Source organism: Kitasatospora sp. NPDC089913 (assembly GCF_044748625.1).
Taxonomy (GTDB): domain Bacteria; phylum Actinomycetota; class Actinomycetes; order Streptomycetales; family Streptomycetaceae; genus Kitasatospora.
Map to the genome: position 1 here is coordinate 1,420 of NZ_JBIVGI010000025.1, position 57,671 is coordinate 59,090.

Below are 57,671 nucleotides of genomic sequence, written 5' to 3' on the forward strand. Positions count from 1 at the left end.
CGCACCCGCGAACGTCCACACACCGTTCTGACCCGGCACCGTCGTCGTCAACGTCGACGGCGCATCACCCGGCGCGACAGCCACCGAAAGATCCGCGGGCACCGCCCACGCCTTCGCGGTGAGCGAGCCCGCGACAGCACCGAAGGTCCGCACGGCAACGGCGTAGGTACCGTCCACCGGAAGCACCGTGGTGTCGAACCCGCAGGACGTACCGCAGTACCGCCAGTCCGACAGCACCGAACCGTCCGGCTTCAGCACCGACACCTGCGCCTTGAGCAGATCGAAGGTACCCCCGGACAGATCCACGTAGACCCGCTGCCCGGCCGTACCGGCGAAGGTCCACGCCCCGTTCTGCCCCGGCACGGTCGTCGTCAGCATCGACCCCGAACCGTCCAGCGCGAGCTGCCTGGTGATCTCGGCCGACACACTGGCCGTCATCGACCCCGTCGACGCACCCAGCGGATCGAACAGAACCCGGTAGACACCGTCCACCGGCAGCGAGGTCGTCGGGAACGTACACGTCGGACCGCAGTACTGCGACGAACGCAGCACCGAACCGTCCGGCTTCAGCACCGACACCTGCACCTTCAACGAATCCAGCGTCCCACCACTGAAACCGAACGCCACCCGCTGCCCCGCCGCACCCGCGAACGTCCACACACCGTTCTGACCCGGCACCGTCGTCGTCAACGTCGACGGCGCATCACCCGGCGCGACAGCCACCGAAAGATCCGCAGGCACCGCCCACGCCTTCGCGGTGAGCGAACCGGCAACACCACCGGAGGACCGCAGGGCAACGGTGTAGGAACCGTCCACCGGAAGCACCATGGTGTCGAACCCGCAGGACGTACCGCAGTACTGCGAGGAGAGGAACGCCGAGCCATCCGGCTTCAGCACCGACACCTCGGCCTTCAGCGAGGTGAAAGTGCCCCCGGACAGATCCAGGTAGACCCGCTGCCCCGCCGTACCCGCGAAGGTCCACGCCCCGTTCTGCCCCGGCACGGTCGTCGTCAGCATCGACGCCGTACCGTCCAGCGGCACCGTACGCACTACGTCCATGGACACACTGGCCGTCATCGACCCCGCCGACGAGCCGAGCGGATCGAACATCACCCGGTAGGTACCGTCCACCGGGAGCGCGGTGGTCCCGAAGGTACAGGTCGGACCGCAGTACTGCGGGGCCAACAGCACCGAACCGTCCGGCTTCAGCACCGACACCTGCACCTTCAACGAATCCAGCGTGCCTCCGCTGAACCCGAACGACACCCGCTGCCCTGCCGTCCCCGTGAAGGTCCATGCCCCGTTCTGACCGGGCACCGTCGTCGTCAGCGTCGACGGCGTACCGTCGGTCGTGACCGCAGCGGAGAGGTCGGCGGGAACACTCCACAGTCGCGCCGTCAGCGAGCCGACCCGGTTACCCTCCGGATCGAACACCAGCCGGTAGGTACCGGTCGCCGGAAGCACGGTCGTGTCGAACACGCACGCGGGGGCACAGTACGAGCTGAGGAGTGTGCCGCCGTCGGGCTTCAGCAGCACGGCGCGGGCACTGGTGCCGCCGATCGTCCCGTCCGAGAAGGCGGCGGAGATCCGTTGCCCGGTCGTCCCGTTGAACGTCCAGACGGCCCTCTGCCCGGGCAGGGTAGTGCTCTGCCGGGACTGCGTACCGTCCGCGGGGATCGCCACGGAGGTGTCGGTGACCGTGAAGATCCGCGCCGTCAGGGGCCCGGTGGCGGCGGCGCGCGGGTCGTACCGGAGCGCGTAGGTGCCGTCCACCGGCAGGGTCACCGGGTCGAACCCGCAGGCGGCGCCGCAGTACTGCGCGTCGAGCAGCACCGAACCGTCCGGCTTGCGCAACGAGACCTGGGCGTCGTAGTCGCCCAGCTTGCTGCCGGAGACGTCGGTGTAGATCCGCTGGCCCGCCGTACCGTGGAAGCTCCAGATGCCGTTCTGGCCTGGGGCGTTCACCGTCACGGTCGACGCCGTGCCGTCGGTGGCGACGGTCGCGACGGCGTCAGCCGGGATGGCCGTCACCTGCAGCGCGTACGGGCCGGCGGCGCCGTTCTGCGTGGTGATAGAGAGCCGGTGGGTCCCGGCCGTCGGGCTGCGCACTTCACCGCCTTGGCAGCCGTACCCGGAGCCGGCGGTGGCGCCGGCGGGCGTCAGTAGGCTCCAGCGCAGACTGGCGTTCCCGCCCGGGCAGACGGTCGGGCGGACGTAGACCGCCGAGCCGGCCGGGAGGTCGAACAGGTACTCGTCCTGGGCGGCGGCATTCTCCAGGTTCCCGGCTCCGGGGCCGGGAACCCCGTCCGAGACGGTGAGCGGGAGCGTCGCCGTGAAGGACTGCGGCGGTACGACGCCGATGTGCAGCGCCAGGTTGTCGATGCCGAACGCCTGTCCGCCGATTCCGCTGACGCCGGTCGCGGCGATCGCGAACTCGGCCTGGCTGCCGCCGTGGGTGAACGGCACGGTGACCCGGTACCTGGTGTACGGCACATTGCCGGACAGCGTGCCGGTGGCCACCGGGGTAAGACTGCTGGGCGTGATCACCACCGGGGTGCCGCGGTCCGTGCGGACAGTGACCGTCTTGGCCTCACTGCCCGCGGTCCAGTCGCCGATCGCCAGCAGGTCGAACGCCAGCGTTCCGCCGAGGTGCGGTGGCAGGCCCTGGACGTAGGAGCGGTAGGACTCCGTGCTGGTGAAAGGACCCGCGAAGGAGGTCGTACCGGGGTCGGTCGCCAACCTCGACGGCACCAGGTTGGGCGGCAGGGAACCGCCCTCGAAATCGGTGGCCAGGTCGCCCTCCGGACTCACACCCCGGGCCTGCGGATCGGTACCGACGATCCTGCGCTGGGCTGCCGCGGTCGCGAACCGGGCGTCGGCGGTCAGCGCGAGGTCGAGGATGCATCCGTTGAAGGCCGGGCCGGGCGGCACGCCCGCGGCCTCGCACTGCGTGGAGGCCAACGCGACCTGGTCGGGCGCCAGGTCGTGCCAGGTGACGATCGAGCGGGGGAAGGTGAGGTCGGTGAAGGTCCCCGTGCTCTGGCCGGCACCGTAGGTGAACAGCGACGACTCCGCGGTGACCCGCCAGGAGTCCGCGTAGTCGCCGTGGAGCAGGGTGGCCGGGGCCTTGGCCGGCAGCGGGCTGCCGTTCGCGTACCGCAGGTCGTTCGCGGGATCGCCGTCGGCGTTGCCGAAGAGCCCGACCAGGTCGCTGTCCGCCGACGGCGGCACCCACAGACTGGCCTTGCCGTACGACCACGTGAAGACCGGACCTCCGACCCCCTGCCAGGTCACCAGGTAGCGGTTGGCGGAGTCGCGGGTGACGAACGTGCCTTCACCGAGCGACAGCAGCTTGCCGGCCCGCAGCGGGTAGGGACTGCCGTCGAGGACGAAGCCGTTGTTGTCGAACTCGACCCGGTGGTCGTTGACGTCCATCGCGACCCGGCCGACCGTGGAGACATCGCTGCCGCCCCACAGGGGGGTGAACCGGCCCTCGATGGTGAAGTTGTAGCGTTCGGACTCCGCGAGCACGAACTCTCCGACCGACTGGAGGTCGTAGCTCAGCCCGTCGACGGTCGTGATGTGCGGATCACCATTGGCATTCGCGCCGTAGTGGTCGACCAAGTACCAGAGGATGAGAGTCGCGAGCACAACTCCACCCAGCGCGAGCGCGGCCGGCGCGGTCAGCCCCACCTCCACCAGGAAGGCCACGCCTGCGGCCGTGCCGAGCCAGCCCTCGAGTTCGGCGACCAGCGCGGCCGCGACGACCGTCGCGGCCCCGGCCGCGAGAACGCTCTGGGGGACGCCGTCCCGGGCCAGGACCTCGATCTTCTCCAGCAGTTCCGCAGGTACCGGCACCGGCACGGGCGGCACCGGAGGTGTGGTCGGCTCCGCGGTCGGCGAACTCGTCGGCGAGGCCGTCGGCTGGCTCGACGGCTGGCTGATCGGCGGCGAGGGCGGCTGGACCCGGTCCTTGTCGCAGACCTCCTTGCTCTCATCCTCCTCGACGTGCAGCAGCCCGGCCTGCGGTGAGGTCGCCACGTAGGTCCGCCGGGTGAACCCCTTCTCGCCGCTGGGGAGTTTGCACGACTCCTTGGAGTCCCAGACCTGGAACTCGTCCCGGTACGGCCCCCACCGGTTGAGCACGGTGCCGCGGCGGACACCCGCCATGCCCTGGTTCCGGAAGTGCTGGATGTACCCGTCGACCTGGGTGCCCCAGTCCGCGTAGTCCTTGTTCTCCGTGGTCTTGGCCTCGTAGACGTCGACTCCGGCCGCGGCGTTGGCACGGTCGTACACCACGATGTCCGGGCGCTTGCTGTCCGGCAGCTGCATCTCCCACTGGACGTTCGGGCTGATCAGCCCCTGACTCGGTGTCTCCAGCCGGTCGCTCAGGAACTTGACGGCGCGGGCCTGCCCGATCGCCTCGACCCCCTGGCCGCAGGACGACCTCCGCAGCACCAGCCCGGGCGGGCCCGCCTGCAGACAGCCGGGCGCCTCCTTCAGCCGGCGCCGGGTCGTGTATTCGTACCCGTTGACGCAGCGCTTCGCCTCGCCGCTCTGTCCGTTCTTCCAGTTGGTGTCATTCACACAGGTGGCAGCGGCCGCGCTTCCACGCCCCCAGTACTGCTCAATGGGAACAATGAGCCCGGCTATCAGTACTGCGGTCAGAAAGAGACATAAACGACGCACTTCTGCTCCGAAGAGTGGTGGGTGGTCATGGCGGCGCCGATCGTAGCCAGCCGAGATCACTCCGGACCAGAGCGCAGACGAAACATTTCGCGTAACTCTCCGGATGTATCCGGTACGCGCGTCATCGGGCCCGAACCGGGAATTCACCCATCGGCACCGTTCGCCCCGATACGGGTGGATCAATCCTCACCACCGAAATGCCCCGGAAGAATTCGGAGCTGTTCGGGACGGAACGGATCGACGAGAACGTGAAATCGGGCACGGACGAAACCGTCCGTGCCCGATCCCGGTTCGGCCGGAGCTAGAACGCCTCGCTCACATCGAAGAATCCGACCTCGAACGTCGGGGGGAGTCCGAGCACGGAGCGGGGGTCGGTACCGTCGAGCGCGCCGACGAACAGGCCGCCGGGCAGCCGTTGGACCAGCCGTCCGGCTGCCACCGCGGACACCCCGCCCACCTGGCCGGGCACCCGGTCGAAGCGCCGGACCCCTCCGGTGGCCACATCGTGGAGGAACAGCGGCGGAACGCTCTCGTCGGAGAACTCCTCGACCAGCAGGAGTTCCCGCTCACCGGCCCACGCTCCGTTGGGGCTGCCCATGGCCGCCAGCCCCTCGTACCGGGCCAGGACCGAACCGTCCGTCAGGGACAGCACCACCGTGTCGGTGCGGTCCTCCTCCTCGTCGACGAGGCCCACCGCCAGCAGTGTGCCGTCGGGCGACCACGCCACCCCGCTGTCCGACCGCCAGCCGTCGGCCGACCACAGCGGCTTCCGCGCACCCGTCTCCAGGTCGGTGACATCCACCCGCACGCCGTCCTCGTCGACCAGGGTGGCCATCGAACGACCGTCGGGAGAGAGTGCCGCCTGCTCGACGAGGCCGTCCGTGTCCGCGTCGAACACCCGCCGCTCGCCCGTCGCGAGGCGGAGCAGCACCAGGTCCCGGTCCGGCCGGTCCTCCGGTCCGGTGCGGAACAGCAGGTGGGCGCCGTCCCAGGACAGCGCCAACGGCACCGCTTCCGGACGGCCCGGCAGACCTGCCACCCCGACCAGCTCACCCGTGTCCGCGTCCGACACCAGCAGGGTCGAGGCCCCTTCCGGCGGTCGTACGAGCGCCGCGAACGCGGCCCGCCGCACCGGCCTCGGGCCGATCGTCCCGGGCCTGAACTCCGCTGACCTGTCCGCCATCACGGCACCTCCACGGCTCTCCGCCGGGCCCTCCCCGGCCGCGCCGGAGCATAGCAACCGGGGGTGTCCGGCCAGGGCTGGAGCGGCCCGCCTGCGGGTGTCCGATCCTCTGCCGCCGGCGTCAGCCGGTCGGGGCGAGGGGAGCGGTGGCCGGAGCGGGCGTCAGCCAGGGGCGGTCGCGTTCGGCGTGGCGGACGGCGGGGGCCATGGCGCAGCCGGCGGCGAGGAAGAGGACGCCGAGGACCAGCCAGCCCGGGCCGCCCCCGTCGAGCAGGAGCGCCGTCAGCAGCAGCGGTCCGGCGGTGCGGGCCACCGCCACGCCGGTGCCGAAGAAGCCCTGGTACTGGCCGAGCCGGTCCGCCGGGGCGAGGTCGAAGGCGATCTGCCAGGATCCGGCGGACTGCTTCATCTCGCCGAGCACCTGGAGCACCGCGCCGCCGACCAGCAGGGCCGCCACCGCCCAGACCGGAACGGGCGCGGCCGAGAGCGCGAAGACCGCGCAGGAGGCGAGCAGGACGGCTCCCGCCTGGCGGACCGCCCGGGCCGCCGAGGGCAGGCCGGTGACGGCGCGGGCGGTGCGCACCTGGAACAGGGTCACGCCGACGGTGTTGAGGACGAAGAGCGCCGAACCGAGCCAGCCGAGCTGCGGGGCGCGGTCGGCGATCCAGAGCGGGATCACCAGGCTGAGCAGGGGCATCCGCAGCAGCAGTACCGTGTTGACCAACGTCACGACCGCGTAGCGGCGGTCCGCCAGCACCGCGAAGGCGCCGTCGCGACGACTCGGGACCGCGGTGGTGAAGGCCGCGCCGTCCACCGGTGCGGCCTTCGCCACCGGGCGCACCGGCGGCAGCCGCAGCAGGATCAGCCCCGTGGCCAGGAAGCCCAGCGCCGTCAGCGTGAACGCGGCGAGGAAGGCCGCCCTGGTCCCGACCGTGAGCGCGACGCCGCCGAGCGCGGCGCCCACCGCGAGCCCGGCGTTGAGGGTGGCCTGCAGCCGGGCGAGTGCCGCCGTCCGCTCGCCCTCCGGGACGAGGCCGCCGACCAGGGCCTGCCGGGCCGCGCCCAGTCCGGACTGGGCGGTGGCGTAGAGGCAGGCGGCGACCAGGAACGGAAGGAAGTCGTCGACGACGAGGAACGAGGCGACCACCGCGGCGGTGGCGAGGGCGAGCACCGCCGCCGTGCCCCGGGGGCCGCGCCGGTCGGCGAGGTGACCGAGCGGCACTCCGGCGACCGACCCGATCGCCCAGGCCACCGCCAGACCGAGGCCGAGCCGGGTGGGCGAGAGGCCGACGATCCGGGTGAAGTACAGCGCGGAGCTGGTGTAGTAGGCGCCGTCTCCGATCGCGCTCACCAACTGGGCTGTCGCAAGGGTTCGTTGGGATCCGGACAGCGGGGTGCGGCGGGACGGCACGATGCTCCTGGGGTGGTGGGCCATCAGTGGTTCTTCGGCGTGGAGACCAGTCTGCGCCGATGGCGGACCACGCGGAAGGTCCAGTGGATCATCATGATCCTGGGCCACTTCCGCAAACCGTTTTGCGGACGCCCGCGCTCCGGGGCCGTCCCCTTTCCGGCGCCGAACCCGCCCTGCCCGCCCCCGGGAATCGGCTCGCGCCCCCTCCGCGCGCATCACTCGGACGGCGGTACCGCGCGCCCCGCCCGGCGTGTCGGGCGCCCTCCGTATCCGCCCCGTCCGACATCCGCACGGTTGTCCGATCATGCCCCAAGTGCCCGTGTTGACCGACCATTAGGCCCCTCCTATGCTCAGCCGCGTTCTCGTTCACGAACGTGGACACGACCAAACGTGCCCGCCCTCGCGAGCACCGTCCGGCATCCGCCCGGCACCGGGACGGGGACCCTCACGGCCCGCCCGTCCGGAGCCGTCACCCGGCGAGAGGGGCTCCTCCCATCAGCATCTCCATCGTGCCCCCGGCCGCCACGGGCGCCGCCGCCGAGCAGTCGTCCGCCCCCGAGCCGGGATCCGCCGACACCGGTACCGATACCGTCACCGCCGCCGATACCGGCACCGCCGCCGGCACTGACCGCCGACGCTTCCTCACCTACCTGCTCGCCGCGCCGACCCTGACCGTCGCCGCCCGGGCCGGACTCGACGCCGTCGCACCCGCCACCGCACGGGCCGCCGAAGCCGCGACCGCCACCGCGGCCCCCGCCCCGGCCGCCCCGGCCGCCGCGCCCTCCCAGTTGCTCGGCCTGCCCGGCATCCCGGACATCGTCGACCTCGGCGAGGCCCTCCAGATCGCCGGCCTGCCCACCGCGCACCTGCTCGTCCTGGAGATCACCACCGCCGGCCGCGCCGTCCTCCACCTGCCCCGCCTGGAGGTCGGCCAGGGCCTCACCACCACGGTCGCCATGATGGTCGCCGAGGAACTCGACGCCCGGCTGACCGATGTCGATGTCCCGCTCTCCGACAGCCGCCCCGACCTGCTGTTCAACCAGCTCACCGGGGCCTCCAACTCGGTCCGCACGCTCTACGACCCGGTGCGCGGCGCGGCCGCCGCCGCCCGGGCCCGGCTGGTCACCGCCGCCGCGCGCCGCTGGTCGCTGCCCGCCGACACCCTGCGCACCGCCGACTCCGCCGTGACCGCCCCCGACGGCCGCCGGGCCGGCTACGGCGAACTCGCCGCCGAGGCCGCCGCCGTCGTGGTGCCCGCCGTCCCCGCCACCCCCAAGCCGCCCGGGCAACGCCGGGTGATCGGCCGCCCGACCGGCCGCATCGACGCCCGCGACATCGTCACCGGCCGCGCCAAGTACGCCGGCGACCTCGCCGTGCCCGGCGCGGTGCCGACCGTCGTCGCCCGGCCCACCACCATCAACGGCACCCTGGCCTCGCTCGACGCCTCCGCCGCCCGCGCCATGCCGGGCGTGCTCGCGGTGGTCACCGTGCCCACCGGGGTCGCCGTCCTCGCCGAGACCTTCGACCAGGCCCTCAAGGCCCGCGACGCGCTGCGCACCACCTGGAACCCGGGCCCGGTCGCCGCGCTCTCCGACGCCGACATCCGGGGCAAGCTGCGCGCCGCCCACGCGCCGTTCCTGATCCCGCCGCTGCTCACCCAGTACGTGGACGGCGAGTTCGACTTCGCCTTCGTCAACCACGCGCCGATGGAGGTGCTGACGGCGATCGCCGACGTCCGCCCGAACCGCGCCGAGATCTGGTTCGCCGCGCAGACCCCGATCGTCGCGCAGCAGACCCTCGCCGCCGAACTCGGCCTGCCGCAGGACGCGGTGACGGTGCACGTGGTGCGCGGAGGCGGCTCCTTCGGCCGCCGGCTGTTCTACGACGCCGCCGTGGAGGCCGCGCGGATCTCCCGCGCCGCAGGCCGCCCGGTGAAGCTGATGTGGACCCGCAACGACGACATGCGGCACGGCCGGATGCGCCCCGCCAGCCACCACCGGGTCCGCGCCACCTACGGGCTCGGCCAGGTGCTCAGCTACGAGCACCGCGCCGCCACCGTGACGACCGACTTCGGCCACGGACTCGGCGAGGCGCTCACCGCCGCCGGCTTCCAGCTCTCGGTGGCCGGGCTCTCGCTCGCCCAGGCCTTCTTCCTGCTCAGCCAGAGCAACCCGTACAACGTGGGCGTCCCGACCCAGTTGCTGGCCGAGGTGCCGCTGAAGATCCCGACCGGCAGCTGGCGCTCGGTCTACTCGGGCACCGTCCGGGTCGCCGACGAGATCATGACGGACGAGCTGGCCCGTCGTCTCGGCCAGGACCCTGTGGCCTTCCGCCGCGCCCGGCTGCGGGAGCCGGCCGGCCGGGCCGTGCTCGACACGGTCGCCCGGGCGGGCGGCTGGGGGCGCACCATGCCGGCCGGACAGGCGCAGGGCATCGGCTACCACGCCGAGAACGGCGGCCGCGCGGCCTACCTGGTCGAGATCGACGCGACCGACCCGAAGCAGCCCCGGGTGACCAAGGCCGTGATCGCCGCCGACGTCGGCACCGTGATCAACCCCACCGGCCTGGAGGCCCAGCTGACCGGCGCGCTGATCGACGGGATCTCGGTGGTCCTCCAGGCCGGCAACCACATCGACCGCGGCGCCGTCCGCGAGGGCAGCTTCGGCGACTTCCACTACGCACGGCAGCGGCACACCCCGCCGGTGGTCGAGATCCACCTGCTGCCGACGGGCGGACCGCCCGGCGGCGCGGGCGAACTGGGCGTCCCGGCAGCCTCCGCCGCCGTCGCCAACGCCTACGCCCGGGCCACCGGAACCAGCCCGCGTTCCTTCCCGATCAACTTCTGACCGACCCGGTCACCTCCCACCCGCTCCCCCGACCCCGAGGAACGCGCCTGCGATGCCCAGCCACACCTTCGTCCTCAACGGCCGCCCGGTCACCGTCGAGGCACCGGACGACATGCCGCTGCTCTGGGTCCTGCGCGACAAGCTCGGCGTCACCGGCCCCAAGTACGGCTGCGGCGTGGGCGTCTGCCGCGCCTGCACCAGCCACCTCGACGGCGAGGAGATCCAGCCCTGCACCGTGGCGGTCAAGGACTGCGCCGACCGCCGGGTCACCACCATCGAGGGCCTCGCCGACGGCGACACCCTGCACCCCGTCCAGGAGGCCTGGCTGGACTGCGACGTCGCCCAGTGCGGGTTCTGCCAGCCCGGCCAGATCATGACGGCGGTCGCACTGCTTCGCCGCAACCCCGCACCCACGGACGCCGACATCGACCAGATCCAGAACATCTGCCGCTGCGGCAGCTACCCCCGGATCCGCGAGGCCGTCAAACGCGCCGCCGCCCGGGCCGCCGCCGGCGGCTGAATCAGGACTGGTCCCAGACGTCGACGGTCAGCAGCGCGTCCGCCGGGCAGGCGGCGATCAGCTCCGGGTGCAGCTCCTGCGGCCGGAACTCCGCTCCGGGCCCGGCGTCGGACACCGAACCGTCGGCGAGCAGCGGCAGCACATCGCCCGCCCGGGCGGTGAACCGGTGCGGGTAGCCGTCGAACCGCGACTGCTCCGCCCGACCGGCCGCGGCCAGCCCGGTGATCCAGTCCAGCCCGCCGAGCCCGGTCTCCCACTTGGCCAGCACGGCGTCCTCGCCGTCCCCCTCCGTCGGCACCGTCACCACGAACCACCAGCCGAGCATCCGACCCCCCTCCCCACCGGTCCCGTGCGGACCGTCACGAGCGTACGCGCCGCCGGGGACTTCCGGTGTGCGTTGGCCGTGTCCGCCCCGGCCATGATCGAATCATCCGTCGGGACCGGTCGCCGAGCGGGGGAGACGGACATGGTGACCAGCCGCGGGCGGGTGGCCGTACTGGGCGGTGGAGTGGCCGGGCTCACGGCGGCGACCGAACTCGCCGAGCGCGGCTACCGGGTGACGGTGGTGGAGCCGACCGGCTGGGGCGGCAAGGCCCGCAGCTCCGCCGTCCCCGGCACCGGGACCGGCGGACGCCTCGACCTGCCGAGCGAGCACGGCTTCCGCTTCTTCCCCGGCTTCTACCGCAGCCTGCCGGACACCCTCCGCCGGATACCGTTCGCCGACCGGCCGGACGGCGTCGCCGGCAACCTCCGCGAGGCCACCCACATGCTGACGGCCCGCTCCGGCCGGGTCGGCGAAGTCCTCACGGACGTCTCGCTCGCGGCCGGGGCGCGCAGCCCGCTGGAGTTCCTGCGTGCCACCGGCCTGCGCCCCGGCAACGGAACCGCCCTCGGCCCGGGGCTGACCGACGAGGAACTGCTCTACTACGCGAACCGCCTGCTGGTCTACATGACCAGCAGCGACGAACGGCGGCTCGGGCAGTGGGAGTCCACCTCCTGGTGGGACTTCACCCGCGCCGACGGCGCCTCGGAGGAGTACCGCCGGACGTGCGTGGTCGGAAACACCCGAACGGTGGTGGCCGCCCGGGCCGAGGTCTGCAGCACCCACACCGTCGGCGGTTTCCTCGAGGCGTTCGGCTACGGCTTCCTCGGTCTGGGCGAGGTACAGGCCGCCGACCGGGTGCTGAACGCCCCGACCAGCACCGCCTGGATCGACCCGTGGGTCGCGCACCTCGACACCCTCGGCGTCCGGACCGAACTCGGGTGGGCGGTGGAGCGGCTGACGGTGGCCGGGGGCGCCGTCACCGGCGCGGTGCTCCGCGGTCCGCGCGGGCGGCGCGAGGAACTGACGGCCGACCACTACGTCTGCGCACTGCCGGTCGACCGGATCGGTGCCCTGCTGGAACGCGGACTGGCGGCCGCCGCCCCGGAGCTCAAGAGCGTCACGGAGCTGCGGACCGACTGGATGGTGGGCATCCAGTTCTACCTGACCGAACCGGTGCCGGTGGTCCGCGGCCATGTGCAGTACCTCGATTCGCCCTGGGCGCTGACCTCGATCAGCCAGGCCCAGTTCTGGGACTGCGACTTCCGTGCCACCTACGGCGACGGCACGGTCGCCGACTGCCTGTCGGTCGACATCTCGGACTGGGACACCCCGGGCATCCGCTACGGCAGGCCGGCCCGCGACTGCACCCCGGCCGAGGTCGCCGCCGAGGTCTGGGCCCAGCTCTGCGACGGGCTCAACGGCCCCGGCCGGCCGACCCTGCACCGGGGCCTGCTGCACTCCTGGCACCTGGACCCGGCGGTGCGCGGCCTGGGCGGACCGGGCCCGGCCGTCAACGACGAGCCCCTGCTGATCAACACCACCGGGTCCTGGGCGGCCCGCCCGGCCGCCGCGACGGCCGCGGTCAACCTCTTCATGGCCGGCGACCACGCCCGGTGCCCGGTCAACCTGGCCACCATGGAGGGCGCCAACCAGTCGGCGCGGCTGGCGGTCAACGCCCTGCTCGCGGCAGCCGGGGACGCCGCCGCCCCGGCCGAGGTGCACGAGCTCCACCGGCCCGCCGAGCTGCGCCGGCTGAAGGAGGTGGACGCCGAGCTGTACCGGCAGGGCCGCGCCCACCTCCTGGACGGCCCGGCGCCCTGGGAGGAGACCGGACGGGGCGTGCGACCGGGTGGCGGTGAGTGAGTACGCGCGACCGGGTGTCCGGCGTCAGCGCTCCCGGTCGGTGATCAGTCCGGCCAGCGCCGCCAGCTCGGCCGTGGCGACCGGGTCCCGGGTGAGCGCGCCCAGACGACCGCGGGCCGCGGCCGCGTGCCCGGCGGCCCGCTCCTCGGTCCAGCGGCGCCCGCCGGCCCGCTCCACCAGCAGCGCCAGTCCGGCCGGATCCACCACCGCACCGGCCGCGGCCCGCCGGTAGTTGGCGGCCAGTCGCTCGCCGTCCGCCGTACCGGAGTCGAGCGCCGCCACCACCGGGACCGAGAGCTTGCGCCGCCGCAGGTCGTTGAAGACCGGCTTGCCGGTCACGGCCGGGTCGCCCCAGATCCCCAGCAGGTCGTCCACCAGCTGGAACGCCATCCCGAGGTCATGGCCGAACGCCGCCCACCCGGCCACCGCCTCCGGCCCGGCCCCGCCGTACAGGGCGCCCAGGCGGCAGGCGCAGGAGAACAGCGAGGCGGTCTTGGCCGCCACCATCTCCAGGCACTCGTCCGGGCCCACCCGTTCCCTCCCCTCGAAGACGAGGTCGAGGCTCTCCCCCACGGCCAGGTCGACCAGCGTCGTCAGCAGCGCGGCCGAGGCTTCCCGGCCCACGCCGCCGCCTCCGTCCCGACCCCGATCGCCGTCCTCGTCGCCGTCCACCAGCACGTCGAGGACGGTGAGCAGCAGCCCGTCCGCCGAACGCGCGGCCGCCGAGGGCCCGAACACCCGCCAGGCGGCCTCCCGGTGCCGCCGCACGGTGTCACCGTCCAGCACGTCATCGTACAGCAGCGAGAGGTTGTGCACCACCTCCACCGCGGCGGCGGCCGGTACCGCCCGCCGGCGGTCCCCGCCGGCCGCCCCGGCGCAGGCCAGTGTCAGCGCCGCGCGGACGAACTTCCCGCCCTGTCCGGGGCCTTCCCCGGACCAGCCGAACTGGTAGGCCGCCACCCGCCCCGCGCTCCCGCCCAAACGGTCGACCCACGAACGCAGTTGACCGTCGCAGGCCTCCCCGGCCGCCCGCAGCAGCCGCTCCGCCGACACCTCTCCCGCCACGCCCCGCCCCTTCGTCCGTTCCCCGCACCTTCACCGGCGTGCTGCGACGATCCTCCCCCGCCCCCGCGCTCCCCCGAGCACCGAGGCCACCGCCGGGGGCCGGCCGTGCTCGATCTGGTGGCGGCGGGGCGATCCGCCTAGGGTGAGCCGGCGTCCAAGTCGCTTACTCGAAGGGTGGTCGAGGATGATCCGGCGCCGAACGCTGCTGACCTTCGCGGGTGCGGGAGGTGCGGCGCTGACAGTGCCGGGTGCCGCCGCCGCGCATGCCGCCCCCGCTCCCGCCGCCGCCGGCGGCGCGGGACCCGGTCCGGTCGACCTGCCGGGGCCGACCGTGCGACGGCCGGTCGGCACGCTGTCGCTGCGGCTGGTCGACCAGCACCGGCGGGACCCGTTCGCCCCGGTGCCGGGACCGCGCGAGCTGATGGTGCAGCTCTGGTACCCCGCGACCGGGACCGCCGGGCGGGCACGCGCGGCGTACACCACGGCGCGGGTCGCGGCCGTGCTGGATCGGAGCGCCTTCCTCGACCCGGGCACGCTCGGCCGGTTGCGCCCGACCGCGCGGGTGGCCGCGCCGCCCGTCCCGGGGGCGCTCCCGCTGCTGCTGCTCGGGCACGGCCGCAAGGGCGGTCGCAGCAACTGCACCGCGCTGGCCGAGGAGTTGGCCGCGCACGGCTACCTGGTCGCGGCGCTCGACCACACCTATGACGCGGCGGCCGTGGAGTTCCCGGACGGCCGGGTGGTGCTGAGCGCGCTGGAGGACGAGCCCGCCGACTGGGACGCCGCCGAGCGCAGGGAGATCGCCGTCCGGACGGCCGATCTGCGTTTCGTGGCGACGGAGTTGACCACCGGCCGGACGGTCCGGCGGCAGGCCGGACTGCCGTGCGCCGACCCGGCGCGGATCGGGGTGCTCGGCCACTCGATGGGCGGCGCGGCGGCCGCCGAGGCGGTCCGGCAGGACCGGCGGTTCGCGGCCGGACTGGACCTGGACGGCGGGCTCTTCGGCTCGCCGGTGCCGGACGAGGGTCTGGACCGGCCGTTCCTGCTGCTCACCGCGCTGGACGACCACGACACCTGGCGGCGCTGGCGCGAGCACCAGCGCGGTTGGGGACGACACCTGCGACAGGGCGGCTCCGGTCATCTGAGCTTCACGGACCTGCCGCACGCAGCCGGCCCGGGGCGCGTGGCCGAGCACCTGCCGCCGGAGGTCTGCGCCCGATTGTTCGGCGCCATCGCGCCGGAGCGCGCGACCGAGCTGGCGCGGACGTACGTGCGGGCGTACTTCGACCGCTTCCTGCGCGGGAGCCCCACGCCGCTGCTGAACGCTCCCTCGCCGCGCCACCCGGAGATCTCGTTCGTCTGGAGCCGCGGCTGAGGAGAGGTCGTCCCGGCCGCCCGGGGCGCGCTCCGGCCCGCCACCCGACGGCCTCGGGCCCGCTACCCGGCGGCCTCGGGCTCGCGGCCGAAGAACGCGGCGAGCCGGTCGTACACCGGCGCGTCCTCGGCGACCGGGACCTCCGGGCCGAAGGCGTGCTGCTCCTCCTCGCTCCCCCGGTACTCGGGCCGCAGCGCGCCGCGCCCCCAGTCCAGCGCCGCCTGCCCGACCTCGTGGTCCAGCCCGGCGGTGGACTGGCCGGTGGCCCGGGCGAGGTCCCAGCCGTGCACGGCGAACTCGGCGATCTGCTGGTCCACCGGGAAGCGGGCCGGCAGTTCCCCGGCGCCGGGGATCTCGATGACGCCGCCGAGGTCGCCGGCCTCCCGCCAGGCGGCCACCAGACGCTCCGCGCCGGCCTCGAAGCGGTGCAGCCAGTCCTCCTCGACCCGCTCGAAGGGCTCCGACCAGTCGGGCGTGCCGCCCTCCGCCCGGACGGTGAACTGCCGCAGGTCGTGCAGCAGGTGACTGATCAGCTGTCCGACGTCCCAGGAGCGGCAGGGGGTCGGGTGGCCGGCGAGTTCGGTGCCGACGCCGTCGATCAGCCCGGCGGTCTGCGCGAGCGCGCGGGCGAGCAGCTCGATCGGGTCTTCAGCTCCGGTCATGACGCACCTCTCCGTCGGCGGGGCCGTGCCAGCCCCTCGCGCGGGACCCGTGCTCGGGCGCGCGGCCGGTCGGACGCGCGCCCGAGCACGTGGTCGGACGGGCCGATCGTAAACGCGGGCACCGACAACCGGCCCGGAGCCGCCCCCCGGGCCGCTCGTCGGCGTGTCCGGCCGGTCCGGCCGGGCGACGGACCGGCAGGACGACGGACCGCCCGGGCGGCGGACCGACCGGGCGGCGGACCGACCGCCGGTCAGCCCGCGAAGCCGCCGTCCACGGCGATCTCGGCGCCGGTGATGTACCGGCCCTCCGCACCGGCCAGGTGCGCGACCGTGGCGGCGACGTCGGAGGCCCGCCCGAAGCCGCCGACCGCGGTGAAGCCGGACTGGAAGTCGGCCCCGGGACCGTCCGCCGGGTTCATGTCGGTGTCGATCGGGCCGGGGTGGATCACATTGACGGTGATCCCGCGCGGGCCCAGCTCTCGGGCCAGCGTCTTGGTGAGCCCGATCATCGCGGCCTTGCTGGTGGCGTAGAGGCTGCCGCCCGCGAAGGCGGCCCGCTTGGCCATGCAGCTGCCGATGGTGACGATCCGCCCGCCCTCGCCCAGGTGGGCCGCGGCCGCCTGGGCGAACAGGTACGGCGCGCGGACGTTGACCTCCAGCACCCGGTCGACGTCGGCGAGGGCGGTCTCCTCGATCGGGCCGACGTGGCCCACCCCGGCGTTGTTGACCAGGATGTCGAGGCGGCCGAAGCGCTCGGCCACCGCCTCGACCACGGCGCGGACCTCCTCCGGGTCGGCGCTGTCGGCGCGGACCGCCCAGCCGCGCCGGCCCATCGCGGTGATCTTGGCAGCGACGGCCTCGGCCCGCTCGGCGCTGCCCAGGTAGGTCACCACCACGTCGGCGCCGTCCTCGGCGAGCCGCAGGGCCACCGCCTCCCCGATCCCCCGGCTGCCGCCGGTCACCAGAGCCACCTTGCCGTCGAGCGCCGCGATACCGGTCGTGATCGTCATCTCGTCAGAACTCCTCGTGTCGTTCGTGGACATGACTCGATCCTCGGCCGTGGCGCCCCGGGAGTCCGGCGGTATTCGGACGTCGCGTTCAACGTTCAACTACCATCGGCGCGCCCCGACCGCGCGCCTCCGCACACGCCGCGCGCGGGACGCGCCCCGCGCGCCCCACCACTGCCCCCGACACGCCGAACGGCCGCCCCGGGGGCAGGGCGGCCGTTCGGTCCACCGGGGTGCGGGACCCGATGGGGCGGGGTCAGAAGGACAGGGTCTGACCCGGGAAGATGAGGTTCGGGTTGGCACCGATCGCCTTGACGTTCCGGGCGTGCAGGCCGGCCGTGTCGAGGCCGAACTTGGCGGCGATGCCGCTCAGCGTGTCGCCGCTCTTGACGACGTAGCCGCCGGCGGCGAAGCCCTTCTCGGGCGCGGCGGACCCGGCGGGCGCGGCGGGCTTCGCGGCGCCCTGCGGCGGGGTCTGCGCCGGGGCCTTGCGGGCGGGCGACTTCTGGCTCTGCGCGGGGGCCTGGTCGGCCTTGGCCGGCTGCTGCTTGACCGGCTGCTGCTTGACCGGCTGCGGGGCCTTGGGCTCCGGGTCGGGCGTGTCGGCGACGACGGCGGGCGCGCCGCCGCGGCTCAGGCCCGCCTTGGCCGAGCAGACCGGCCAGGCGCCGGGGCCCTGCGAGGCGAGGACCTTCTCGGCGACGGCGATCTGCTGCGCCCGGCTCGCCTGGTGGGCCTGCGGGGCGTAGGCGGCGCCGCCGTACGCCCGCCAGGTCGAGGGGGTGAACTGCAGTCCGCCGGAGAAGCCGTTGCCGGTGCTGATGCTCCAGTTGCCGCCGCTCTCGCACTGGGCGACGGCGTCCCAGGCGGAGGCGGGGGCGGCAGCGGCCGAGGTGGCCGTGACGAGGCCGGCCACCGGCAGGGCCGCGACAGCGGCTCCCGCCACCACGGCCATCCGAACGCGGTTGCGCTTGGTGGCGGCGGTGGTGGTGGCAGCGGCGGTCTCGTGACGGGGGTTCATGGAAGTCCTTTCGGCAGACCCCGGGCAGGCATGCGGAACCAGGCCCCTGCCGGGGCCGGTTGTCGCTCCCTCACTCGTTGGGCGGCCTCGCACGTGTCCGACGTGCCCTGCCGCCCCGGCCACCCTCCGCTCGCCGACTGCCCGTTGGGGCCGGTCGCGTCGACGGCCACCGCCCTGGTGCCGATGGTCGGTCGGCGGGCCGTGGGTCGGGGGTGAACCCGGGTGGTGCTCGTTGCACCGCCAAAGAAGCTACGGCCGCTACCGGGCCGCATCAAGCAATTCTTGGTCGTCCCAGGTCAGTCGACTGTTACCGGCGGTATCGATCATGAAACCGACCCGGAAACGACCGGCTTTGACCGGATTCCCCGGCCCAAACGGTCGATTTCCGTGCGCTCGCTCACATCGGGTCGGCCGAAAGTCCGGGCGCTTTGTCGACTTACCGTCACCGATGACTGACGCACCGTCATGTCGGGGACCGGAGTTCCCGGTTCCACGGCCCGTCGAGGTGGCGTTCGCCACTACGACTACCGAGCGTGAGCAAATGGTTGCCCAACGCATGGCACACCATCCGTCCTTGCACGCACCGAACGGGCGGCCTGCCACCGCCCGGACGGACCGTCAACCGCCGACCGGACGGCCCGTCGGCGGTGCCCGAACGGGCCGTCAGCACGGCTCAGCCGATGCCGCCCAACCCCGCGTCCCGGGCCAGCAGCGCCGCCTGCACCCGGTTCTCGCACCCCAGCTTGGCCAGGATCCGGCTGACGTACGTCTTCACCGTCGCCTCGCTCATGTGGATCCGGGCCCCGGCGTCCGCGTTGGACAGTCCCTCGCCCAGCAGCGCCAGCACCTCCAGCTCGCGCTCGGTCAGCACCTCCAGCCGCCGCCGGGCCCGGGCTCCGCGCGCCGCCGCCGGCCCCGCCCCACCGTCGGCCAGCGAGTCGACGATGTGCCGGGTCGCGGCGGGCGACAGGAAGGCGTGCCCCGTGGCGGCCGCCCGGACGGCCTGGATCAGCTCGGCCGGCGCGGTGTCCTTCAGGAGGAAGCCGGCGCCACCGTCGCTCACGGCGCGCAGCACGTTGTCGCGCTCCCCGAAGGTGGTGAGGATCAGCGCCCGCGCGCCGGGCGCGACCCTCGGCAGCTCGGCGAGCGCCGACAGGCCGTCCAGCACCGGCATCTGGATGTCCAGCAGGACGACGTCCACCCGGTGCGCGCGGGCGAGGTCCAGCGCCTGCCGGCCGTCGGCGGCCTCGGCCACCACGTCGATGTCCTCGGCGGAGGACAGGATCATCCTGATCCCGGCCCGGATGAGCGGCTCGTCATCGGCGACGAGGACTCGGATCACTGCTGGTCATCCCCTTGGTACTGGTCCTGGCGGACGGCTCCCGACGGTGCGGCGGCGGACCGGCCGGTGCCCCGCGGACCATCCTGGCATCCCCGTCGCTCACTGCTTCACCCGGTAGTGCTGCTTCTCGACCAGCACCCCGTCCTTGAAGCAGAACCGGACGACGGCGTCCTCGCCGAAGGCCGTCCCCCCGTTGTCGTCGAAGAGGTAGCGGACGCAGACCGACCCCTCCGGCGGGGTGGGGCCGGTGCCCTCCAGGTTCCGCAGGAAGAAGTCACTGCCCCGCGGCAGCTGCTCGCGCACCTCCGCCTCCGGCATGCCGAGCTCCGCGCTGTCGTAGACCGACCGCCTCACCGTGGAATCCTCCGCGCCCCGGACGAAGCCGACCACGCCCCAGATCAGCAGTCCGAGCACGGCCGCCAGCACCGTCACCCCGCCGACCGCGCAGCCGATCGCCGGGCTGCGCCGCTTCGGCGGCCCGGCCGCCGCCCCGGGCAGCCCGCCCGGCCAGGCATCCGCCTCCGGGTACGCGGCCGCGATCTCCGGACCGGCCGCCGACCCGGTGTCGACGCCCTGGGCGCCGGCGCCGTCCGCCCCCCGGTAGGGCAGCACGGCGGCCAGCCGGAACCCGGCCCCCGGGGTCGGACCGGCGTGCACCATCCCGCCGACCAGCCGCGCCCGCTCGCGCAACCCGGTCAGCCCCTGGCCCCCGCTCACCACCGCCGGGGCGGCGCCACCGGCGCGCACCCCCACCGGTTCGGGCGCCGCCGGATTCACCACCTCCACCACCAGCGCGTCCGGCTCGTAGCGCAGCGCCACCGTGATCGGCGCCCCGGGAGCGTGCTTGTGCGCGTTGGTCAGCGCCTCCTGCACCACCCGGTACGCCGCGTGCCCGGCGGACGCGGCCAGCGGACGGCGCTCGCCGTCCCGGACCAGCGAGACCGGCGTGCCGGCCGCGCGGGAGGAGGCGACCAGCCCCTCGATCCCGTCCACTCCCCCGCCGCCGCCCCCGGGCCCGGGCCCGGCCACCGGTGCCGCCCCCGGCCCCTGACCCGGCGGGAGCGCCGTCGACTCGTCGTGCAGCACGCCGACCACCTCGCGCAGCTCCCGCATCGCCGCGACCGCGGCCAGCCGCAGCACCCCGACCGCCTCGCGCTGCCGGTCGGTGAGCGTCCGGTCGACCTCCAGCGCCCCCGTGTGCACCGAGATCAGGGCCAGCTGGTGGCCCAGGCTGTCGTGCATGTCCTGGGCGATCCGGTGCCGCTCACGCAGCCGCGCCTGGTGCGCGATCATCGCGTGCTCGCGCACCAGCTGCTCGTTGCGCTCGCGCAGCGCGTCGGTCAGCGCCCGGCGCTGCGCCCGGTACCGGCCCCAGAGCGCGGGCAGCACCGCGAGCAGCAGATAGCCGCCCAAGGAGAATCCGACGATGAGCTTGGCGGGGATCTGCCCGGCGTCCTTCACCAGCCCGAACAGGGTCATCAGCACCCAGCCCGCGGCGAACGAGCCGGCCAGCACCCCGACCCTGCGGATCCGGGCGCCGGCCGACCAGCCGACGCAGACCAGCAGCGGCAGCGTGCCGCCACCGAAGCCGCTGGCCACGGCGGTGAGCACCAGGGCGGTCGCGGGCAGGCCCCGGCGCAGCAGGAACAGGGCCGCGGAGACCAGCGCCGTCGGCACCGCCAGCCCGGTGCGGCTGAGCACCTCGATCGGCGCGGCGAGCCCGGCGATCAGCAGCGCGCCCACCAGCTCGCGCATCACCAGCCGGAACCGCCAGGGCCCGGGAAGTGCCGTTCGAACCGCCTTCGACCAGGCCCTCGTCATGACGTCCACCCGTCGAGGCTAACGAATCGCTCCTGGTCACCGCCGTCACCGTTCGTCGCGGCCGGCACCGACGAAAGTCGCTCCCGCCACCGGAACGGTCCGCCCCGGCCCCGCACACCCCTGCCTGGACGGTGCCCACCCCGCCCCGCCCCGACCCGCACCGGAACGGCCCGGCCCGGCCCCGCACACCGACGCACCCGCGCACCCGCGCCGGGAGTCAGCGGTACCCGGTGAGCATCAGCGCCACGTCGTCGACCCGGTGCGTGGAGCCGACCTCCCGCAGCACCCGGTCGGCCAGGCCGTCCAACCCGGCGGTCGCGATCAGCCGGCCGACCTCCGGGCCCGCCAGCGCCGCCCGCAGCCGGTCCACCCCCGCGTCGATCTCCACCGCCGGGTCCTCGACCAGGCCGTCGGTGTACAGGGCGAGCACCGAGCCCGGCTCCAGCCGCAGGTCGCTGACCGGGTACACGGCGTGCTGGTCGACACCGAGCAGCGGCCCGCCGGGCACCTCCAGCGCCTCGGCCCGCCCGTCCGGGTGGCGCAGCACCGGCGGCAGGTGGCCGGCCCGGGCGAGCAGGGCGGTGCCCTCTCCCGGGGTGAGGCGGACCAGGCAGCAGCTGGCGAGCAGTCCGGGATCGAGGTCGAGCAGCAGCTGATTGGTCCGGGCGAGCACCTCGTCCGGCGGAATGCCGCCGGTGGCGAAGGCCCGCACGGCGCTGCGCAGCTGGCCCATGGTGGCGGCGGCACCGACGCTGTGGCCCTCGACGTCGCCGATGACCAGGCAGAGGTCCCGCCCGGTGACGATGGCGTCGTACCAGTCGCCGCCGATCTCCATGCCCTGGGTGCCGGGCAGGTAGCGGGCCGCGATCCGGATCCCGTCCAGGCGCGGCAGCCGGTGCGGGAGCAGCGCCTGCTGGAGGCCCCGGGCGAGGGTGAACTCGGCGTCGTACAGCCGGGCGCGCTCCAGGGCCTGGGCGATGAAGCCGGCCAGCGCGGTGAGCAGGCCGCGCTCCTCCAGGGTGAAGGGACGGGGCCGGTCGAAGCCGAGGATGCAGCTGCCGACCGGGTGTCCGGAGGCGATCAGCGGCAGGAACGCCCAGGCGCCCATGTCGTCCAGCGCCAGTCCGGGGTAGGCGGCGGCGAGCTGCCCGACGTTCTCGAAGAAGATCGGGGTGCCGGTGCTGAGCGTTTCGGCCCCGGGCACCCGGGCGCCGACCGGGGTGCCCTCGAAGCGGTCGAGGAAGCCGTCGGGGTAGCCGCTCTGCGAGACCAGGTGCAGGTGCTTCTCGCGGATCGTGTAGATGGCGAGCTCCTGTCCGCCGAGGGCGGGGAGGATCTCGTCGGCCACCGCCCGGCAGACCTCGCGGACGGTGACCGCCTCGCTCAGCGCGCTGGCCAGCTGGAGCAGGTGGTACATGACGCCGAGGCCGGTCCAGGTGCCGGGCGCGGCGGGTTCGGCGGCCGGGGCGGCGGCGTCGGGCGGCGGGTCGGCGGCGACCACCCGGCCGGTGACGCCGTGCGCGTCGGGATACAGCGAGAAGGCCAGCCAGTGGTCCGGCGGCCGGCGGGCGAGGAAGGCGGTGGGCTGCTGGGAGAGCAGGGCGGCCCGGTAGCGGTTCTCGTACACCGGGTCGGACAGCCAGGACAGCACCTGCCACGGGTGGTGTCCGACCAGGTCCTCGCGCCGGGCCTGGAGCAGCAGCTCGACGCTGTGGTTGGCGTAGGTGATCCGGCCGTCCGGGTCGAGCGAGAAGACGCCCTCGCGCAGCCGCTCCACGGCGGCGGCCGCGGCGGTGCCGGTGCGGGTGTCGAGCACGGCGCCGACCAGGCGCCCGCGCGGCCCGGGACCGTCGCGGGGCACCCGGGCCCAGAGTTCGACGGGATAGGGGTGGCCGTCCCGGTCCAGCACCCGCAGCCGCGCGGCGAGCACCCGCCCCCGGTCGAGGGCTCCGCGCACCGCGGCCCGGAATTCCGGCAGGTCGCCGGGGGCGATCCGGGCGGCCAGGCTCTCGGCGCGGCCGTCGAAGTCGCCCGGGGCGAGCCCGAAGATCTCGCAGAACTGGTCGTCGGCGGCGACCTCGCCGAGCACCACGTCCCAGTCGAAGAGGCCGACCCGGGTGGTCGGCGCGGAGGGCGGGGTGAGTTCGACGACCGTGGTCTCGCCGTTCGGCTCGACCGGGTGGCCGGCCTCCTCCAGCCCGGCCAGTCCCGCGGCCAGCCGGGCGGCGACCGCGCGCACGTGCCGGCGCGCGCCCTCGGGCACGCCGTCGTCCGAGGCGGCCCAGAGCACGCCGAGCACCCCGAAGACCTCCTCGCCCGCCCGGACCGGGACGCTGGCGGAGGCGAAGTCGTAGGGCAGGCCGACGGCGAGCTGCGGGAAGCGCCGCATGGTGTCCTCGGTGTCGGCGAGCAGGACCGTGCGGCCGGTGCGGTAGCTGACCGCGGTCGGCAGCGGGCCGGCGGCGGCGATCCGCCGGAACGGGCCGAGCACGGACAGCGGCACGCCCGCGACCGCGCACAGCACCAGCGAGCGGCGGTCGCGGGACCGCAGGTAGACGGTCGCGCCGTGCGCGTCGGTACCGCCGAGCACCGTCCGGACGGCGGCGGTCAGCAGGGCCTCCCGCTCCCGCGCGGGGTCCCGGCGCTCCGGGCCCAGCGGGTCCTGGGCAGCGCCGACCACTGGACGGTGCGGGTCGGGGCGCACCGCCCGGGCATCCCCGTCGCGAGGAGGCGGACCGGGCGGGTCCGCCGGAACACCCTGGCGCATCCTCTCTTGCTACGCCGGGCCCCAGGGGCTGTCAAGACGAACCCCACCGGCCCCGGCGCACGCACCGGCCCCGGGGTTCCCGTCGGCATCGGCGTGCCGACCGGCCCCGGGGTGCCCGTCGGCCCCGATGGCACCACCATCGTGCCCATGGCACCCCGTACCCCGGACCCCGGCCCGACCACCGTGGTCAATCTGAAGGGCCACCTTGACGACCCGGACTTCGCCGACGTGCGCTACGTCGGCCGGGCGATGCACCGCGGCGGCTGGCACCTCGCCGAATCCCCGCTGCACTGCCCGTTCCGCCCGGGCCCCGGGCTGACCCGCGAGGAGATGCTGCGGAAGTACCGGGCGTACCTGCTGTCGCGCCCCGACCTGCTCGCCCTCGTCCCCGAGCTGCGCGGGCACCGCCTCGCCTGCTGGTGCGCCCCGCTGCCCTGCCACGCGGACGTCCTGGCCGACTTCGCCGACCACGGCCTCCCCGGCCGGGCCGGGGCCGCCCGCGGGGACGGCCCGGGCCCGTGACTTGGGTATTCTCCGTGGACAGTGCAGCGCGACGGCTGCCCCGGGGGAAGACGAGTGGCGACGTATGGGGAGCACACCGGCCGACCGATCGGCGGGCGAGGCGTCCTGGCGGTGGGACGGCGAGGACGAGGGCGGGACGACCGCGCCGGCCGACGTGGTGAGCGGCGGTGACGACGGCGGCGGGCCCCGGCCGAGCCGGCGGCGGCTGCTGATCGGCGCCGGGGTGCTGGCGGCGGGCGCCGCCGTCTGGGGGGTGTCCCGGCGGGCGGGCGGTTCCGCGACCGAGACACCGAAGCCGCAGCCGCTGCCCAGCAAGCTGGTCGGTTCCGAACCGCTCTGGGTGTACCGGGGGTCCGAGCCGATGACCCCGGCGCGCCTGCGCGGCCGGCTGTTCACCCCCGCGTACGTCAGCCGGACCGGCCTGCGCCTGCTCGACCCGGCGACCGGCGCCGTGACCGGGACGGTGGAGGCGCCGGCCCCCCAGGGACAGCCCGACGACGCGCCGCTGGTCGTCGGCGGCGGCCGGCTGTTCACCACCTCGCCCGGCCATGTGGACGCCCGCGCGCTGACCGGCCCGGCGGCCGGCTGGAGCCAGCCGCTGCCGCCCGAGCTGGGCGAGCGGATCGACCTCTACGGCTGCGACGGGGAGCTGGTGTACGGCAGGGTCGGCTCCCGGACCGACCTCCGCGGTTCCCTGTTCGGCCTGGACGCCACGGGTCGCGGCCTGCGCTGGTCCCGCCCGGCCGCCGAGCGCGGCGAGAGCGCTCTCGCCGTGCTGGACACCGGCGCCGGTCGGCTCCTCACCTGGGACGCCGACCCGGCCGCCGGGATCTCGCTGCTGGACGGCACCACCGGGCAGCGGATCTGGTCCGCGGCCGGGTCCGGTCCCTCCTGGACCGCTCTGGACCAGCGGCACCTCTTCCTCCCGGGCTCCGACGGCGGGGTGCGGGCCCTGCACCTGGCGGACGGCAGCCGGAGCTGGTCGGTGAGCCCGGCCCCGGGCGAGCAGTGGCGCGCGCTGCCGCCGCTCAGCGACGACTACCGGGTGTACGTGCCGCGCGACAACGGGCTGATCACCGCGCACGAGGCGGGGAGCGGCGAGCAGGCCTGGCAGTGCCAGCTGCCGTTCCGGCTGGACCGCCGCTGCCGGCCGCTGCTGCTCAGCTCCGGTCTGCTCGTACCGGGCCCGGCCGCCTCCGGCGTCCTCGTCGTCGAGGCCGAGAACGGCCGGCAGTCCACGATCTTCGCCGACACCGGTCCGGGCGTCGACGTCTGGTCGGTCGCCAGCGACGGCACCCGGCTCTACGCGGGCCACGACACCACCCTGTACTGCCTGGGCGAGCTGCCCGTCCCCTGAACGACCGTGCCCTTCGACGACGAACGCCGACCCCGCGGGCCCTCCGGCTCCCCGACCGCAGGATGACGCCGTGCCGATTCGACCGATCTCGCCCGACCGCCTCGTCGAACTGCTCGCCGACCGGATCGCCGCCCTGCCGGGGGCCGGCGACCGCCGCCTCCGGGTGGCCGTGGACGGCGCCCCGGCCGCCCGGCCCGGGGAACTCGCGGACGCGCTGGTCGAACCGCTGCGGCTGCGCGGCCTGCCGACGCTGCGGGTGCCGGCGGCCGGCTTCCTCCGCCCGGCCTCGGTCCGGCTGGAGTACGGCAAGCAGGACGCGGACGCCTACCACGACCTGTGGCTCGACGACGGGGCACTGCTGCGCGAGGTCCTGGACCCGCTGGAGCCGGGCGGCAGCGGCCGGGTGCTCCCGTCGCTGCGGGACCCGGTGACCGACCGCGCCACCCGCGCCCCCTACACCGAGCTGCCGCCCGGCGGCGTCCTGCTGCTGGACGGCGCGCTGCTGCTCGGCCGCTGGCTCCCGCTGGAGCTGACGGTGCACCTGGCCCTCTCCCCCGCCGCCCTGGAACGCCGGACCGCGCCGGAGGAACGCTGGACCCTGCCCGCCTTCGCGCGCTACGCGACGGAGACGGTCCCGACCGAGGCCGCCGACCTGACCGTCCGCGTCGACGACCCCCGCCACCCCGCCCTGGTCGAGCTGCCCTGAGGCCGGTCCCCTGTCCGCTGCCCCTCGTCCCCCGACTCCCGTCCCCCGCCTCCTGTCCCCGGGTCGCCGGTGGCCGGGTCGCCGGTGGCCGGGGCCTCAGCGGCGGATGCCCCGACCGCGCGGGGCCGGGCCCCGGCCCGGCGGGGCAGGGCCGCGCTGGCAGTACGGGCACCAGTACGCCGGGCGGTCCTGCGGCGGGGCGCCGTGCTGGGCCGTCAGGACCTGAGTACCGCAGCGGGCACAGGGGCGGCCCGCCCGGCCGTAGACCCAGTGCCCCCGGCCGTGCCGGGTGTCCCCCGTGGTGATGTGGCCCGGGCGCAGCCGGTTGGCGTCCAGCAGCAGGTGGGCGCGGGCCGCCAGCCGGTCGAGGTCCGGGAGCTCGCCGACCGGTGTCCACGGGGTGACCCCGGCCAGGTAGCAGAGCTCGTTGGCGTACACATTGCCGATACCGGCGAGGTTCCGTTGGTCGAGCAGGGCCTCGCCGAGCGGCCGGCCGGGATCCGCGCCGAGTCGGCGGACCGCCTCGGCCCGGTCCCAGTCCGGCCCGAGCAGGTCGGGTCCGAGGTGGCCGACCACCCGCTGTTCGTCGGCGGTGCGCAGCAGTTCGACGACGGGCAGCCGGTAGCCGACGGCAGTGCCGAGGGCGGTGCCGAGGACGACGCGGATCTGGGCGGCCGGACCGCCGGTCCAGCGCTCGCCGGGCGCGAACACCGTCCAGCGGCCGTCCATCCGCAGGTGGGTGTGGAGGGTGAGGCCGCTTCCGGGGCGGGTGACGCCGTCGGGAACCGCGACGTCCGCCGTGCGGATGAGCAGGTGCTTGCCGCGGGGGACGACCTCCAGCACCCGGCGCCCGACGAGCACCGCGGTGGCGTGGGCGGGCACCCGCAGTTCGGCGGCGGTCAGCACCTGGCCGGCGAGGACGGCGCGCAGCCGGGCCGCCACGCGGAAGACGGAGTCACCTTCGGGCACGGGTCCATCCTCCCCGGTGGGACGGCCGGGCGCGCCACCGCCCTCCGGTCACCCGGCGTCGCCGCCCGTGCCGCCGGCCACGCCGTGACGGACCACGACCACCGGGCAGGTGGCGTGCTCGGTGACGTGCCGGCTGACCGAGCCGAGCAGGGCACCGGCGAATCCGCCCCGGCCGCGGCTGCCGACCACCAGCAGCGCGGCGGCGCCGGAGGCCTCCAGCAGGGCCTGGGCGGCGTTGCCCGGCAGGACCGATTCGACGACGGGCACCTCGGGCCGCGCTCCGGCGATCCCGGTCACGGTCTCGGAGAGGATCCGGCCGGCGAGTTCCTCGGGGTTGAACTCGGGCGAGGGCACGCTCGCCCCGCCGAAGCCGTAGAACGCCGGGTACTCCCAGGCGGCCACGGCGTGGACGGTGCCGCCGGCCATCCGGGCGTAGTCGACCGCCCAGCGCAGGGCCTGCTCCGAGGCGGGCGAACCGTCCACGCCGACGACGATCCTGGGGTTGGCGCTGTTGGCCATGCCGCTGCTCCTTGCTCGACGGATTCGACCTGCTGATATGCCGTCAAACTTAGATCAACCGGAACATTCGGCCGCTCATGGCCGCGCCGGGGCCCGCGAGACCCGTGTCGTGCCCCCGAACTGGTACTGGCGGGTGCGCGGCGTCGTCGCCACGCACCCGCCAGCGTCTCGGGTACGGCCCGCACATACGGACCGATGGGCCATCAGGCCCGGTATGCAGCCCAGGAGTTGGCCATCCGGGCAACCTGTCCCGGAGTGAACTGGGTCATGCAGGAGTCGTAGGTGTAGTCCATGAAGTTGTGGATCGGGTCGACACCGGTCGCCGTGCAGGTGTCCCGGCCGGCCGGGCACTGGTAGGCCGCGCTCTGCTCGGCCGGGGTGTCGGCCACGTAGTCGCCCTGGCCGGAGCAGCCGCCCTGGAAGGTGTGGTAGAGCCCGAGCCAGTGGCCGACCTCGTGGGTGGCGGTGTCGCCCTCGTTGTAGTTGGTGGCGGAGCCGCCGGGGAACGAGGAGTCGAGGATGACCACACCGTCGTCGGTCGGGTTGGAGCGGTAGGAGCTGGGGAACGTCGCCCAGCCGAGCAGCGACTGGCCGAGCTTGGCGGTGTAGAGGTTGAGGGCGTTGGCCGCGCCCTTGCGCAGCTTGGTCTTCATCGCCTTCTCGGCGCTGGAGCCCGGGCTGACGCCGTTGTACCAGCTGGAGTTGTCGGTGTAGTCGGTGGCCACCAGCTGGAACCGGAACTGGCTCGCGGTGTTGCCCGTGCCCTGACCGCTGTAGGCGGCGTTGAGGACGTCGATCTGCTTGGTGACGGTGGCCGCCGACAGCTTGCCGGTGGTGCCCGAGTGGACGACGTGCACGTACACCGGAATGGTCGTGGTGGCGGCCAGTTCGCCGGGCGCGAGCAGGGTGTTGCCCTGCGCGGAGTGCGCGAGCTGGGCCAGCCGGCCCTGGAGGTCGCTGTCCATCGCCTTGGCCTGGGCCTCGGTGACGGCGTTGGGCTCCTGGCCGGCGGGGTGTCCGGCGGGCTTGCGGGCCGCGGCGTCCTGGGCCGCTTCGCCGGTGCTGCACTCGGTGGAGGTCGGGGCCTTGGCGGCCGCGCTGGCGGTGCTGAACGCGGCGGGGGCCGCGAACTGGGTGAGCCCGAGGGCGGCGGCGACGGCGGCCGCGCCGAGGAATCTGCCGGTGGCACGCGAGGGAACACGGGCGGAACGACGCATCTGCGCTCCTGAGGGGGGTGGTGGGGGACGGCGGTTGAGGGGGGCCGCCGAGCCACAGGCTACGCAGAGCCGCGTGTACGCGTCAGACATGTTCCGGCCTGGAACTTCTGACGGCAAATCGGACATAAACCGGAAGTTTGAGCGGTCGAACGGCACCGCACATGGAGCATTTCCCGTCGCGCGCATGCGCACAGTACCGGCCCCGGTCTGTCCGAAACGTGACACCCCGTCTGCCCCGCGGCGCGGCGCGCCACCGGCGGAACGGGACGAACGGGATGAACCGGGCGCCCCTGACCGCCTCCGGCGAGACTACGACGCCGCGAAGACGATCTCCCGCAGGGCACGCGCACCGGCCCGGTCGAGTACCACGGCCGACGCACAGCCGGCCGGCGGCCGGCCCGTCCCGGCGAGGCGCCGGCGCAGCCGGTGCGCGGCGTCCCGGTGCCGGGCGAACGCGTACGCGGAGACGGCCTGGCCCCGCGCGCGCTGACCGTCGCGGGCCTCCTCGGCACTGGCGTCCAGCAGGACCAGGTGCACCCGGCGCCCCTGCCGCTCGGCGGTCCGCGCCAGCCACTGCCGCACGTACGGCACCGCCCCGCAGTCGTGCACGGTGAGCGGCCCGCCGGCCAGCACCGCGCGCCGCAGCCGCCGGTAGTGCGCCAGACGGACCAGCGGGCGGTACAGGGCGTACGGCAGCCAGGACGGCAGCCGGGACGCGTACTCCTCGCGGACCAACTGCGAGTCCACGATCGGCGTGCGCACGCAGCGGCGCATGAGCGTGCTCTTGCCGCTGCCCGGCAGTCCGGAGACCACCAGCAGGTCGCCCGCCGGATAGTGCAGGGCGCTCGGCGCGGCCCCCGGCCGCCGACCGGACCGCAGGTCCTGGAGGCCGCGCGGGCGCAGCACACCGGCCGACGGCTCCGCCGCGAGCTCCCGGCAGCCCGGGCGCGGCACCGTGCGGGCCGCCCGGTCGCGGGCCGGCAGGTCACGCGTCGCCCGGTCGCGCGTCGCCGCCCGGTCACGGGCCGCGGCCCGGTCGCGAGCCGCCGCCCGGTCACGGGCCGCCCCGAAGACCTGTACGTCCGACATCGGCACTCCCCCTGCTTCCCCACCGGTCCGGGTGGTCCCGGCCCCTCCTCCCGAGGAGTTTTCCCCCTTCAAGAGAGAGTAAAGACTAATGGTCAGACCGGGTCCGGGCCGAGCCCTTATCGCTCCAGGATCGTCACAGAAGCGCTCCGGGAGCGTCACAGCGGCGAGCACGGGGCCGGCGGCGCGAGCGCGAGCGGGGCCGGGGGCGCGAGCGGGGACGGGTGCGGAACGGGAACGCGCGCGGGAACGGGCGGGCCGCCCGGCCGGGGCCGCCCGGGTCCCGGCCGGAGCCGCCTCAGCCGAGCTGCGGGGCGATCCGGGAGGCGATCAGCTCCAGGTGGTCGAGGTCGTCCAGGTCCAGGATCTGCAGGTAGATCCGCTCGCTGCCGACGGCGGCGTAGCGGCCGATCCGCTCCACCACCTCGTCCGGGGTGCCGGCGAGGCCGTTGGCCTTCAGCTCGTCGATGTCGCGGCCGAGCACGGCGGCCCGGCGGGCCACCTCGGCGTCGTCCCGCCCGACGCAGGCGACCAGGGCGTTGGAGTACACCAGGTCGTCGGCCCGGCGGCCGGCCCGCTCGACGGCCGTCCGGACCCGGCCGAACTGCGCCTGCGACTCCGCCACGGACACGAACGGCAGATTGAACTCGTCCGCGAACCGGGCGGCCAGCGCCGGGGTGCGGGTCGGCCCCTTGCCGCCGACCAGGACCGGGATCCTCGCCTGCGCCGGCTTGGGCAGCGCGGGCGATTCGCTCAGCTCGTAGTAGGTGCCGGCGAAGTCGAAGGTCTCGCCCACGGCGGTGCTCCAGAGACCGGTGATGATCTCCAGCTGCTCCTCCAGCCGGCCGAACTTCTCCTTCGGGAACGGGATCCCGTAGGCGCTGTGCTCCTCCTCGTACCAGCCCGCGCCGAGGCCGAACTCGACCCGGCCGCCGCTCATCGCGTCGACCTGGGCGACCTGGATCGCCAGCACACCGGGCAGCCGGAAGGTGGCGGCGGTCATCAGGGTGCCGAGGCGGATCGTGCTGGTCTCGCGGGCCAGGCCGGCCAGGGTGATCCAGGCGTCGGTCGGACCGGGCAGGCCGCTGACGCCCCCCATCCTCAGGTAGTGGTCGGAGCGGAAGAAGGCGCTGAAGACCCCCAGCTCCTCGGCGGTCCTGGCCACCCGGAGCAGGGTGTCGTAGCTCGCGCCCTGCTGGGGTTCGGTGAAGATTCGAAGATCCATACCGGCCATTCTGGTGCAGACCGCCCCGCCCCCACGCCGGAACCGGGGAAGCGGCGGCGTCGGCCCGGTGCCCGGCGGGCCGGGCGGCGGTCGGCCGGGAGGAGCGCCCGGGGTGGCCAAGGTCTCCTCCCCGGGCCTCCTGCCCCGGCGCCGCGCTCGCCTACCGTGGACGGATGTCCGCCACGCCCGACGAGCCGCCCCGGCGCCTCCCCGCCGACTCCGCCGCCCCGTACTCCCGGCCGGAGGACTGTCCGCTGCCCGGAATCGTCGCCGCCTTCGGCCCCCGGCTGGCCGAGCTGGCCTTCGAGCCCTGCCTCGTCGCGGCGGTCGACCAGCACGCCGCCGAGCTGCGCGAGCTGCTGTACGCGCAGGGGCCGACGCTGCAGCCGCGGCGGCTGAACCGTGCGGAACTGTCCGACTACGCGCGCGGCTTCCTGGACCGGCTCGCGGAGATCGGCTGGCGCGAGCCGGTCGGGTACGACTTCGCGGTGCACCGGCTGACCGCGATCTGCTGGCTGGTCCGGCAGAACGGCCTGCTCCCGGCCTGACCGGCCGGCTCCGGTCCCGCCCCGCGGGACCGCCGGCGCCCGTCGGCCGGGGAGGAATATGGAGAACGGCTAGGAACACCCCGGCGCCCCGTGCGTACAGTGGCGGTCCACACGGCACGACGGCCGTCCGCGGCACGGCCCGGACGGCGGGCGGGAACGGGACAGCGTGAGCGGGATCAGGACGGGCGGCAAGGGCGGCATCGGTACCCCCGGCGACGGCTCCGGCAACAGCACCGGCGCCGGCGGGCACCGGGCGCTGGTCTGGCGTGCGCTGCCCGAGCGGCCCGGCGCCGCGGTGCTGGTCCTGCACGGCGGCCAGGAGCACGGCCTCTCCCGTCCGGGCCCGGTCAACCTGGCCGGCCTGCGGATGGCCGGGTTCGTGCACGCGCTGCGCCGGGAGACCGAGGGCGCCGGGGTCGCCGTCGGCACCGTCCGCTACCGCCACCGGGGCTGGAACGGCGAGCGGGCCGACGCCGCCAAGGACGCGATCGCCGCCCTCGACGACCTCGCCGAGGAACTGGGCCCCGTCCCCACCGTCCTGGTCGGTCACTCCATGGGCGGCCGCGCCGCGCTCCGGACCGCCGGACACCCCGTCGTCACCGGCGTCGTCGCCCTCGCCCCGTGGTGCCCCGCCGACGACCCCTGCGAGCAGCTCGCCGACCGCGACGTCCTGATGCTGCACGGCGACCTCGACCGGATCACCTCCCCCGCCGCCACCCGCGCCTTCGCCGCCCGGAGCCGCGCCGCCGGGGCCCGGGTCTGCGGCTACACCGTCCTCGGCACCGGCCACACCCTGATGCGGCGGATCAACGACTGGCACCGCGCCACCGCCCGCCTGTCCGCCGGCCTCCTCGGCCTGCGCGACCTCCCGCCCGAGGCCGCGGCCGCGCTGACCCTCCCGTCCCGTTCCACCGACGCCCTCGACCTCCCCCTCCCCGCCCAACCCCGCACCGCCGCTCCGGCCGGCCACCCGGCCAGACCCCTCCCCACGGACGCCTGACCACCCCCGCCCACCCCGGACTCCCCCACCGCAGAACCTACTTGGTCGTCCGAGCCACACGGTGCGAGGACGCCGGTATGGTGAGGGACCGTCGGGGGGCGGATCTCCAAGGGGGCGGACGCGCATGGCCGAAACGGTGACGATCGATCTCGGGGACGGCACGACCGTCCGGGCCGAGGTGATCGGTGAGGTGAACTTCCAGCAGCCGGAAACGCCTTCGGACGTCTGGGCGGACTCCGGCGACGCCGGTTGGGGCGGGGGCCGACGGGCCGCCGGGCAGCTCGGTTCGGCCGTGGCACTGACGCTGGACCAGGTGCGCAGCACCGTCCAGGGCGTCGGCCGCTGGGCGGCGGAGAGCATCGCGCAGGGGGACGCCGGCTCCCCCGACACCTTCGAGGTCGAGTTCGGCCTCAAACTGGCGGTCAAGTCTGGCCAGTTGCTCGGTGTCATCGCCGAGGCCGGCAGCGAGGCCGGACTCACCGTCCGCCTCTCCTGGGACCTCGCCGAGCGCCGTCGGCAGCAGGCGGCCGCGGCGGCCGCAGTGACTCCGGCCCCAGTGACCCCGGCCGCAGTGACCCCGGCCGCACAGAACGCCTCCGACAGCCCGAGCGCCCCGGCCCCCAGAGCGGCCGACGCCGAGTGACCGTACCCGCACGGCCCGGCCTCGCCACGACCGAGGCGCTGCGCCGCAGCACCGTCGTGATCACCGTCGCGGGCGACTTCGGCGGCAGCGGCTTCCTGGTGGCACCGGGTCTCGCCGTCACCTCCGCGCACGTGGTGGCCCGGGCGGTGCGCGCGGCGGCACCGGTGGGCGTCCGCCACTCGTCCGGCGAGCGCGCCGTCCCCGCCGACCGGATCCGGCTGGCCCCCGAGGCCGACGGGGGCGACGACAGGGGCGACAACAGGGGCCACGGCAAGGGTCACCACCCCTTCCCCGACCTCGCCCTGCTCGGCGTCCCCGACTGGACCGACCACCCGGTGGCCCGGCTCGCGGCCGCCGAGGCCGAACCGGACACCGTCCTGACCGCGCTCGGGTACTCCACCCACACCCCGAGCCCCGGCGTCCGGCCGGACACCCTGCGACTGCGGGTCGTCGGCCTCGCGGACCGGTACCTCGGGGTGCGCGGCGACGGCATCCGCGAGGGCCACAGCGGCAGCATGCTGGTCGACGGTGACGGCCTGGTGCGAGGTGTGCTCAAGGGCAGCCGCGCCTTCCAGCTGGACGCGGGCGGCTGGTACACCCCGGTGGGCGCGCTGACCGCGCTGCTGGGTACAGCGGGCGTCGTCCTGCCCGGCCCGCCGCCGGCGCCGCCCGCGCCGCCCGGGAACGGCGAGCTGGTCGACGCCCTGATGGCCTTCGAGCTGCTGCGCCGCGCCGACGGCCGCTACGACCTGCTCGACACCATGGGCGTGCACCTCGGCCTGACACACTCCTTCGAGGCCGAGGAACGCCCCGACCGCCGCACCCATCTGCACCAGATCGTGCGCGCCTGCCGCAGCTTCCGCGACGGCCGGGCGGCCCTGCGGGCCCTGCGGACCGCGATGGCCGAACTCGCCCCGGACGACGGCGCGCTCGACGCACTCGACGCCGTGGTCGGGCGCGCCCTCGGCGAGCGGGAGGACGGCTAGCCGGATGCACGCGACACCCTTCGTGCCCCCGGCCGGCGACCGGGGGCCATGGCCGGAGGGGGCGGAGGACGTTCTCGTGGAGATCCTCCTCGGCTTCCGGACGATGCTCCAACTCACCTTCCGCCAGGACGTCCTGGCAACCATGGGCGCGTCGGCGAAGGCCCGCGGCATCCAGGGCGACATCCGCGAGGACTACACCCCGCGACCGCACGTCCGCGAGATACTCCGGGCGATCCGCGCCTTCCGGGATCCGTGGGCCGCGCTGGACGCCCTCGCCGAGGCGCTGGAGGAGCTGGCGCGGAACGACGGCGCACGGGACTGGCTGGAGCTCACCCGGCGGCTCCTGAACCGCGGCGACGAGCTTCCCAGCGGTGAACTGCTGACGGTGATCGGCGAGTTGCACGCGATCACGGCACCGGCCAGGCCGGCCCACCACCTGCCGGAGGACATCCCGGGGCTACGGGAGCGCGACACGGCGTCGATGACCCTGCCGGCGATCCTGGACCTCCTCGTCAACCGGATCGACGACGACCCGCTCGGGCCGCTGGTCGCTTTCCTCCGCTCGCTCGGCGACAACCCCGAGGTCACCCGACAGCACCCGCTCCCGGCCCTGCGCCGGTTCCTCGCCGCCCACGCCGACCGGGCGCCCGCCGCCGCGGCGGCGGTCCCCGGCGAACGGCTGATCGTCCAGGTCCGGCTGGACGAGGAGGGCCCCGTCCACACCGGCGACACCCGGTACCGACTGCACGTCTCCTACTACCGCCAGCCCCTGACGGGCGGACCTTTCCGGCGGGTCGGCAGCCACCAGGACGACCAGGCGTTCACCAGGAGCGAGCTGCTCAGGGCGGGTGGCGCACGGCTGGTCGCGTGGAAGGAGCTGAATCTGGCGCTCCGCACCCCCGACCCGGTCCGGATCGAGTTCCTGCTGCCGCGCTCCATCCTCGGCTACACCGCCGAGCTCTGGTCCACCGGCGTGACCCGCAGGCCCCTGGGCGAGTTCCACCCGGTGGTGGTCCGGCAACTCGAACGGTACTGCGAGCCCCACCTCGGCCTCGCGCTCTGGCGGCAGCGCTGGGCCAACCTCCAGACCCACGGCGCCGACTCCAACGAGGTCCTCAAACGGATCGAATGGCCTTCGCTCGACCGGACGAGCGCCAGAGGGCTGCTCAGCTGGCTGGCCGGCAGAAGGAGCCTGGCCTGTCTGGGCCTGACGGTCCCGTACGAGCAGCTCGACCCCGAGGTCCAGTACGCGGTGGACAACGCGATGTACTACGGCGGGATCCCCGTCCTGATCTGGCGCCGGGTCTCCGGCGACCCGGACCCGCTGGTCGCGGCCCTCAGCGAGCACAAGAGCACCCGGCTGGCCGAACTGCCCGATGTCGTCCACCAGTACCGGCAGGAGGTCGGCGGCCCGGACCCGGACCCGGAACACACCGTCACGCTGCTCTGGGACGACCCGGACTGCGTGGACCCCGATCAGGACTACTCCTTCCCCGGGATCGTCGGATGACCGCGAACCCCACGGCGACAAGCGACGAGTCAGGAGCATTCATGGCCGAGGACTGGTGGATCTACCGGGGCACCGGCGTCCCCCACGACGGGATCGCCGGGCTCCCGCCGGCACCCCCCTGGCGCGCCTTCGGCGCCCCCGACGCCGATCCCTCGCTCCTGCCGGGACCGCCCCCGGAGGACTCCGCGGCGGCTTCCACCGCCCGTCGGCTCGGCCGGATCCGGCAGGCGGCCGCGTACCAGGCGGACGAGCAGGAGGTCCGGCTGGTCAACCTCGCCCTGCACCTGCGCCGCCCGCTCCTGATCACCGGCAAACCGGGTGTCGGCAAGTCGACCCTCGCCTATGCCGTCGCCCACGAACTGCGCCTGGGCCCGGTGCTGCGCTGGTCGATCAGCAGCCGAACCAGCCTGCGCGACGGGCTGTACAGCTACGACGCGATCGGGCGGCTGCACGAGGCCGGGCTGTCGCGGGAGCGCGACCGGCGCGACGACCCCGGGTACGAGCTGCAGCACGACCCGCGGATCGGGCGGCAGGAGGCGGCCGAACCGGACGAGCGCCGGTCACCCGCCATCGGCAGGTTCCTGCGGCTGGGCCCGCTCGGGACGGCCCTGCTGCCGTGGCGGACACCGCGGGTGCTGCTGATCGACGAGATCGACAAGAGCGACATCGACCTGCCCAACGACCTGCTGAACGTCTTCGAGGAGGGCGAGTTCGAGATCCCCGAGCTGCTGCGACTCGGCCCGGGCCCGCAGGAGGTCGGGACGGCCGACCACGGCCGGACGGCGGTGGTGCGCGGCGGTGTGGTGCGCTGCGCGCAGTTCCCGCTGGTCGTGCTCACCAGCAACGGCGAGCGGGACTTCCCGAGCGCGCTGCTCCGGCGCTGCGTCCGGCTGGAGATCCGGGCGCCGGACGAGCAACGGCTGGCCGCGATGGTCGCCGCCCACCTGGGCGAGGAGGCAGCGGCAGCAGCGGAGACCACGGATCTGATCGCCGAGTTCCTCCGCCGGCAGCGACAGGACGGGGCGGAGCTGGCCAACGACCAGCTCCTGAACGCCCTGCTGATGGCCGGACGCGTGCTCAGGGCCGACCAGCAGGGTCGGGAAGCCGTGCGGGACGTCCTGCTCCGTCCGCTCAACGAGAGCTGAGCGGAGATGGCTTCGGCGTCGCCGGGCGGGCCGGCCGAGGGGCTGACGGAGGCGCTCGCCGGGCTGCTCCGGCCGGAGGACGGCGGCCCGCTGCCGCAGGACCTCGCGGACGTCCTGTGGATCGCGGGACTTGCCGGACTTCTGGACCCGCCGACGACGCCCTCCGTGCCGCGACCCTCCACGGCACCACGGCCCGCCGGTGCCCGGCCGACGTCGACCGGCGTGCCGTGGCAGTCCTCGCCGCCCCGGCACGCCGTACCGACCCCGACCGACCGAACACCCGCAGTCGCCGTACCACCTCCGCCGCCGTACCCGCCGAGCGCCGACCGACCAGGACCGGACACCGCCGTCCCACCGCCCCTGCGACCGCACGCCGCGCTGCACCACCGCTCCGGGACCCCCGAGACCGACGAGCCCGCCGGCACCGACCGGTCCGGCGGCCATGTCGTCCAGGTCACCCAGCCCGCCGCCCTGGACGGCGGCCTCGCGCTGGCCCGGGCCCTGCGCCCGCTGCGCCGCGCGGTCGACGCCCCCGGCCGGGCCACCCTCGACGAGGAGGCGACGGCCGAGGCCACCGCCGAGACCGGCATCCTGCTCCCGGTCTGGCGGCCCGCACAGCAACCGCGCTTCTCGGTCGACCTGCTGGTGGACACCGGCGCCACGATGGCCGTCTGGCACCGGTTGGCCGGCGAGCTGAGCACCCTGCTGGAGCGGCACGGCGCCTTCGCCGACGTGCGGTGCTGGGCGCTCGACACCGACCGGCCGGTCCCCACCCTGACACCGTTCCACCGCCGCCGCCCGGGGGCGCCCGCCGCCGCCAGGACCGACTGGTCCCGGCCGCTCAACGACCCCACCGACCGGCGGATCCTGCTCGTCCTCACCGACGGCGTCGGCCCGGCCTGGTACGGGAAGGAACTGCCGAAGTTCCTCGCCGGTGTCGCCGCCGCCCGGCCCGCGGCGGCGCTCCAGGTGCTGCCCCGGCGGCTCTGGCACCGGACGGCGCTGCGCACCGCCCTCGTCGCCGCACGCGCCTCCGTGGCGAGCCGGCCCGTCCCGGCCTTCCGCTCGGACGCCGCCCTGCCCGGCATACCGCCCGGCAGCCCCGGCGCCGAACTCAGGGCGGCCGTCCGCTGGCTGCCGGTGATGGAGGTCGACGCCGACTGGATCACCCCGTGGGCCGACCTGACCGCCGGCCGCACCTCCGGGTGGACGCCGATGCTCGCCGCGCCGATCGCCGGCGTGCCGCGCCCGCAGCGCCCGACCGGCCCCGCCAACGACCCGGCCACGCCCGCCGAACGCGTCGCCCGGTTCCGGGCGGGCAGCTCGCCGAACGCCTACCGGCTGGCCTGCCACCTGGCGGCGGCGCCGCTGAGCCTGCCGGTGATGCGGCTGGTCCAACGGGCCACCGTGCCGGAGTCCGGGCAGACCGATCTGGCCGAGCTGTTCCTCTCGGGGCTGATCGCACCCCTGGACGGAACGGCCACCGACCCGGACGAGCAGGTCTACGACTTCCGGGACGGCGTGCGGGAGGAACTGCTCGCCGAGCTGACCCGCACCGAGGCCGTCGACGTACTGAAGCACGTGCTCACCAAGGTGTCCGGCCGGGTCGCGGCGACCTTCGGCGGCACCCGCGACTTCCGCGCCGTCGCCCGCCTGGTCGGCGCGGTCGACGACGGCGGGCAGGACGACGGCGAGGTGCGGCTGTCGGCACGGAGCCTGCCGTTCGCCGAGGTGGCGGTGACGGTCCTCGCAAGCGCGGGCGGCCAGCACGCCGCACTGGCCGCGCGACTGGCGGAGGCGGTGACACTGACAGCCCACAGCCGGCCGGCCGAGTCGGGGCCGGTGCCGCCACCGCTGCGGACCGAGAAGCTGAACCCGGTCCGCCCGCCACTGAGCCCGCCGGAACCGCCGAGGATGATCGGACGGAGGCGCGAACTCGCCGCCCTGGCAGCCGCCTTCGACCCCGACCGGCCGGCGTCCGGAACGCTCGAGCGGCCTGCCGTGGTGGTGGTCGTCGGCGACGCCGGCATGGGACGCCGCCGACTGGTCCAGGAGTACGTCCGGGCATACGGCGGGCGCCACAGCTTCACCCACTGGATCGACGCGACCTCGCGCGGCTCGCTGGAGCGCGGGCTCGTCCAGCTCCGGACCGCCCTCGCCGGCCTCGACGAGCCGGTCACCCCCGTTCAGCTGCGGGAACTGCTGGCGCGGCACCGGGACTGGCTCGTCGTCCTCGACAACTACCACGACGAATGGACCGGCGGCTCCGAGCACCCGCTCAATATGTTCCCTCCCCTCGGGCGGGGCTGCGTGCTCGTCACCACCGACAGCGCCGATGCCTGGCCGGACCCGGACGCCCCTGTCGTCGAACTCGGACGCCTCGACACCGACGAGGTGCTGGAGGAGCTGGTCGCACGGCTGGGCCCCACGTACGACCCCGACGACTCCGCTCAGGCCACGGCCCTGCGCGGGTTGGCGCAGCGTCTGCCGCACCTGCCGAACGTTCTCGCCGAGACGGACCTCGACTCGGAACTGGCGCGCGCCCTGACCGCCGCGACCGATCCGCCGCCGCCGACCCGGACGAGCAGCAACCGGGTCGTCGTCCACGCCACGGTCCAGGGCCTGCCCGTGACGTTGCGCCTGCCGATTCCGGGCACCACGACAAGCTCCGGGGTCCCCCCCGTGCCGTCCCCCGCGTTCACCGGCCGCGCCGAGGCCCTCGCCGAGCTGCTGTCGTTCCTGACACCCGTCGAACCCGGAGTGCCCCCGACCCGCACCGCTGTCGTCACCGGTGCCCCCGGCACGGGGAAGTCCGAGCTCGTCCGCCAAGCCGCCGGCACCGCCCTGGAGAACGGCTGGTACCCCGGTGGAGCGCTCTACTTCGACCTGCGCGAGCATCCGAACGGCTCCGCGCTGTCTCCGGGTGTCCTGCTGCGCGCCCTGTGCGTTCCGGGTGAGATCGTACCGCCGGACCCGCACGACCGGTTCGCCCTCCTCCGGACCGTTCTCACACAACTGGGCACGGAGGCCGGACCACTCCTGCTGGTGCTCGACAATTCGCCTCCGCACGTCGACCCCGCGCCGTACCTCCCGCCCGACGCTCCGGTCACCGTCCTCGTCACTTCCCGCCATTCGCAGCCGATCGACGCCGTCCGGCTCGAACTGCGGGCGATGCCCCCGGAGGATTCCGTCCAGCTCCTGCAGAACGGGGTACAGGCATCCCTGCTCGGTGACGGGCGCGTCTCCGGCCCGCGCGGTCCGTGGCTGGCCCTGGCCGAGCTGTGCGACGGCCTGCCGCTGGCGCTGACGATCTGCGTCGACCGGCTGGCCGATCGGCCGGCCCTGCCGGTGGCCGCCCTGGTCCAGGAGCTGAGTGACCCCGGCCTCCGGCTCGACGGGCTCGGTCACGGCGAGCGGAGCCTGCGGGTCGCCTTCACCGAGTCGTACCTGAATCTGTCGAGCAGCGAGGGCCGGTTGTTCCGCCTGCTCTCCGTGTACCCGTACCCCGAGTTGTCCACCGACGTCGCCGCAGGCGTGGCGAATCTCGACCTCTCGGCGGCGGAGCAGCTGATGGCGGCGCTGGCCCGGGCCCACCTGGCGGAACCCGGCCCCACCCAGGACCACTGGCGGTTCCCCCCGCTGCTCCGGCTCTACTCCCTCAGCCGGGGCGAGGCCAACGCCGACGCCGACGACCGGGCGGGCGCGTTCGACCGGCTGCTGGTCCGCTACCGGGTGGAGGCGGAGGCCGCGGCGTCCGGGGACCGCCGGGACACCGTCCGCTTCCGCCGTCCCGAGCAGGCCCGGGCCTGGCTGGAGGCCGAGCGGCCGATCCTGGTCGCGCTGGCCGCGTACGCGGCGGAGCACGGCGACCTCGACGCAGCCTTCGCGTTCACCCGTCCCCTGCTGCGGATCCTCATCGGCGACCGGCGGTTCGGCGACCTGACCGCCATCGCCGAGAGCATGCGGGCGATCGACCACCGCCCGGGCGGCAGCACGATTGCCGACTGGTTCCTGCGCGCCCTCGTCCAGGCCCTGGACGAGGCCCGGATCCGGCCCTCGGACCTGCCCGCCGAGGGTCGGGCAGAACTCGACCGGGTCTTCCGGATCTTCTCCAGGGAGGAGACCCGGACCAACCAGCTCTACCTGGCCGTTCAGCTCCCGGACGCCGACGAGGCGTCGGTCCTCCTCCTGGAGCGGATCCTCGGCGAGGTCCAGCGCGCCTCGACCATCGAGAGCGCGCTCTCCCGGCCCTCGCCCGGGTTCGGGGCCGAGCTGCTGCTCACGTTCTTCGAACCGGGCGATCCCCTGGCCACGGCCGGGCGCGCCTTCCTCGACCTCTGGGACCGGATCAAGCGGCTCGCCCCCGACGACCGGCCGCGAACCCCGATCGCCGCGTCCGTCCTGCACGGCGACCACCCCGAACACCTGCCCGGAGCCGAACAGTTGAGGCTCAGGATCACCGGGGACCGCTACGACCGCCACCGGCCCGTCGCGGCCGTCGCCGTCTCCCGGCCGGTGTTCGACATGCTCACCGAGCAGTTCGGCACGGACATCACCATGCGATTCGACCTGATGCTGGTCGACGGTGCGGAGCCGCCGGCCGAGAAGGCCGCCTATCTGTACAACGGTGATCCCCAGCTCCTCGGTCTGATCCTCTCCCATCCGACGGCGGGCCGGACCATCGAGTCGTGAGCCCGCCCCCACCGGTGGTGGTGGGGGCGGGCCCGTGGTCGCGCGGGTGTCAGGCGAGGCAGACGGAGTCGGGCAGCGCCTCCAGGTACTTCCGGTCCAGCAGGCTCTTCACGTTGTACGCGTCGGTGCCGAACTCGACGGGCTTCAGCTTCTCGTTCAGGTACTGCTGGATGCCCCTGCCGGGCTGGGCGAAGCCGGAGGCGATGCCGCCCTGTTCGACCTTGAAGGGCAGCTTCACGCCGTAGCAGTGGTAGCTGTCGACCTCCTTGCCGTCCTCCACCACCGGGTTGAGGCTGTCCGGCGGGAGCGCGCGCTCGGGGAAGGACGTACCGGTCCGGGAGAGGTAGCGGCCGTAGTAGAGCCCGAAGCGGTCGAGCTTGGTGCCGGTGGGGATCTCGACGGTGGTCCGGTCGATGGTGCCGTTGACGTCGCGGAAACCGTCCTGGGCGGGGTACTTCCAGTCGAGGCCGTCGCGGTACCAGGAGAGGAACTGCTGCGGCGTCAGACCGCCGAAGCGGTCGTAGTTCTTCAGCAGCTTCGCGACCCCGGTGGGCAGGTGCCGGGGGCCGAGCTCCTTGAAGCCGCAGTAGAAGTTCTTCTTGTCCTCGGGGGTCGGCCGGTACTGCTCGCTGGGGCAGTCGGTCGGGTCGGCCTGGACGTCGGCGGGCCGGGTCGTGGCGGCGGCGGCGCTCTGGGTGGCGGCGGCGCCGGTCAGCAGCAGGGCGGCCGCCAGGGACAGGGCGGCGAGACGGCGGGAACGCATCGGGGTGTGTCCTCCGGGGAGGTCGGAGAGGCGAGGTGCGCCGCCGGGCACGCAGGGACGCCCGGCGGCGTGGAAGGGACTGATCGGCACCGGAAGCTACACGGACCGAACCCGTCGATTCATGGACAAAACACCCACCCCGGCCCCGTTCACCCGAACAGCGGGGGCGGCGGGGGCGCGCGCCAATTCGGCCGACGAACGGGGCGATTGACCCGGCCCCCGGGCCGAGGCCGGGACCGCCGCCGACAAATACTTCATGAGGAGAAATATTCAGGTGCTCATGCGTGTTGAGCCGGGAAGTGCGCGGGAAGGGCCCGCCACCAGGCGAGGACAGGAGCGACCCGTGCGCGTCGAGATCTGGAGCGACATCAACTGCCCGTGGTGCTACATCGGCAAGGCGCGGTTCGAGCGGGCCCTGGAGCGCTTCCCGCACCGGGACGCCGTGGAGGTCGTCCACCGGTCGTTCGAGCTCGACCCCAGGGCACCGCAGGAGGCCCGGCCGGTGGTGCCGCTGATCGCCGCCAAGTACGGGCTCGGGCTGGAGCAGGCCGAGGCGGCGGAGCAGCGGATCGCCGACAACGCCGAGGCCGAGGGGCTGGCGTACCTGCGCTCGGGGCGCGACGCCGCGAACTCCTTCGACATGCACCGGTTGCTCCACTTCGCCGCCGAGCACGGGCGGCAGGCGGAGCTGCTGGACGCCCTCTACCGGGCCAACTTCGCCGACGAGCGGTCCGCGTTCGCGCCCGGGCGGCTCGCCGAGCTGGCGGTCGAGGCCGGTCTGGACGGGGCGGCGGCGGCCCGGGTACTGGCCGATCCGGACGCCTACGCGCAGGCGGTGGGCGAGGACGAGGCGACGGCGAGCGCGATGGGCGCCACCGGGGTGCCGTTCTTCGTGCTCGACCGGCGGCTCGGCGTCTCGGGCGCGCAGCCGGCCGACACCTTCGCCGCCGCCCTGCAGCAGGCCTGGGACAGCCGCCCGGTGCTCCCCCTGGTCGGCCTCGCCGGCGGGGCGGAGACCGGCGAGGTCTGCGGGCCGGACGGCTGCGAGGTGCCGCGGCACTGACGGCGGTGACGGCGGTGACGGCGGTGACGGCGGTGACGGCGGTGACGGCGGTGACGGCGGTGACGGCGGTGACGGCGGTGACGGCGGTGACGCCGACCGGCGGCGGATGCGGCATGCTGGCCGCATGACTACCGCGGTAGTGGTGGGCGGCGGGCCCAACGGGCTCGCCGCTGCCGTCCGGCTGGCGCAGGCGGGTGTGCGGGTGACCGTGCTGGAGGCCGCCGGGGAGATCGGCGGCGGGGCGCGCAGCGGGGAGGCGATCGTGCCCGGGCTGCTGCACGACCACTGCTCCGCCGTCCACCCGATGACCGTCGGCTCGCCGTTCCTGCGCGGCCTCGGCCTGGAGCGCTTCGGGCTGGAGTTCCGCTTGCCGGAGATCGACTGCGCGCACCCGCTGGCGGACGGCACGGCCGGGGTGCTGCACCGCTCGGTCGCCGCGACGGCCGCCGGGCTCGGTGGTGCCGACGGCCGGCGCTGGCGGCAGCTGTTCGAGGGGCCGGTCGCGGGGTACGACCGGCTGGCCGACGACCTGATGGGCCCGCTGCTGCGCCTCCCCCGCCACCCGTTGCGGCTCGCCCGGTTCGGCGGGCCGGCCCTGCTGCCGGCCACCGCCGTCGCCCGGTCCTTCGGCGGGGAGCGGGCCCGGGCGCTGTTCGGCGGGGCCGCCGCCCACGCCTTCCGACCGCTGGACCGGCCGCTCAGCGCCGCCGTGGGTCTCGGGCTGCTGACCGCCGGGCACCGGTACGGCTGGGCCGTGGCCGTCGGCGGCTCGGGGGCGATCACCCGGGCACTGGCCGCACTGCTCACCGAACTGGGCGGGGTCGTCGAGACCGGCGTCCCGGTCCGCTCGGCGGCACAGCTGCCGCCCGCCGACCTCGTCCTGTACGACCTCGCGCCCGGCGCCGTCGCCGACATCCTGGGCGACCTCCTGCCGCCCCGGACCGCCCGCGCCTACCGCCGCTTCCGGCACGGCCCGGGCGCCTTCAAGGTGGACTTCGCGGTGGCGGGCGGGGTGCCGTGGACGGCCGAACCCGCCCGCCGCGCCGGGACGGTCCACCTCGGCGGCAGCTTCGCCGAGACCGCCGCCGCCGAGCGCGACGTCACCGCCGGGCGGATGCCGGAGCGGCCGTTCGTACTGGTCGGCCAGCAGTACCTGGCCGACCCCGGCCGCTCGGCGGGCGACGTCCACCCGCTCTGGACGTACGCCCATGTGCCGCACGGCTGGACCGGGGACGCCACCGAGGCGGTGATCGCCCGGATCGAGAGCTTCGCCCCCGGCTTCCGCGAGCGCGTCCTCGGTCTGAGCGTCCGCCGCCCGGCCGACTTCGAGGCCAGCAACCCCAACTTCGTCGGCGGCGACATCATGACCGGCGCCAAGGACGTCCGCCAGCTGGTCCTCGGCCCGCGGGCCACGCTCCACCCCTACGCCACCGGGCTGCCCGGCCACTACCTCTGCTCCGCGGCGACCCCACCCGGGCCCGGCGTCCACGGCATGTGCGGGGCCAACGCGGCGGAGGCGGCCCTGCGCCGGCTGCGGGGGCGAGGCGCGGGTGACCGGGGCCGGGGCCCGGGCCCCGGTCACCCGGAGGAGCGGGAGAAGGAGCGGCGGTAGACCCGGGGCGGGACGCCGCGGCGGCGGACGAAGCGCTCCCGCAGGACGGCCGCACTGCCGTAGCCGACCCGGCGGGCGATCTCCTCGACCGGCAGGTCGGTGGTCTCCAGGAGTTCCTCGGCGGCGGTCAGGCGCAGCTCGCCGAGCCAGGCGTGCGGGGTGGTGCCGGTGGCGGCGGTGAAGCGGCGCAGGAAGGAGCGCTTGCTCATCACGGCGCGGCGGGCCAGTTCGTCGACCGGCAGCGGCCGGTGGAGGTTGACGCGGGCCCAGCCGAGCAGTTCGGCCAGTCGCTCGTCCTCGCCGTCCTCGGGCACCGGGGCGGCGAGGTACTGGGCCTGGCCGCCGTCGCGGTGGGAGGGCAGCACCATGTCCCGGGCGATGTGGTTGGCGACGGCCGCGCCGTGTTCGCGCCGGACCAGGTGCAGGCAGAGGTCGAAGCCAGCGGCGGCGCCGGCGCCGGTGGTGATCCGGCCGTCGTCCAGGTAGAGCGCCTCGGGTTCGACGGTGACCTCCGGGTGGCTGCGGGCCAGCAGTCCGGCGAAGCGCCAGTGGGTGGTGGCGCGGCGGCCGTCGAGCAGTCCGGCGGCGGCGAGCGCGAAGGCGCCGACGCAGTGGGCGGCGACCAGGGCGCCGCGGTCGTGGGCGGCCACCAGGGCGTCCAGGACGGCGGGCGGGGGCGGGGTGCGGAAGCCGGCGCCGGGGAGGGCGAGCACGAGGTCGGCGGCGGCGAGCCGGTCCAGGCCGTGCGTGATCGCCAGCGGCACGCCCAGGTCGGTGTCGACGCTGCCGGGGCGGTCGGCGCAGAGGGTGAAGTCGAAGCCCGGCAGCTCCGCCCCGTGCGGGCCGAAGACCTCGGCGACGATGCCGACGGCGAGCATGCCGGCACCGGGTGGCACGTAGGCGGCGACGGTGGTGAAGGGGGCCATCCGCGGAGTGTGGCACAGCGGGCGGCGGGAGGCTGGCATCTTTCCTGCGATCACTGGCATCTGTGCCACTCGTCGGGGGCATGGGCGTTCGACAGGATCGACGCATGACGAACGCACCGCTCGAAAACGCCCCGCTCGCAAACGCTCCGACCGCAACAGCACTCCCGGCCGACGCCCCGCTCGGCCGCAGCGCCGCCTTCCACGTCCTGACCACCGGCTACGTGGGCTCCACCGGTCCCGGGGTCGCCGCCACCGTCTCCTACGTCACGGACGCCGGACGGCATGTGATCTTCGACCCGGGCATGGTCGCGAGCCAGGACGACATCCTCGGCCCGCTGGCCGCGCTCGGGCTCGGCCCCGAGGACATCACCGACGTGGTGCTCAGCCACCACCACCCCGACAACACCATGAACGTGGGCCTCTTCGGCCGCGCCCGGGTGCACGACCACCGGGTCGAGTACCGGGGGCACGAGTGGACCAACCGGGACGCCGAGGGGTACGAGCTCACGCCGTCCCTCCGGCTGATCCGCACGCCCGGGCACAGCGCCGAGGACATCACGCTGCTGGCCGGGACGGCGCAGGGCGTGGTCGCGTTCGCCGGCGACCTGTGGTGGCACGCGGCCGGACCGGCGGACGACCCGGTGGCTCCGGACCGCGAGGTCCTGCGGGCCTCGCGGCTGCGGGTGCTGGCCGCCGCGGACCTGATCGTGCCCGGTCACGGTGCTCCCTTCCGCGGCGACGGATCCACTCCCAGGTAGCGGTAGCAGCGGAGCGGGGGCGGCAGCGGCGGGGGCCGGAGGCGCGGCTGGGCCGAATGTATGTATCGCTCTCTTGACTGGCGTCACCGAAGCGCGATACTTGCCTCACTCCCGCTCGCCCGATGAGGTGGCCCACCCATGGAGCTCTCGCCCTCCGCGCACGTGGACACGTTCTGTCGCGACAACCTGCCACCCTTCGAGGAGTGGCCCGAATTCCTCTTCGACCTACCGGAGTTGGCCTATCCGGACCGATTGAACTGCGCACACGAGCTGCTCGACGCGACGATCGAGCGGTACGGCCCGGACCGGCGCTGCCTGGTCACGCCGGACGCCGTGTGGACGTACGGCGAACTGCGCGGGCACGCCGACGCGGTGGCCCGGCTGCTGACCGGACCGCTGGGCCTGGTACCCGGCAACAGGGTCCTGCTACGGGGGCCCAACGCGCCCTGGCTGGTGGCCTGCTGGCTCGGCGTCCTGAAGGCCGGCGGGGTGGTGGTGACCACCATGCCGCTGCTGCGGGCGGCCGAACTGACCGCCCTGCACGAGGTCGCCGCGCCCGTACTGGCCCTCTGCGACCACCGCTTCCTCACCGAGCTGGAGCAGGCCACCACACCCGGGCTGACCGTGCTGCCGTACGGCGGCCCCGGGCCCGAGGACCTCACCGCCCGCTGCGCCGCGGCGGCCGGTCCGTTCACCGCCGTCCCGACCGCCGCCGACGACGTCGCGCTGATAGCTTTCACCTCCGGCACCACCGGACGGCCCAAGGCCACTCTGCACTTCCACCGCGACGTGCTCGCCAACGCCGACACCTTCTCGCGCCACCTGCTGCGGCCCACCTCCGAGGACCTGTTCGCCGGCACCCCGCCGCTCGCCTTCACCTTCGGACTGGGCGGTCTGGTGGTCTTCCCGCTGCGGGCCGGCGCGGCCACCCTGTTACTGGAGCAGGCCACGCCCGAGCAGCTGGCCGAGCACGTCCACCGGCACGGGGTCGACGTGCTGTTCACCGCGCCGACGGCCTACCGGGCGATCCTCGCCGCCGGGCTCGCCGACCGGCTGGCCGGGGTGCGGCGGTGCGTCTCGGCCGGCGAGCACCTGCCGGCCGCCGTCTGGGAGGCGTTCCGCGAGGCCACCGGGCAGCGGCTGATCGACGGCATCGGTGCCACCGAGCTGCTGCACGTCTTCATCTCCGCCGCCGACGGGGACATCCGCCCCGGCTCGACCGGCCGCCCGGTCCCCGGCTACCGGGCGGCGGTGCTCGACGAGTCGGGACGCCCGGTGCCGGACGGACAGCCGGGGCGGCTCGCGGTCAAGGGCCCCACCGGCTGCCGCTACCTGCGCGACGAGCGTCAGCACGAGTACGTGCGCGACGGCTGGAACCTCACCGGGGACACCTATGTGCGCGACCCGGACGGGTACTTCTGGTACCGGGCGCGCAACGACGACATGATCGTCTCCTCCGGCTACAACATCGCCGGGCCCGAGGTGGAGCAGGTGCTCGCCGACCACCCCGACGTCGCCGACTGCGCGGTGGTCGGGGCGCCCGACGAGCGGCGTGGCACCGTGGTCAAGGCCTATGTGGTGCTGCGCGCGGGTGTCGTCCCCGGGCCGGACACCGTCCGGGCGCTCCAGGAGCACGTCAAGGGGGCCATCGCGCCCTACAAGTACCCGCGCTCGGTCGAGTTCGTCGAAGCGCTGCCGCGCACCGCGACGGGGAAGCTGGCCCGGGCCGAGCTGCGCCGCCGGGCGGCGCCCGCCACGGAGGCCGCGGCCGGGCCGCAACCGGCCAGTGTCACCGTCGAGCGGCGGGTCGAGTGGTCCGACACCGACGCCGCCGGGCACTACCACTTCTCGGCCGTCCAGCGCTGGGCCGAGGCCGCCGAGGCGACGCTGCTGCGCCGGCTGGGCCTGGACGGGCTGTTCGGACGGATCCCCCGGGTGCACTTCGAGGCCGACTACCGCGAACGGCTGTGGTTCGGCGACCTGGTCCGGGTCGACCTTCGGGTCGAGCGGATCGGCGGCTCCTCCCTGCACTACGCCTTCGAGGTGCACGGCCCGAACGGCCCGGCCGCCGGCGGGCGGATGTCGGTGGTGCACGCCGCACCGCACGCCAAGGGCACCGAGCCCTGGCCGGAGCCGGTGCGCCGGGCGCTCACCGGGGCCGGGCGGCAGGAGCCGGAGGTGGTCCGGTGACCGGGGCCGGAGGCGGTCCCTCGACCGGGGCCGGAGGCGGACCGGCGAGCGGAGGCCACCCCGCGGCCGGCGGCAACCCCGCGACCGCGACCGCCCGCCGGGTGGCGGTGATCGGCGGCGGTCCGGGCGGGCTCTACTTCGCCGCGCTGGCCCGGCAGCTGGCCCCGGAGCGGGAGATCACCGTCTTCGAACGGGACGGCCGCGAGGACGAGTTCGGCTTCGGGGTGGTGTTCTCCGACGAGACGCTGGACGGCATCGCGCAGGCCGACCCGGCCGTGTTCGCCGCGCTGGGCGCCGAGTTCGCGCGCTGGAGCGACATCGACGTCCGGTACGCCGGGCAGGTGCGCACCAGCGGCGGCCACGGGTTCGCGGCGCTGGACCGCAACCGGCTGCGCGCGATCCTGCAACGGCGCTGCGACGAGCTGGCGGTGGACGTCCGCTACCGCACCCCGGCTCCCCCGGTCGGGCGGCTCGCCGAGGACTACGACCTGGTGGTCGCCGCCGACGGCATCCACTCGGCGACCCGCGCGGCGTACGCCGGGACCTTCCGGCCCGAGCTGGACGAGCGGCACGCCCGCTACATGTGGCTCGCCACCGACAAGGTCTTCGACGCCTTCACCTTCCTCGTCGAGCGCTTCGACTTCGGGGTGCTCCAGGTGCACGCCTACCCGTACAGCGCGAAGCGGTCGACGTTCATCGTCGAGATCGCCGAGGACGCCTGGCGCCGGGGCGGCTTCGAGGCCCTGGCCGACCGGGAGTTCGCACGCGGCGAGAGCGACGACGAGAGCGTGCGGCGCTGCGCGGAGCTGCTCGCCCCGCACCTGGAGGGGCACCGGCTGATCCCGAACGCCTCCCGCTGGATCCGCTTCACCACGGTGCGCAACGCCACCTGGCGGCACCGGAACGTGGTGCTGCTCGGCGACGCCGCGCACTCGGCGCACTTCTCGATCGGCTCGGGCACCAAGCTGGCCCTGGAGGACGCCCTCGCCCTGGCCGCGAGCCTCGGCGAACAGCCCACGGTGGAGCAGGCGTTGGCGGCCTACGAGGCGGAGCGGCGGCCGGTGGTGGAGTCCACCCAGCGGGCGGCGCAGGCCAGCCTGGAGTGGTTCGAGACGATCGACCGGCGGACCGGGCAGGACGCCGACGGGTTCGCGTTCAACCTCCTCACCCGCAGCCGCCGGGTCACCTACGGCAACCTCCGGGCCCGCGACCCCGGGTTCGTCACGGCGGTGGAGGCGGCGTTCGCGGGCGGTGCCGATCCGGCCGGGACGGCGGTGCCGCCGATGTTCCGGCCGCTCGAGCTGGCCGCGCTGGAGCTGCGCAACCGGGTGGTGGTGCCGCCGCTGGCCACCTTCACCTCGCCCGACACGCTGCCCAGTGCCTTCGACCGGGCCCAGCTGACGGCGCACGCGCTCGGCGGCGCCGGGCTGGTGATCGCGGGGATGGCGGCGGTCACGCCGGAGGGCCGGGCCACCGACCACTGCCCGGGCCTGTGGAACGACCGGCAGGAGGCGGCCTGGCGCGAACTCGTCACCGGCGTCGGGGCCGTGAGCGACACACCGCTCGGGATCCAGCTCACCCACGCCGGGCGGCGGGCCGCCACCTCGGTACCGGGACCGGACGGGATCGGCCGCCCCCTGGGCGCGGACGGCTGGCCGCTGCTGGCCGCCTCGCCGCTGCCGTGGGACGCCGACAGCCTCCGGCCGCACGAGGCCAATCAGATCGAACTCGCCGCCGTGGCAGCGGACTTCGCGGCCGCAGCCGAGCGGGCGGCGCGGATCGGCTTCGACGTGCTGGAGCTCCAGTTCGGCCACGGCCACCTGCTCTCCGGTTTCCTGTCGCCGCTCACCAACCGGCGCACCGACCGCTACGGCGGCCCGCTCGCCCAGCGGTTGCGGCTGCCGCTTGAGGTACTGGCGGCGGTCCGCGCGGTCTGGCCGGCCGGGCGGCCGCTGCTGGTGCGGATCTCGGCGAGCGACTGGGCGCCGGGCGGCACCGGCGAGCCGGAGGCCGTCGCCATCTGCCGGGCCCTCGGGGACGGCGGGGCCGACGCGGTGGACGTCTCCACCGGCGAGGTGGTGGCGCACCAGCGGCCGCCGTACGGGCGCGGTTACCAGACGCCGTTCGCCGAGCTGGTGCGCGCGGCCACCGGCCTGCCCACCGTCGCGGTGGGCGCGATCTCCGGGCACGACGACGCCAACTCGGTACTGCTGGCCGGTCGGGCCGACCTGGTCGCGGTCGGCCGGGCCCACCTGCACGACCCGCTGTGGACCCTGCATGCCGCCGCCGAGCAGGGGTACAACGGCCCCGGCGCCCGCTGGCCCGGCCCGTGGGCCGCGGGCAGCCGGCGCCCGCCCGGGCCGGGCTCCGACCGGGTGGCGCCGAGGCTGCGGCTGGTGCGCGAGCCCGGGCCCCCGGTGCACCGTCGCTGGCGGCCCGGCGGCGCCGACCCGACCCGGTACCCCGACCGCACCGAGGAGGAACGATGACCGAGCCGATCGCCGCCGCGCTGCGGCGCCCGCGCTTCACCGCCGCCGCCGTACAGGCCTCGCCCGTCTTCCTGGACCCCGCCGCCACCGTGGCCAAGGCGGTCGCGCTGATCCACGAGGCGGCCGAGCACGGGGCCACCCTGGTGGTCTTCCCCGAGGTGTTCGTCCCCGGCTACCCGTACTGGAACTGGACCATGAACCCGGTCCAGGGCTCGCCCTGGTACGAGCGCCTCTACCGCGCCTCGGTGGACGTGCCGGGCCCGTACGTGGACGCGCTGCGCGCCGCCGCCCGCCGGGCCGGCGTGGTGCTGGTGATCGGCGTCAACGAGCGCGGGCGGCACAGTCTCGGGGTGCTGTACAACACCGTGCTGGTCGTCGACGCCGACGGCGAACTGCTGAGCGTGCATCGCAAACTGGTCCCCACCTGGGCCGAGAAACTGACCTGGACCCCGGGCGACGGCAGCACCCTGCGGGTCCACGACACCGCCGTCGGCCCGCTCGGCGCGCTGGCCTGCGGCGAGAACACCAACCCACTGGCCCGGTTCACCCTCCTCGCGCAGGGCGAACTCGTCCACGCCGCCTGCTACATCGCGCTCCCGGTCGCCCCCGAGGACTACGACATGGCGGAGGCGATCGCACTGCGCGCCGCCGCGCACTGCTTCGAGGGCAAGGTCTTCACCGTGGTGTCCTGTTCCACCATCTCGCCGGAGATCGTCGACGCCGTCGCCGGTGAGGACCAGCAGCTCCGCAAACAACTCGCCCGCCCGCGCAGCGCGTTGTCCGGAATCTTCGGGCCCGACGGGCGGGCGGTGACCGAGCCGCTGGTGGACGAGGAGGGGATCGTGTACGCCGAGATCGACCTCGGCGACTGCGTCCGGCCCAAGCAGATGCACGACATCGTCGGCCACTACAACCGCTTCGACGTCTTCCGGCTGCACGTGGACAACCGCCCGCTGCGGCCGCTGACCCTTCCCGAACCGCCCCCGAAGGAGGAGGAATGACCGACTACGACGACGCCCGGATCGGCCGCGCCCGGGTCGCCGAGAACGCCGAACTCGCCGCCTACTACGAAGAGCTGGCCAAGGTCGACGCGGGCGCGCTGTGGACCGTGGCGAACGAGATCGAGCCCTGGTACCCGCAGCCGAAGTCGGTGCCGGTGCTCTGGCGCTACGCCGACCTGCGGCCGCTGGTCCGCAAGGCGCTGCCGCTGGTCCGGGCCGACGACGCCGGCCGCCGGGTGGTCATGCTGGTCAACCCGGGCCGCCGCGAACTCAGCGCCGCCGTCGGCCTGCTGTACACCGGCCTGCAGATCATGGGCCCCGGCGAGGCGATGACCGCGCACCGCCACCAGGCCTCCGCGCTGCGCTTCGTGCACGAGGGCACCGGCGCCTGGACGATCGTCGACGGCCAGAAGCTCGAGGTCGGCCCGCGGGACTTCGCGATCACGCCCAACGGCGCCTGGCACGAGCACGGCAACGAGTCCGAGGACGCCCCGGTGATCTGGCAGGACGGCCTCGACATCCCGCTGGTCAACATGCTCGACGCCAACTTCTACGAGGTGCACCCCGAGCTGTACCAGCGGCCCGGGCCGGTGGCCAACTCCTCCCTGCTCAGCTACGGCGGCAACCTGCTGCCGTACGGCGTCGAGAAGTGGACCCGGCCGTACTCGCCGCTGCTCGGCTGGCCCTGGGAGCCCAGCTACCACGCGCTCACCCGGCTCGCCCGCGCCACCGAGGGCTCGCCCTGGGACGGGGTGATCATGGAGTACACCAACCCCGTCACCGGCGGCTCGGTGATGCCCACCATGGGCGCCCACCTCCAGCTGCTGCGCCCCGGCCAGGCCACCCGGGCCCACCGGCACACCGGTTCGGTGGTCTACACCGCCGCCAAGGGACGGGGCGTCTCGGTGGTCGCCGGCCACCGCTTCACCTGGCAGCAGGGCGACATCTTCGTGGTGCCGTCCTGGGCCTGGCACGAGCACGCGAACCTCGACCCCGGCGAGGACGCCTGCCTGTTCTCCTTCAACGACTTCCCGGTGATGCACTCGCTCGGCCTGTACCGCGAGGAGCCCTACCCGGAGCACGACGGGCACCAGCCCACCACCACCCCGTGACCAGGAGCGCACACCCATGCGGCTGTTGACCTACTGCCTCCCCGGCGACGACACCCCCCGCCCCGGCGCCCTGCTCGCCGGGGACCGGGTCGCCGACCTGTCCGCCCTGGCCGCCGCCGCAGGCGTCCGGCTGCCCCCCGACCTGCTGGGACTGGTCGCGGCCGGCGAACCGGCCCTGGCCGCCGTCCGCGACCTGCTCGACGGCGCCGGTCCCGCCCACCTCCGCCCGCTCGCCGAGGTGTCGCTGCGCGCCCCGCTGCGGCCCGGCAAGATCGTCGGGGTCGGGCTCAACTACGTCGAGCACGTCGCCGAGTCGCACCGCACCCTCGACACCGAGCGCGAACTGCCCGACCGTCCGGTGCTGTTCAGCAAGCCCTCGACCGCCGTCACCGGCCCCGGCCAGCCGATCCTGCACAACGCCGAACTCACCGAGCAGCTCGACTGGGAGTGCGAACTCGCCGTCGTCATCGGCACTCCCGCCCTCCGGGTGGCCGAGGCCGACGCGCTGCGGCACGTCTTCGGCTACAGCATCGTCAACGACATCAGCGCTCGCGACCAGCGCCGCTCCGGCCAGTGGTTCTTCTCCAAGGGCCAGGACAGCTACGCGCCGTTCGGCCCGGTCGTGGTGACCGCCGACGAGATCCCCGACCCGCAGCGGCTCGACCTGTCGCTGCGCGTCAACGGCGAACTGCGGCAGGACTCCAACACCCGCCACATGCTGTTCGGCATCGCCCGGCTGATCTCCGACATCTCCTCCGGCGTCACCCTGGAACCCGGCGACGTCATCGCCACCGGCTCGCCGTCCGGCGTCGGCGCCGGGATGGTGCCCCCGCGGTTCCTCCGGCCCGGCGACCTGGTCGAGGCCACCGTCGAGGGGATCGGCACGCTCGCCAACCCCGTGGTCGACGCCCGCTGACCGGCCGCTCACCCCCGCAGAGGAGCCCGCCCCGATGACCACCAGCTACCGGATAGGCCAGATCGTCCCGAGCTCCAACGTCACCATGGAGACCGAGGTCCCCGCCCTGCTGCGGGCCCGCGAGCGGGTCGCGCCCGAGCGCTTCACCTTCCACTCCAGCCGGATGCGGATGACCCGGGTCACCCCCGAGCAACTGCGCGCCATGGACGCCGAGTCCGACCGGTGCGCCGCCGAACTCGCGGACGCCCGGGTCGACGTGCTCGGCTACGCCTGCCTGGTCGCCGTGATGGCCACCGGTCCCGGCTACCACCGGGAGGCCGAGCAGCGGCTGCACCGGCGCACCGCCGAGAACGGCGCGGCCGCGCCCGTGGTCACCAGTGCCGGCGCGCTGGTGACCGGGCTGCACACGCTCGGCGCCCGGAAGGTCGCCGTCGTCACCCCCTACCTGCGCCCGCTGGCCCGCACCGTGGTCGACTACCTCGGCCACGAGGGCATCGAGGTGGTGGACTTCGCGGCCCTGGAGATCGCCGACAACCTCGACGTCGCCGCCCACGACCCGGCGAAGCTCCCCGCCATCGCGGCCGGCCTCGCGCACAGCCGGGCCGACGCGGTGGTGCTGTCCGCCTGTGTGCAGATGCCCTCGCTGTCGGCGATCGAGGAGGCCGAGCAGCGGCTCGGCAAACCGGTCGTCTCGGCGGCCGTCTGCACCACCCACCAGCTGCTGCGCGCCCTCGGCCTGCCGGCCTTCGCCCCCGGCGCCGGCCACCTGCTCTCCGGCGCGTTCGCGGAGTCCTGAACCGGCCCGCGGCGGGGCGGGCACCCGCCCCGCCCCGCCGGGAGCCACCGCTATGATCACCACGAGCCGTCGGGAGGAGATCCGGATGACCGAGAGCACGCCCCGGCCGAGCTCGCTGATCCACACCGTCTACGGCGAGTTCGTCCGCCGGCTCGGCGGCTGGATATCCATCGCCGACCTGATCGCCCTGATGGCCGAGCTGGACGTCGACGCACCCGCCGTCCGCTCGGCCATCTCCCGTCTCAAGAAGGCCGGCACCCTGCTCCAGGAGCGCGGCGGCGGGTCCGGCACCGGCTACCGTCTCTCCCCCGCGATGGGCCCGGTGTTCGACGAGGGGGACCGCCGGATCTTCCGCAGCCTGGAGCCCGCCGAACTCGCCGACGGCTGGGTGGTGGCCGTCTTCTCCGTCCCCGAGTCCGAACGCGCCCACCGCCACACCCTGCGCTCCCGGCTCAGCTGGCTCGGGTTCGGCAACGCCGCCCCCGGCGTCTGGCTGGCACCCGCCCGGGTCCTGCCCGACGCCCGGCGCCTGCTCGAACGCCTCGGTCTGGACGCGTACGTCCACCTCTTCCTCTCCGCCGAGTACGCCGGATTCACCGAGCTGCGCACCGCCGTCGCCGCCTGGTGGGACTTCCCGGCCATCGAGGGCCAGTACGCCGCGTTCACCGACACCTGGCGGCCCGTCCTCGACGCGCGCGAAGCCGGGACCGGCCGGGGCTCGGACGGCTCCGGCAGCGACCGCGGCTCCGACGGCCCCGGCCTCGCGCCCGCCGAGGCGTTCCGCGACTACGTCCCGATGCTCACCCAGTGGCGGCGGCTGCCCTACCTCGACCCCGGGCTGCCCGCCCCGCTGCTGCCGCCCGACTGGAACGCCGTCGCCGCCCGGGCCGTCTTCACCGGACTCCACACCCTGCTCGCCGGGCCGAGCCTGCGCCACGTCGAAGAGGTCACCGGGCTGGTGACCGCCGCCCACCACCGCCAGGAGCAGTGATGACCCCGCAGCCCCACCGGCCCCCCGCCGACCTGCTGGTGCGCGCGGCCGCCGTGCACACCCTCGTCCCCGGCGAGCCGCCGCGGCGCGCCGTCGCCGTCACCGGTGACCGGATCACCGCGCTGGCCGCCGACCCGCACGGCCTGGACGGGCTGATCGGCCCCGCCACCGAGGTCGTCGACGCGCCCGGCGCGACCGTGCTGCCCGCCTTCGACGACACCCACACCCATCTGGTCCTCGCCGGACACAGCGTGCACGGCGTCCCCGTCCACCGCGCCACCGACCTGGCCGGGTTCCTCGCCCTGGTCCGCGAACGGGCCGCCACCACCCCCGCCGGCGAGTGGATCACCACCACCGTCAACTGGCAGGAGATGAACCTCGCCGAGCAGCGGATGCCGACCACCGAGGAGCTGGACAGCGCCACCGACCGCCACCCGGTCCTGGTCCGCCGCGGCGCCTACAACATGGTGCTCAACTCGGCCGCGCTGCGGCTCGCCGGCATCACCGCCGCCACCCCCGAACCGCCCGGCGGCGTGATCGAGCGCGACGCCGACGGCCGGCTCACCGGTCGCCTGATCAACAAAGCGATCGAGCTCGCCGAACGCGTCCTGCCCCGGCCCGGCCCCACCGAGCGGATCGACGGACTGCGCGCCGCCTCCGCCGCGTACGCCGCCACCGGGATCGGCACCGTCCGCGACTGCCTGGTCCCGGTCGAGGACCTCGACGTGCTGCGCGCCGCCCGCGACGCGAACGCCCTCGCCGTCCGGGTCCGGGCGCTGGTCTCGGGCTTCGCCGTCCGCACCCCCGAGGAGGTGGACGCCCTGCTCGACCGCGTCGACGCCTGGCGGGCCGCCGGCCACGAGGACGACCGGCTCTCGGTCTGGGGAGTCAAGTTCGGCATCGACGGCGGCTTCGAGGCGGGCGCCCTCGAGGAGCCCTACCAGGGGCAGCCCTGCTACCACGGCCGGCTGCTGTGGGAGCCGAAGGAGCTGGCCGACGCCGTGGACCGGGTGGTCGGGCGCGGACTGCGGGTCG

At 74.8% G+C, this 57,671-nt stretch carries 43 protein-coding genes and 2 pseudogenes (1 of these 45 running past the window's edge); 27 read left to right on the forward strand and 18 right to left on the reverse strand.

Going from position 1 to position 57,671, the window contains the following annotated elements; translation table 11 throughout:
- The 3 genes from ACIPYS_RS30145 to ACIPYS_RS30155 form a co-directional block, all read right to left on the reverse strand.
- On the reverse strand, window positions 1-4,587 hold a 4,587-nt coding region (locus ACIPYS_RS30145; RefSeq protein WP_400751979.1), incomplete at its 3' end, for a VWD domain-containing protein.
- 403 nt (window positions 4,588-4,990) lie between these two features.
- Window positions 4,991-5,872, reverse strand: a complete 882-nt coding sequence (locus ACIPYS_RS30150) for a TolB family protein (RefSeq protein ID WP_400751982.1) — start codon at window positions 5,870-5,872, stop codon at window positions 4,991-4,993.
- A 121-nt stretch (window positions 5,873-5,993) separates the two neighbouring features.
- Window positions 5,994-7,307, reverse strand: a complete 1,314-nt coding sequence (locus tag ACIPYS_RS30155; RefSeq protein ID WP_400751985.1) for an MFS transporter — start codon at window positions 7,305-7,307, stop codon at window positions 5,994-5,996.
- Window positions 7,308-7,792: 485 nt separating this feature from the next.
- Between ACIPYS_RS30155 and ACIPYS_RS30160 the strand changes: the two genes are divergently transcribed.
- Together ACIPYS_RS30160 and ACIPYS_RS30165 are read left to right on the forward strand one after the other, a co-directional pair.
- Complete coding sequence (locus ACIPYS_RS30160; RefSeq protein ID WP_400751988.1) at window positions 7,793-10,129, forward strand: molybdopterin cofactor-binding domain-containing protein; 2,337 nt, start codon at window positions 7,793-7,795, stop codon at window positions 10,127-10,129.
- Between the two features lie 52 nt (window positions 10,130-10,181).
- On the forward strand, window positions 10,182-10,649 hold the full coding sequence (locus tag ACIPYS_RS30165; RefSeq protein ID WP_093859037.1) for a (2Fe-2S)-binding protein: 468 nt from the start codon (window positions 10,182-10,184) through the stop codon (window positions 10,647-10,649).
- A gap of 1 nt (window position 10,650) precedes the next feature.
- Here the strand turns inward: ACIPYS_RS30165 and ACIPYS_RS30170 are convergent, their stop codons facing one another.
- Window positions 10,651-10,974, reverse strand: coding sequence for a hypothetical protein (locus tag ACIPYS_RS30170; RefSeq protein ID WP_093859038.1), 324 nt, complete (start codon window positions 10,972-10,974; stop codon window positions 10,651-10,653).
- Between the two features lie 141 nt (window positions 10,975-11,115).
- Here ACIPYS_RS30170 and ACIPYS_RS30175 point away from each other — a divergent pair, with 141 nt between their 5' ends.
- A complete protein-coding gene (locus ACIPYS_RS30175; RefSeq protein WP_093859039.1) occupies window positions 11,116-12,837 on the forward strand; it encodes an FAD-dependent oxidoreductase in 1,722 nt (573 codons plus the stop codon).
- Between the two features lie 24 nt (window positions 12,838-12,861).
- Here ACIPYS_RS30175 and ACIPYS_RS30180 read toward each other — a convergent pair whose 3' ends face one another.
- Window positions 12,862-13,902 carry a polyprenyl synthetase family protein gene (locus ACIPYS_RS30180; RefSeq protein ID WP_400751994.1) on the reverse strand — a complete coding sequence of 347 codons (1,041 nt, stop codon included), beginning with the start codon at window positions 13,900-13,902 and terminating at the stop codon, window positions 12,862-12,864.
- A gap of 184 nt (window positions 13,903-14,086) precedes the next feature.
- Here ACIPYS_RS30180 and ACIPYS_RS30185 point away from each other — a divergent pair, with 184 nt between their 5' ends.
- The gene (locus ACIPYS_RS30185) at window positions 14,087-15,274 is read left to right on the forward strand and encodes an alpha/beta hydrolase (RefSeq protein WP_400751997.1); all 1,188 of its coding nucleotides are present in this window, start codon (window positions 14,087-14,089) and stop codon (window positions 15,272-15,274) included.
- Between the two features lie 62 nt (window positions 15,275-15,336).
- Here the strand turns inward: ACIPYS_RS30185 and ACIPYS_RS30190 are convergent, their stop codons facing one another.
- The 6 genes from ACIPYS_RS30190 to ACIPYS_RS30215 form a co-directional block, all read right to left on the reverse strand.
- Complete coding sequence (locus tag ACIPYS_RS30190; protein WP_400752000.1) at window positions 15,337-15,936, reverse strand: TIGR03086 family metal-binding protein; 600 nt, start codon at window positions 15,934-15,936, stop codon at window positions 15,337-15,339.
- 251 nt (window positions 15,937-16,187) lie between these two features.
- On the reverse strand, window positions 16,188-16,946 hold the full coding sequence (locus ACIPYS_RS30195; protein ID WP_093859043.1) for an SDR family NAD(P)-dependent oxidoreductase: 759 nt from the start codon (window positions 16,944-16,946) through the stop codon (window positions 16,188-16,190).
- Between the two features lie 253 nt (window positions 16,947-17,199).
- Complete coding sequence (locus ACIPYS_RS30200) at window positions 17,200-17,964, reverse strand: transglycosylase family protein (protein WP_400752003.1); 765 nt, start codon at window positions 17,962-17,964, stop codon at window positions 17,200-17,202.
- Between the two features lie 673 nt (window positions 17,965-18,637).
- Entirely contained in the window at window positions 18,638-19,306 is a 669-nt protein-coding gene (locus ACIPYS_RS30205) for a response regulator transcription factor (RefSeq protein WP_093859045.1), read from the reverse strand.
- Window positions 19,307-19,405: 99 nt separating this feature from the next.
- Entirely contained in the window at window positions 19,406-21,127 is a 1,722-nt protein-coding gene (locus ACIPYS_RS30210; RefSeq protein ID WP_400752240.1) for a sensor histidine kinase, read from the reverse strand.
- A 217-nt stretch (window positions 21,128-21,344) separates the two neighbouring features.
- Window positions 21,345-23,831 (reverse strand): SpoIIE family protein phosphatase, encoded by a 2,487-nt coding sequence (locus ACIPYS_RS30215; protein ID WP_400752006.1) that lies wholly within the window; start codon window positions 23,829-23,831, stop codon window positions 21,345-21,347.
- Between the two features lie 210 nt (window positions 23,832-24,041).
- Here ACIPYS_RS30215 and ACIPYS_RS30220 point away from each other — a divergent pair, with 210 nt between their 5' ends.
- The 3 genes from ACIPYS_RS30220 (at window position 24,042) to ACIPYS_RS30230 (ending at window position 26,479) form a co-directional block, all read left to right on the forward strand.
- Window positions 24,042-24,416, forward strand: coding sequence for a DUF4326 domain-containing protein (locus ACIPYS_RS30220; protein ID WP_400752009.1), 375 nt, complete (start codon window positions 24,042-24,044; stop codon window positions 24,414-24,416).
- A gap of 64 nt (window positions 24,417-24,480) precedes the next feature.
- Window positions 24,481-25,773 (forward strand): PQQ-binding-like beta-propeller repeat protein, encoded by a 1,293-nt coding sequence (locus tag ACIPYS_RS30225; protein ID WP_400752012.1) that lies wholly within the window; start codon window positions 24,481-24,483, stop codon window positions 25,771-25,773.
- Between the two features lie 70 nt (window positions 25,774-25,843).
- Window positions 25,844-26,479 (forward strand): uridine kinase, encoded by a 636-nt coding sequence (locus ACIPYS_RS30230; protein ID WP_093859048.1) that lies wholly within the window; start codon window positions 25,844-25,846, stop codon window positions 26,477-26,479.
- A gap of 96 nt (window positions 26,480-26,575) precedes the next feature.
- On the opposite strand, the gene ACIPYS_RS30235 is transcribed toward ACIPYS_RS30230, so the two are convergent.
- The 5 genes from ACIPYS_RS30235 to ACIPYS_RS30255 form a co-directional block, all read right to left on the reverse strand.
- The gene (locus ACIPYS_RS30235; RefSeq protein WP_400752015.1) at window positions 26,576-27,448 is read right to left on the reverse strand and encodes a DNA-formamidopyrimidine glycosylase family protein; all 873 of its coding nucleotides are present in this window, start codon (window positions 27,446-27,448) and stop codon (window positions 26,576-26,578) included.
- Between the two features lie 48 nt (window positions 27,449-27,496).
- Window positions 27,497-27,967 (reverse strand): universal stress protein, encoded by a 471-nt coding sequence (locus ACIPYS_RS30240; RefSeq protein WP_093859050.1) that lies wholly within the window; start codon window positions 27,965-27,967, stop codon window positions 27,497-27,499.
- Between the two features lie 203 nt (window positions 27,968-28,170).
- A complete protein-coding gene (locus tag ACIPYS_RS30245) occupies window positions 28,171-29,184 on the reverse strand; it encodes a zinc metalloprotease (RefSeq protein ID WP_093859051.1) in 1,014 nt (337 codons plus the stop codon).
- A gap of 309 nt (window positions 29,185-29,493) precedes the next feature.
- The gene (locus tag ACIPYS_RS30250) at window positions 29,494-30,273 is read right to left on the reverse strand and encodes an AAA family ATPase (protein ID WP_400752020.1); all 780 of its coding nucleotides are present in this window, start codon (window positions 30,271-30,273) and stop codon (window positions 29,494-29,496) included.
- A 295-nt stretch (window positions 30,274-30,568) separates the two neighbouring features.
- Window positions 30,569-31,495, reverse strand: a complete 927-nt coding sequence (locus ACIPYS_RS30255; RefSeq protein WP_400752023.1) for an LLM class F420-dependent oxidoreductase — start codon at window positions 31,493-31,495, stop codon at window positions 30,569-30,571.
- Between the two features lie 173 nt (window positions 31,496-31,668).
- On the opposite strand from ACIPYS_RS30255, the gene ACIPYS_RS30260 reads away from it, so the two are divergent.
- The 7 genes from ACIPYS_RS30260 to ACIPYS_RS30290 all read left to right on the forward strand — a co-directional run bounded on the left by ACIPYS_RS30260 (window position 31,669) and on the right by ACIPYS_RS30290 (window position 42,019).
- Window positions 31,669-32,043, forward strand: coding sequence for a DUF6401 family natural product biosynthesis protein (locus ACIPYS_RS30260; RefSeq protein ID WP_400752026.1), 375 nt, complete (start codon window positions 31,669-31,671; stop codon window positions 32,041-32,043).
- A 166-nt stretch (window positions 32,044-32,209) separates the two neighbouring features.
- Entirely contained in the window at window positions 32,210-33,043 is an 834-nt protein-coding gene (locus ACIPYS_RS30265; protein WP_400752029.1) for an alpha/beta hydrolase, read from the forward strand.
- Between the two features lie 124 nt (window positions 33,044-33,167).
- Window positions 33,168-33,686: a CU044_2847 family protein gene (locus ACIPYS_RS30270; RefSeq protein ID WP_400752032.1), complete on the forward strand. Its 519-nt coding sequence runs from the start codon at window positions 33,168-33,170 to the stop codon at window positions 33,684-33,686.
- Entirely contained in the window at window positions 33,683-34,672 is a 990-nt protein-coding gene (locus tag ACIPYS_RS30275) for a trypsin-like peptidase domain-containing protein (RefSeq protein ID WP_400752035.1), read from the forward strand. Before ACIPYS_RS30270 ends, ACIPYS_RS30275 begins: the two co-directional genes overlap by 4 nt.
- Before the next feature lie 76 nt (window positions 34,673-34,748).
- Window positions 34,749-36,182, forward strand: coding sequence for a hypothetical protein (locus ACIPYS_RS30280; RefSeq protein WP_400752038.1), 1,434 nt, complete (start codon window positions 34,749-34,751; stop codon window positions 36,180-36,182).
- A 41-nt stretch (window positions 36,183-36,223) separates the two neighbouring features.
- Window positions 36,224-37,327 (forward strand): AAA family ATPase, encoded by a 1,104-nt coding sequence (locus tag ACIPYS_RS30285; protein ID WP_400752041.1) that lies wholly within the window; start codon window positions 36,224-36,226, stop codon window positions 37,325-37,327.
- 6 nt (window positions 37,328-37,333) lie between these two features.
- Window positions 37,334-42,019 carry an SAV_2336 N-terminal domain-related protein gene (locus ACIPYS_RS30290; protein ID WP_400752044.1) on the forward strand — a complete coding sequence of 1,562 codons (4,686 nt, stop codon included), beginning with the start codon at window positions 37,334-37,336 and terminating at the stop codon, window positions 42,017-42,019.
- Between the two features lie 49 nt (window positions 42,020-42,068).
- Here ACIPYS_RS30290 and ACIPYS_RS30295 read toward each other — a convergent pair whose 3' ends face one another.
- Entirely contained in the window at window positions 42,069-42,782 is a 714-nt protein-coding gene (locus ACIPYS_RS30295) for a TNT domain-containing protein (protein ID WP_400752047.1), read from the reverse strand.
- A gap of 343 nt (window positions 42,783-43,125) precedes the next feature.
- Here ACIPYS_RS30295 and ACIPYS_RS30300 point away from each other — a divergent pair, with 343 nt between their 5' ends.
- From ACIPYS_RS30300 to ACIPYS_RS30310, 3 genes are read left to right on the forward strand one after another with little or no spacing between them, the layout of a single operon-like run.
- Window positions 43,126-43,845, forward strand: coding sequence for a DsbA family oxidoreductase (locus ACIPYS_RS30300; RefSeq protein WP_400752050.1), 720 nt, complete (start codon window positions 43,126-43,128; stop codon window positions 43,843-43,845).
- Between the two features lie 5 nt (window positions 43,846-43,850).
- Entirely contained in the window at window positions 43,851-43,973 is a 123-nt protein-coding gene (locus ACIPYS_RS30305) for a hypothetical protein (RefSeq protein WP_400752053.1), read from the forward strand.
- Window positions 43,970-45,457, forward strand: a complete 1,488-nt coding sequence (locus tag ACIPYS_RS30310) for a phytoene desaturase family protein (protein WP_400752056.1) — start codon at window positions 43,970-43,972, stop codon at window positions 45,455-45,457. The genes ACIPYS_RS30305 and ACIPYS_RS30310 overlap by 4 nt, the downstream gene beginning before the upstream one ends.
- Here the strand turns inward: ACIPYS_RS30310 and ACIPYS_RS30315 are convergent.
- On the reverse strand, window positions 45,424-46,383 hold the full coding sequence (locus tag ACIPYS_RS30315) for a GlxA family transcriptional regulator (RefSeq protein ID WP_400752059.1): 960 nt from the start codon (window positions 46,381-46,383) through the stop codon (window positions 45,424-45,426). The genes ACIPYS_RS30310 and ACIPYS_RS30315 overlap by 34 nt on opposite strands.
- Before the next feature lie 104 nt (window positions 46,384-46,487).
- Here ACIPYS_RS30315 and ACIPYS_RS30320 point away from each other — a divergent pair, with 104 nt between their 5' ends.
- The 10 genes and pseudogenes from ACIPYS_RS30320 to ACIPYS_RS30365 all read left to right on the forward strand — a co-directional run.
- A complete protein-coding gene (locus ACIPYS_RS30320) occupies window positions 46,488-47,141 on the forward strand; it encodes an MBL fold metallo-hydrolase (protein WP_400752062.1) in 654 nt (217 codons plus the stop codon).
- Window positions 47,142-47,279: 138 nt separating this feature from the next.
- Window positions 47,280-48,890, forward strand: a pseudogene (locus ACIPYS_RS30325) (AMP-binding protein); the annotation flags it as partial.
- Window positions 48,891-48,986: 96 nt separating this feature from the next.
- A pseudogene (locus ACIPYS_RS30330) lies at window positions 48,987-49,331 on the forward strand (acyl-CoA thioesterase); the annotation flags it as partial.
- A complete protein-coding gene (locus ACIPYS_RS30335; RefSeq protein WP_400752065.1) occupies window positions 49,328-51,820 on the forward strand; it encodes an FAD-dependent monooxygenase in 2,493 nt (830 codons plus the stop codon). The pseudogene ACIPYS_RS30330 and the gene ACIPYS_RS30335, both read left to right, overlap by 4 nt.
- A complete protein-coding gene (locus ACIPYS_RS30340) occupies window positions 51,817-52,821 on the forward strand; it encodes a carbon-nitrogen hydrolase family protein (protein WP_093859076.1) in 1,005 nt (334 codons plus the stop codon). Before ACIPYS_RS30335 ends, ACIPYS_RS30340 begins: the two co-directional genes overlap by 4 nt.
- Window positions 52,818-53,933, forward strand: a complete 1,116-nt coding sequence (locus ACIPYS_RS30345; RefSeq protein ID WP_400752070.1) for a cupin domain-containing protein — start codon at window positions 52,818-52,820, stop codon at window positions 53,931-53,933. Before ACIPYS_RS30340 ends, ACIPYS_RS30345 begins: the two co-directional genes overlap by 4 nt.
- A 16-nt stretch (window positions 53,934-53,949) precedes the next feature.
- Complete coding sequence (locus ACIPYS_RS30350; RefSeq protein WP_400752073.1) at window positions 53,950-54,849, forward strand: fumarylacetoacetate hydrolase family protein; 900 nt, start codon at window positions 53,950-53,952, stop codon at window positions 54,847-54,849.
- A gap of 34 nt (window positions 54,850-54,883) precedes the next feature.
- Window positions 54,884-55,645 carry an Asp/Glu racemase gene (locus ACIPYS_RS30355; protein ID WP_093859079.1) on the forward strand — a complete coding sequence of 254 codons (762 nt, stop codon included), beginning with the start codon at window positions 54,884-54,886 and terminating at the stop codon, window positions 55,643-55,645.
- An 85-nt stretch (window positions 55,646-55,730) separates the two neighbouring features.
- Window positions 55,731-56,636 (forward strand): PaaX family transcriptional regulator C-terminal domain-containing protein, encoded by a 906-nt coding sequence (locus tag ACIPYS_RS30360; RefSeq protein ID WP_093864683.1) that lies wholly within the window; start codon window positions 55,731-55,733, stop codon window positions 56,634-56,636.
- Window positions 56,636-57,671 carry the 5' portion of an amidohydrolase gene (locus ACIPYS_RS30365; protein WP_400752078.1) on the forward strand. 593 nt of this gene lie beyond the right edge of the window, so the window shows 1,036 of its 1,629 coding nt (coding positions 1-1,036); it begins with the start codon at window positions 56,636-56,638; the stop codon falls past the right edge of the window. Before ACIPYS_RS30360 ends, ACIPYS_RS30365 begins: the two co-directional genes overlap by 1 nt.

Excerpts from the sequence above, each read along its gene's own strand:
- ACIPYS_RS30155 (WP_400751985.1), bottom strand. The coding sequence starts at position 7,307 with ATGGCCCACCACCCCAGGAGCATCGTGCCGTCCCGCCGCACCCCGCTG.
- ACIPYS_RS30195 (WP_093859043.1), bottom strand. The coding sequence starts at position 16,946 with ATGACGATCACGACCGGTATCGCGGCGCTCGACGGCAAGGTGGCTCTG.
- ACIPYS_RS30175 (WP_093859039.1), top strand. The coding sequence starts at position 11,116 with ATGGTGACCAGCCGCGGGCGGGTGGCCGTACTGGGCGGTGGAGTGGCC.
- ACIPYS_RS30345 (WP_400752070.1), top strand. The coding sequence starts at position 52,818 with ATGACCGACTACGACGACGCCCGGATCGGCCGCGCCCGGGTCGCCGAG.
- ACIPYS_RS30200 (WP_400752003.1), bottom strand. The coding sequence starts at position 17,964 with ATGAACCCCCGTCACGAGACCGCCGCTGCCACCACCACCGCCGCCACC.
- ACIPYS_RS30360 (WP_093864683.1), top strand. The coding sequence starts at position 55,731 with ATGACCGAGAGCACGCCCCGGCCGAGCTCGCTGATCCACACCGTCTAC.
- ACIPYS_RS30270 (WP_400752032.1), top strand. The coding sequence starts at position 33,168 with ATGGCCGAAACGGTGACGATCGATCTCGGGGACGGCACGACCGTCCGG.
- ACIPYS_RS30340 (WP_093859076.1), top strand. The coding sequence starts at position 51,817 with ATGACCGAGCCGATCGCCGCCGCGCTGCGGCGCCCGCGCTTCACCGCC.
- ACIPYS_RS30260 (WP_400752026.1), top strand. The coding sequence starts at position 31,669 with ATGTCCGCCACGCCCGACGAGCCGCCCCGGCGCCTCCCCGCCGACTCC.
- ACIPYS_RS30310 (WP_400752056.1), top strand. The coding sequence starts at position 43,970 with ATGACTACCGCGGTAGTGGTGGGCGGCGGGCCCAACGGGCTCGCCGCT.
- ACIPYS_RS30190 (WP_400752000.1), bottom strand. The coding sequence starts at position 15,936 with ATGACCGGAGCTGAAGACCCGATCGAGCTGCTCGCCCGCGCGCTCGCG.
- ACIPYS_RS30350 (WP_400752073.1), top strand. The coding sequence starts at position 53,950 with ATGCGGCTGTTGACCTACTGCCTCCCCGGCGACGACACCCCCCGCCCC.
- ACIPYS_RS30185 (WP_400751997.1), top strand. The coding sequence starts at position 14,087 with ATGATCCGGCGCCGAACGCTGCTGACCTTCGCGGGTGCGGGAGGTGCG.
- ACIPYS_RS30315 (WP_400752059.1), bottom strand. The coding sequence starts at position 46,383 with ATGGCCCCCTTCACCACCGTCGCCGCCTACGTGCCACCCGGTGCCGGC.
- ACIPYS_RS30220 (WP_400752009.1), top strand. The coding sequence starts at position 24,042 with ATGGCACCCCGTACCCCGGACCCCGGCCCGACCACCGTGGTCAATCTG.
- ACIPYS_RS30295 (WP_400752047.1), bottom strand. The coding sequence starts at position 42,782 with ATGCGTTCCCGCCGTCTCGCCGCCCTGTCCCTGGCGGCCGCCCTGCTG.
- ACIPYS_RS30245 (WP_093859051.1), bottom strand. The coding sequence starts at position 29,184 with ATGCGTCGTTCCGCCCGTGTTCCCTCGCGTGCCACCGGCAGATTCCTC.
- ACIPYS_RS30150 (WP_400751982.1), bottom strand. The coding sequence starts at position 5,872 with ATGGCGGACAGGTCAGCGGAGTTCAGGCCCGGGACGATCGGCCCGAGG.
- ACIPYS_RS30210 (WP_400752240.1), bottom strand. The coding sequence starts at position 21,127 with ATGACGAGGGCCTGGTCGAAGGCGGTTCGAACGGCACTTCCCGGGCCC.
- ACIPYS_RS30250 (WP_400752020.1), bottom strand. The coding sequence starts at position 30,273 with ATGTCGGACGTACAGGTCTTCGGGGCGGCCCGTGACCGGGCGGCGGCT.
- ACIPYS_RS30165 (WP_093859037.1), top strand. The coding sequence starts at position 10,182 with ATGCCCAGCCACACCTTCGTCCTCAACGGCCGCCCGGTCACCGTCGAG.
- ACIPYS_RS30285 (WP_400752041.1), top strand. The coding sequence starts at position 36,224 with ATGGCCGAGGACTGGTGGATCTACCGGGGCACCGGCGTCCCCCACGAC.
- ACIPYS_RS30255 (WP_400752023.1), bottom strand. The coding sequence starts at position 31,495 with ATGGATCTTCGAATCTTCACCGAACCCCAGCAGGGCGCGAGCTACGAC.
- ACIPYS_RS30290 (WP_400752044.1), top strand. The coding sequence starts at position 37,334 with ATGGCTTCGGCGTCGCCGGGCGGGCCGGCCGAGGGGCTGACGGAGGCG.
- ACIPYS_RS30170 (WP_093859038.1), bottom strand. The coding sequence starts at position 10,974 with ATGCTCGGCTGGTGGTTCGTGGTGACGGTGCCGACGGAGGGGGACGGC.
- ACIPYS_RS30240 (WP_093859050.1), bottom strand. The coding sequence starts at position 27,967 with ATGGCCAACAGCGCCAACCCCAGGATCGTCGTCGGCGTGGACGGTTCG.
- ACIPYS_RS30225 (WP_400752012.1), top strand. The coding sequence starts at position 24,481 with ATGGGGAGCACACCGGCCGACCGATCGGCGGGCGAGGCGTCCTGGCGG.
- ACIPYS_RS30320 (WP_400752062.1), top strand. The coding sequence starts at position 46,488 with ATGACGAACGCACCGCTCGAAAACGCCCCGCTCGCAAACGCTCCGACC.
- ACIPYS_RS30355 (WP_093859079.1), top strand. The coding sequence starts at position 54,884 with ATGACCACCAGCTACCGGATAGGCCAGATCGTCCCGAGCTCCAACGTC.